At 44.8% G+C, this 54808-nt stretch carries 77 protein-coding genes, 1 tRNA gene and 16 pseudogenes (1 of these 94 cut by a window edge); 41 read left to right on the top strand and 53 right to left on the bottom strand.

The window, feature by feature from the left end; translation table 11 throughout:
- The 11 genes and pseudogenes from meaB to JCM16159_RS19545 form a co-directional block, all read right to left on the bottom strand.
- Positions 1-916 carry the 5' portion of a methylmalonyl Co-A mutase-associated GTPase MeaB gene (meaB, locus tag JCM16159_RS11685; protein ID WP_243666802.1) on the bottom strand. The gene continues 56 nt to the left of window position 1, outside the view, so only the first 916 of its 972 coding nucleotides appear in the window; its start codon is at positions 914-916; the stop codon falls past the left edge of the window.
- Complete coding sequence (locus JCM16159_RS11680; RefSeq protein ID WP_054857931.1) at positions 916-1308, bottom strand: cobalamin B12-binding domain-containing protein; 393 nt, start codon at positions 1306-1308, stop codon at positions 916-918. Before JCM16159_RS11680 ends, meaB begins: the two co-directional genes overlap by 1 nt.
- A gap of 42 nt (positions 1309-1350) precedes the next feature.
- Positions 1351-3021: pseudogene (locus JCM16159_RS11675) on the bottom strand (methylmalonyl-CoA mutase).
- A 39-nt stretch (positions 3022-3060) separates the two neighbouring features.
- Positions 3061-3672 (bottom strand): cobalamin adenosyltransferase, encoded by a 612-nt coding sequence (locus JCM16159_RS11670; RefSeq protein ID WP_054857951.1) that lies wholly within the window; start codon positions 3670-3672, stop codon positions 3061-3063.
- 49 nt (positions 3673-3721) lie between these two features.
- Positions 3722-5557 (bottom strand): annotated as a pseudogene (locus JCM16159_RS11665) (aldehyde ferredoxin oxidoreductase family protein).
- Between the two features lie 78 nt (positions 5558-5635).
- Positions 5636-6397: an ABC transporter ATP-binding protein gene (locus JCM16159_RS11660; protein ID WP_054857930.1), complete on the bottom strand. Its 762-nt coding sequence runs from the start codon at positions 6395-6397 to the stop codon at positions 5636-5638.
- Positions 6390-7391 carry an iron ABC transporter permease gene (locus JCM16159_RS11655; RefSeq protein ID WP_054857929.1) on the bottom strand — a complete coding sequence of 334 codons (1002 nt, stop codon included), beginning with the start codon at positions 7389-7391 and terminating at the stop codon, positions 6390-6392. Before JCM16159_RS11655 ends, JCM16159_RS11660 begins: the two co-directional genes overlap by 8 nt.
- The gene (locus JCM16159_RS19560; RefSeq protein ID WP_367834501.1) at positions 7388-7813 is read right to left on the bottom strand and encodes an ABC transporter substrate-binding protein; all 426 of its coding nucleotides are present in this window, start codon (positions 7811-7813) and stop codon (positions 7388-7390) included. Before JCM16159_RS19560 ends, JCM16159_RS11655 begins: the two co-directional genes overlap by 4 nt.
- A 29-nt stretch (positions 7814-7842) precedes the next feature.
- Entirely contained in the window at positions 7843-8469 is a 627-nt protein-coding gene (locus JCM16159_RS19555; RefSeq protein WP_054857927.1) for an ABC transporter substrate-binding protein, read from the bottom strand.
- A 70-nt stretch (positions 8470-8539) separates the two neighbouring features.
- Positions 8540-9145: a gamma-glutamyltransferase gene (locus tag JCM16159_RS19550; protein ID WP_367834495.1), complete on the bottom strand. Its 606-nt coding sequence runs from the start codon at positions 9143-9145 to the stop codon at positions 8540-8542.
- Positions 9073-9995: pseudogene (locus tag JCM16159_RS19545) on the bottom strand (gamma-glutamyltransferase). Before JCM16159_RS19545 ends, JCM16159_RS19550 begins: the two are co-directional and overlap by 73 nt.
- A 368-nt stretch (positions 9996-10363) precedes the next feature.
- On the opposite strand from JCM16159_RS19545, the gene JCM16159_RS17660 reads away from it, so the two are divergent.
- From JCM16159_RS17660 to JCM16159_RS11630, 3 genes and pseudogenes are all read left to right on the top strand, one after another.
- A complete protein-coding gene (locus JCM16159_RS17660; RefSeq protein ID WP_243666801.1) occupies positions 10364-10705 on the top strand; it encodes a hypothetical protein in 342 nt (113 codons plus the stop codon).
- A 29-nt stretch (positions 10706-10734) separates the two neighbouring features.
- The gene (locus tag JCM16159_RS17655; RefSeq protein WP_243666800.1) at positions 10735-11121 is read left to right on the top strand and encodes a hypothetical protein; all 387 of its coding nucleotides are present in this window, start codon (positions 10735-10737) and stop codon (positions 11119-11121) included.
- Positions 11122-11160: 39 nt separating this feature from the next.
- A pseudogene (locus JCM16159_RS11630) lies at positions 11161-12512 on the top strand (FAD-dependent oxidoreductase).
- Between the two features lie 124 nt (positions 12513-12636).
- Here the strand turns inward: JCM16159_RS11630 and JCM16159_RS11625 are convergent.
- From JCM16159_RS11625 to JCM16159_RS19535, 5 genes are all read right to left on the bottom strand, one after another.
- Positions 12637-12984 (bottom strand): hypothetical protein, encoded by a 348-nt coding sequence (locus JCM16159_RS11625; protein WP_243666799.1) that lies wholly within the window; start codon positions 12982-12984, stop codon positions 12637-12639.
- Positions 12985-13163: 179 nt separating this feature from the next.
- Complete coding sequence (locus JCM16159_RS17650; RefSeq protein ID WP_243666798.1) at positions 13164-13877, bottom strand: GTPase; 714 nt, start codon at positions 13875-13877, stop codon at positions 13164-13166.
- Positions 13874-14230: a hypothetical protein gene (locus JCM16159_RS17645; RefSeq protein WP_243666797.1), complete on the bottom strand. Its 357-nt coding sequence runs from the start codon at positions 14228-14230 to the stop codon at positions 13874-13876. The genes JCM16159_RS17650 and JCM16159_RS17645 overlap by 4 nt, the downstream gene beginning before the upstream one ends.
- Positions 14231-14288: 58 nt before the next feature.
- Positions 14289-14552, bottom strand: a complete 264-nt coding sequence (locus JCM16159_RS19540) for a multiprotein-bridging factor 1 family protein (protein ID WP_367834494.1) — start codon at positions 14550-14552, stop codon at positions 14289-14291.
- On the bottom strand, positions 14549-14833 hold the full coding sequence (locus tag JCM16159_RS19535) for a hypothetical protein (protein WP_367834493.1): 285 nt from the start codon (positions 14831-14833) through the stop codon (positions 14549-14551). Before JCM16159_RS19535 ends, JCM16159_RS19540 begins: the two co-directional genes overlap by 4 nt.
- A gap of 75 nt (positions 14834-14908) precedes the next feature.
- On the opposite strand from JCM16159_RS19535, the gene rpl18a reads away from it, so the two are divergent.
- The 13 genes and pseudogenes from rpl18a to JCM16159_RS19520 all read left to right on the top strand — a co-directional run bounded on the left by rpl18a (position 14909) and on the right by JCM16159_RS19520 (position 19911).
- Complete coding sequence (gene rpl18a, locus JCM16159_RS11610; RefSeq protein ID WP_054857950.1) at positions 14909-15157, top strand: 50S ribosomal protein L18Ae; 249 nt, start codon at positions 14909-14911, stop codon at positions 15155-15157.
- Positions 15154-15423 carry a hypothetical protein gene (locus JCM16159_RS17640; RefSeq protein WP_243666796.1) on the top strand — a complete coding sequence of 90 codons (270 nt, stop codon included), beginning with the start codon at positions 15154-15156 and terminating at the stop codon, positions 15421-15423. The genes rpl18a and JCM16159_RS17640 overlap by 4 nt, the downstream gene beginning before the upstream one ends.
- On the top strand, positions 15420-15620 hold the full coding sequence (locus tag JCM16159_RS17635) for a hypothetical protein (RefSeq protein WP_243666795.1): 201 nt from the start codon (positions 15420-15422) through the stop codon (positions 15618-15620). The genes JCM16159_RS17640 and JCM16159_RS17635 overlap by 4 nt, the downstream gene beginning before the upstream one ends.
- 12 nt (positions 15621-15632) lie before the next feature.
- A pseudogene (ftsY, locus tag JCM16159_RS11600) lies at positions 15633-16534 on the top strand (signal recognition particle-docking protein FtsY).
- 62 nt (positions 16535-16596) lie between these two features.
- Positions 16597-16902 (top strand): hypothetical protein, encoded by a 306-nt coding sequence (locus JCM16159_RS11595; RefSeq protein ID WP_054857926.1) that lies wholly within the window; start codon positions 16597-16599, stop codon positions 16900-16902.
- Between the two features lie 119 nt (positions 16903-17021).
- The gene (locus JCM16159_RS17630; RefSeq protein WP_243666813.1) at positions 17022-17297 is read left to right on the top strand and encodes a hypothetical protein; all 276 of its coding nucleotides are present in this window, start codon (positions 17022-17024) and stop codon (positions 17295-17297) included.
- Positions 17284-17427 (top strand): hypothetical protein, encoded by a 144-nt coding sequence (locus tag JCM16159_RS17625; protein WP_243666794.1) that lies wholly within the window; start codon positions 17284-17286, stop codon positions 17425-17427. The genes JCM16159_RS17630 and JCM16159_RS17625 overlap by 14 nt, the downstream gene beginning before the upstream one ends.
- A gap of 45 nt (positions 17428-17472) precedes the next feature.
- Positions 17473-17991, top strand: a complete 519-nt coding sequence (locus JCM16159_RS11585; protein WP_054857925.1) for a 50S ribosomal protein L11 — start codon at positions 17473-17475, stop codon at positions 17989-17991.
- A 79-nt stretch (positions 17992-18070) separates the two neighbouring features.
- Positions 18071-18400, top strand: a complete 330-nt coding sequence (locus JCM16159_RS17620) for a hypothetical protein (RefSeq protein WP_243666793.1) — start codon at positions 18071-18073, stop codon at positions 18398-18400.
- Complete coding sequence (locus tag JCM16159_RS17615) at positions 18316-18729, top strand: hypothetical protein (RefSeq protein WP_243666812.1); 414 nt, start codon at positions 18316-18318, stop codon at positions 18727-18729. Before JCM16159_RS17620 ends, JCM16159_RS17615 begins: the two co-directional genes overlap by 85 nt.
- Positions 18730-18946: 217 nt before the next feature.
- Complete coding sequence (locus JCM16159_RS19530; protein ID WP_367834492.1) at positions 18947-19468, top strand: amidohydrolase family protein; 522 nt, start codon at positions 18947-18949, stop codon at positions 19466-19468.
- Between the two features lie 43 nt (positions 19469-19511).
- A pseudogene (locus tag JCM16159_RS19525) lies at positions 19512-19643 on the top strand (amidohydrolase); the annotation flags it as partial.
- On the top strand, positions 19627-19911 hold the full coding sequence (locus JCM16159_RS19520; protein WP_054857922.1) for an amidohydrolase family protein: 285 nt from the start codon (positions 19627-19629) through the stop codon (positions 19909-19911). The pseudogene JCM16159_RS19525 and the gene JCM16159_RS19520, both read left to right, overlap by 17 nt.
- An 84-nt stretch (positions 19912-19995) precedes the next feature.
- Here the strand turns inward: JCM16159_RS19520 and JCM16159_RS17605 are convergent, their stop codons facing one another.
- Positions 19996-20169: a hypothetical protein gene (locus JCM16159_RS17605; RefSeq protein ID WP_243666792.1), complete on the bottom strand. Its 174-nt coding sequence runs from the start codon at positions 20167-20169 to the stop codon at positions 19996-19998.
- A 379-nt stretch (positions 20170-20548) separates the two neighbouring features.
- Between JCM16159_RS17605 and JCM16159_RS11565 the strand changes: the two genes are divergently transcribed.
- From JCM16159_RS11565 to JCM16159_RS17590, 8 genes and pseudogenes are all read left to right on the top strand, one after another.
- Positions 20549-21481 carry a 50S ribosomal protein L10 gene (locus JCM16159_RS11565; RefSeq protein WP_243666791.1) on the top strand — a complete coding sequence of 311 codons (933 nt, stop codon included), beginning with the start codon at positions 20549-20551 and terminating at the stop codon, positions 21479-21481.
- 17 nt (positions 21482-21498) lie between these two features.
- Positions 21499-21606, top strand: a pseudogene (gene rpl12p, locus JCM16159_RS19515) (50S ribosomal protein P1); the annotation flags it as partial.
- A gap of 91 nt (positions 21607-21697) precedes the next feature.
- Positions 21698-22114 (top strand): MBL fold metallo-hydrolase, encoded by a 417-nt coding sequence (locus tag JCM16159_RS17600; RefSeq protein WP_243666790.1) that lies wholly within the window; start codon positions 21698-21700, stop codon positions 22112-22114.
- Positions 22111-22545, top strand: a complete 435-nt coding sequence (locus tag JCM16159_RS17595; protein ID WP_243666789.1) for an MBL fold metallo-hydrolase — start codon at positions 22111-22113, stop codon at positions 22543-22545. Before JCM16159_RS17600 ends, JCM16159_RS17595 begins: the two co-directional genes overlap by 4 nt.
- Positions 22546-22666: 121 nt before the next feature.
- Positions 22667-24255: pseudogene (locus tag JCM16159_RS11555) on the top strand (alanine--tRNA ligase-related protein).
- A complete protein-coding gene (locus JCM16159_RS19510; protein WP_367834491.1) occupies positions 24246-24647 on the top strand; it encodes an alanine--tRNA ligase-related protein in 402 nt (133 codons plus the stop codon). Before JCM16159_RS11555 ends, JCM16159_RS19510 begins: the two are co-directional and overlap by 10 nt.
- Complete coding sequence (locus tag JCM16159_RS19505) at positions 24644-25075, top strand: hypothetical protein (RefSeq protein WP_367834490.1); 432 nt, start codon at positions 24644-24646, stop codon at positions 25073-25075. The genes JCM16159_RS19510 and JCM16159_RS19505 overlap by 4 nt, the downstream gene beginning before the upstream one ends.
- Entirely contained in the window at positions 25053-25418 is a 366-nt protein-coding gene (locus JCM16159_RS17590) for a hypothetical protein (protein ID WP_243666788.1), read from the top strand. The genes JCM16159_RS19505 and JCM16159_RS17590 overlap by 23 nt, the downstream gene beginning before the upstream one ends.
- Here the strand turns inward: JCM16159_RS17590 and JCM16159_RS11550 are convergent.
- A complete protein-coding gene (locus JCM16159_RS11550; RefSeq protein ID WP_054857921.1) occupies positions 25402-25821 on the bottom strand; it encodes a hypothetical protein in 420 nt (139 codons plus the stop codon). The genes JCM16159_RS17590 and JCM16159_RS11550 overlap by 17 nt on opposite strands.
- A gap of 100 nt (positions 25822-25921) precedes the next feature.
- On the opposite strand from JCM16159_RS11550, the gene JCM16159_RS11545 reads away from it, so the two are divergent.
- The 10 genes and pseudogenes from JCM16159_RS11545 (at position 25922) to JCM16159_RS11515 (ending at position 30372) form a co-directional block, all read left to right on the top strand.
- Entirely contained in the window at positions 25922-26863 is a 942-nt protein-coding gene (locus JCM16159_RS11545) for a thioredoxin domain-containing protein (RefSeq protein ID WP_054857920.1), read from the top strand.
- A 50-nt stretch (positions 26864-26913) separates the two neighbouring features.
- A complete protein-coding gene (locus tag JCM16159_RS11540) occupies positions 26914-27291 on the top strand; it encodes an NAC domain-containing protein (protein ID WP_054857919.1) in 378 nt (125 codons plus the stop codon).
- Positions 27246-27356: a UBA domain-containing protein gene (locus JCM16159_RS17585; RefSeq protein ID WP_243666787.1), complete on the top strand. Its 111-nt coding sequence runs from the start codon at positions 27246-27248 to the stop codon at positions 27354-27356. The genes JCM16159_RS11540 and JCM16159_RS17585 overlap by 46 nt, the downstream gene beginning before the upstream one ends.
- 56 nt (positions 27357-27412) lie before the next feature.
- Positions 27413-28012 (top strand): hypothetical protein, encoded by a 600-nt coding sequence (locus JCM16159_RS11535; protein ID WP_054857918.1) that lies wholly within the window; start codon positions 27413-27415, stop codon positions 28010-28012.
- Complete coding sequence (locus JCM16159_RS11530; protein WP_054857917.1) at positions 28009-28554, top strand: hypothetical protein; 546 nt, start codon at positions 28009-28011, stop codon at positions 28552-28554. Before JCM16159_RS11535 ends, JCM16159_RS11530 begins: the two co-directional genes overlap by 4 nt.
- Positions 28538-28681 carry a hypothetical protein gene (locus tag JCM16159_RS17580; protein WP_243666786.1) on the top strand — a complete coding sequence of 48 codons (144 nt, stop codon included), beginning with the start codon at positions 28538-28540 and terminating at the stop codon, positions 28679-28681. The genes JCM16159_RS11530 and JCM16159_RS17580 overlap by 17 nt, the downstream gene beginning before the upstream one ends.
- A 48-nt stretch (positions 28682-28729) precedes the next feature.
- On the top strand, positions 28730-28933 hold the full coding sequence (locus JCM16159_RS11525) for a winged helix-turn-helix domain-containing protein (protein WP_054857916.1): 204 nt from the start codon (positions 28730-28732) through the stop codon (positions 28931-28933).
- A gap of 49 nt (positions 28934-28982) precedes the next feature.
- Positions 28983-29529: pseudogene (locus JCM16159_RS11520) on the top strand (50S ribosomal protein L16).
- A 65-nt stretch (positions 29530-29594) separates the two neighbouring features.
- Positions 29595-29926, top strand: a pseudogene (locus JCM16159_RS19500) (DUF2192 domain-containing protein).
- Positions 29869-30372 carry a DUF2192 domain-containing protein gene (locus JCM16159_RS11515; RefSeq protein ID WP_367834489.1) on the top strand — a complete coding sequence of 168 codons (504 nt, stop codon included), beginning with the start codon at positions 29869-29871 and terminating at the stop codon, positions 30370-30372. Before JCM16159_RS19500 ends, JCM16159_RS11515 begins: the two are co-directional and overlap by 58 nt.
- 30 nt (positions 30373-30402) lie before the next feature.
- Here the strand turns inward: JCM16159_RS11515 and JCM16159_RS11510 are convergent, their stop codons facing one another.
- Positions 30403-31455, bottom strand: coding sequence for a methyltransferase (locus tag JCM16159_RS11510; RefSeq protein WP_054857915.1), 1053 nt, complete (start codon positions 31453-31455; stop codon positions 30403-30405).
- 47 nt (positions 31456-31502) lie between these two features.
- Positions 31503-32564: a polyprenol monophosphomannose synthase gene (locus JCM16159_RS11505; RefSeq protein WP_243666785.1), complete on the bottom strand. Its 1062-nt coding sequence runs from the start codon at positions 32562-32564 to the stop codon at positions 31503-31505.
- A 133-nt stretch (positions 32565-32697) separates the two neighbouring features.
- On the opposite strand from JCM16159_RS11505, the gene JCM16159_RS11500 reads away from it, so the two are divergent.
- Both JCM16159_RS11500 and JCM16159_RS11495 read left to right on the top strand, forming a co-directional pair.
- Positions 32698-33654 carry an alcohol dehydrogenase catalytic domain-containing protein gene (locus JCM16159_RS11500; protein WP_054857913.1) on the top strand — a complete coding sequence of 319 codons (957 nt, stop codon included), beginning with the start codon at positions 32698-32700 and terminating at the stop codon, positions 33652-33654.
- Positions 33655-33740: 86 nt separating this feature from the next.
- A pseudogene (locus tag JCM16159_RS11495) lies at positions 33741-34512 on the top strand (CoA ester lyase).
- Positions 34513-34551: 39 nt separating this feature from the next.
- On the opposite strand, the gene JCM16159_RS11490 reads toward JCM16159_RS11495, so the two are convergent.
- The 27 genes and pseudogenes from JCM16159_RS11490 to JCM16159_RS11420 all read right to left on the bottom strand — a co-directional run bounded on the left by JCM16159_RS11490 (position 34552) and on the right by JCM16159_RS11420 (position 47959).
- On the bottom strand, positions 34552-34785 hold the full coding sequence (locus JCM16159_RS11490; protein ID WP_054857912.1) for a winged helix-turn-helix domain-containing protein: 234 nt from the start codon (positions 34783-34785) through the stop codon (positions 34552-34554).
- Between the two features lie 15 nt (positions 34786-34800).
- Complete coding sequence (locus tag JCM16159_RS17570) at positions 34801-34992, bottom strand: hypothetical protein (protein ID WP_243666782.1); 192 nt, start codon at positions 34990-34992, stop codon at positions 34801-34803.
- A 122-nt stretch (positions 34993-35114) separates the two neighbouring features.
- Positions 35115-35972, bottom strand: a complete 858-nt coding sequence (locus JCM16159_RS11485) for an AAA family ATPase (protein ID WP_243666781.1) — start codon at positions 35970-35972, stop codon at positions 35115-35117.
- An 82-nt stretch (positions 35973-36054) separates the two neighbouring features.
- A complete protein-coding gene (locus tag JCM16159_RS11480; RefSeq protein WP_054857911.1) occupies positions 36055-36546 on the bottom strand; it encodes a hypothetical protein in 492 nt (163 codons plus the stop codon).
- A gap of 14 nt (positions 36547-36560) precedes the next feature.
- Entirely contained in the window at positions 36561-36737 is a 177-nt protein-coding gene (locus tag JCM16159_RS17565) for a hypothetical protein (protein WP_243666780.1), read from the bottom strand.
- Positions 36737-37597: a glycoside hydrolase family 57 protein gene (locus JCM16159_RS11475; protein WP_243666779.1), complete on the bottom strand. Its 861-nt coding sequence runs from the start codon at positions 37595-37597 to the stop codon at positions 36737-36739. Before JCM16159_RS11475 ends, JCM16159_RS17565 begins: the two co-directional genes overlap by 1 nt.
- A complete protein-coding gene (locus tag JCM16159_RS17560; protein ID WP_243666778.1) occupies positions 37563-37775 on the bottom strand; it encodes a hypothetical protein in 213 nt (70 codons plus the stop codon). Before JCM16159_RS17560 ends, JCM16159_RS11475 begins: the two co-directional genes overlap by 35 nt.
- A gap of 6 nt (positions 37776-37781) precedes the next feature.
- Entirely contained in the window at positions 37782-38327 is a 546-nt protein-coding gene (locus tag JCM16159_RS11470; protein WP_054857910.1) for a hypothetical protein, read from the bottom strand.
- 33 nt (positions 38328-38360) lie between these two features.
- Positions 38361-38822 (bottom strand): riboflavin synthase, encoded by a 462-nt coding sequence (ribC, locus tag JCM16159_RS11465; protein ID WP_054857949.1) that lies wholly within the window; start codon positions 38820-38822, stop codon positions 38361-38363.
- Between the two features lie 53 nt (positions 38823-38875).
- Positions 38876-39022, bottom strand: coding sequence for a hypothetical protein (locus tag JCM16159_RS17555; RefSeq protein WP_243666777.1), 147 nt, complete (start codon positions 39020-39022; stop codon positions 38876-38878).
- Positions 39019-39351 (bottom strand): hypothetical protein, encoded by a 333-nt coding sequence (locus JCM16159_RS17550; RefSeq protein ID WP_243666776.1) that lies wholly within the window; start codon positions 39349-39351, stop codon positions 39019-39021. The genes JCM16159_RS17555 and JCM16159_RS17550 overlap by 4 nt, the downstream gene beginning before the upstream one ends.
- Positions 39348-39590, bottom strand: coding sequence for a hypothetical protein (locus JCM16159_RS17545; RefSeq protein ID WP_243666775.1), 243 nt, complete (start codon positions 39588-39590; stop codon positions 39348-39350). The genes JCM16159_RS17550 and JCM16159_RS17545 overlap by 4 nt, the downstream gene beginning before the upstream one ends.
- Entirely contained in the window at positions 39590-39799 is a 210-nt protein-coding gene (locus tag JCM16159_RS17540) for a hypothetical protein (RefSeq protein WP_243666774.1), read from the bottom strand. The genes JCM16159_RS17545 and JCM16159_RS17540 overlap by 1 nt, the downstream gene beginning before the upstream one ends.
- On the bottom strand, positions 39799-40446 hold the full coding sequence (locus tag JCM16159_RS11455; protein WP_243666773.1) for a hypothetical protein: 648 nt from the start codon (positions 40444-40446) through the stop codon (positions 39799-39801). Before JCM16159_RS11455 ends, JCM16159_RS17540 begins: the two co-directional genes overlap by 1 nt.
- Entirely contained in the window at positions 40413-40628 is a 216-nt protein-coding gene (locus tag JCM16159_RS17535; protein ID WP_243666772.1) for a hypothetical protein, read from the bottom strand. Before JCM16159_RS17535 ends, JCM16159_RS11455 begins: the two co-directional genes overlap by 34 nt.
- Positions 40629-40703: 75 nt before the next feature.
- Positions 40704-40934: a hypothetical protein gene (locus tag JCM16159_RS17530; RefSeq protein ID WP_243666771.1), complete on the bottom strand. Its 231-nt coding sequence runs from the start codon at positions 40932-40934 to the stop codon at positions 40704-40706.
- The gene (locus JCM16159_RS17525; RefSeq protein WP_243666770.1) at positions 40931-41551 is read right to left on the bottom strand and encodes an ATP-binding protein; all 621 of its coding nucleotides are present in this window, start codon (positions 41549-41551) and stop codon (positions 40931-40933) included. Before JCM16159_RS17525 ends, JCM16159_RS17530 begins: the two co-directional genes overlap by 4 nt.
- A gap of 98 nt (positions 41552-41649) precedes the next feature.
- A complete protein-coding gene (locus JCM16159_RS17520; RefSeq protein WP_243666811.1) occupies positions 41650-41733 on the bottom strand; it encodes a hypothetical protein in 84 nt (27 codons plus the stop codon).
- Positions 41730-43346, bottom strand: coding sequence for a 26S protease regulatory subunit (locus tag JCM16159_RS17515; protein ID WP_243666769.1), 1617 nt, complete (start codon positions 43344-43346; stop codon positions 41730-41732). The genes JCM16159_RS17520 and JCM16159_RS17515 overlap by 4 nt, the downstream gene beginning before the upstream one ends.
- Before the next feature lie 79 nt (positions 43347-43425).
- On the bottom strand, positions 43426-43740 hold the full coding sequence (locus tag JCM16159_RS11445; RefSeq protein WP_054857909.1) for a 50S ribosomal protein L31e: 315 nt from the start codon (positions 43738-43740) through the stop codon (positions 43426-43428).
- Between the two features lie 40 nt (positions 43741-43780).
- Positions 43781-43924, bottom strand: a complete 144-nt coding sequence (locus tag JCM16159_RS17510) for a hypothetical protein (RefSeq protein ID WP_243666768.1) — start codon at positions 43922-43924, stop codon at positions 43781-43783.
- 145 nt (positions 43925-44069) lie between these two features.
- Positions 44070-44915, bottom strand: a complete 846-nt coding sequence (locus tag JCM16159_RS11440) for an NAD(P)-dependent oxidoreductase (RefSeq protein WP_054857908.1) — start codon at positions 44913-44915, stop codon at positions 44070-44072.
- A gap of 53 nt (positions 44916-44968) precedes the next feature.
- On the bottom strand, positions 44969-45508 hold the full coding sequence (locus JCM16159_RS11435) for a THUMP domain-containing protein (protein ID WP_054857948.1): 540 nt from the start codon (positions 45506-45508) through the stop codon (positions 44969-44971).
- A gap of 382 nt (positions 45509-45890) precedes the next feature.
- Positions 45891-47094: pseudogene (locus JCM16159_RS11430) on the bottom strand (nicotinate phosphoribosyltransferase).
- Positions 47095-47151: 57 nt separating this feature from the next.
- Positions 47152-47550, bottom strand: a complete 399-nt coding sequence (locus tag JCM16159_RS11425; RefSeq protein ID WP_243666767.1) for a hypothetical protein — start codon at positions 47548-47550, stop codon at positions 47152-47154.
- A complete protein-coding gene (locus JCM16159_RS17505) occupies positions 47535-47672 on the bottom strand; it encodes a hypothetical protein (RefSeq protein WP_243666766.1) in 138 nt (45 codons plus the stop codon). Before JCM16159_RS17505 ends, JCM16159_RS11425 begins: the two co-directional genes overlap by 16 nt.
- Before the next feature lie 5 nt (positions 47673-47677).
- Positions 47678-47959 carry a MoaD/ThiS family protein gene (locus JCM16159_RS11420; protein ID WP_054857906.1) on the bottom strand — a complete coding sequence of 94 codons (282 nt, stop codon included), beginning with the start codon at positions 47957-47959 and terminating at the stop codon, positions 47678-47680.
- 50 nt (positions 47960-48009) lie between these two features.
- Here JCM16159_RS11420 and JCM16159_RS17500 point away from each other — a divergent pair, with 50 nt between their 5' ends.
- Together JCM16159_RS17500 and JCM16159_RS17495 are read left to right on the top strand one after the other, a co-directional pair.
- Positions 48010-48321 carry a hypothetical protein gene (locus tag JCM16159_RS17500; protein ID WP_243666765.1) on the top strand — a complete coding sequence of 104 codons (312 nt, stop codon included), beginning with the start codon at positions 48010-48012 and terminating at the stop codon, positions 48319-48321.
- A complete protein-coding gene (locus JCM16159_RS17495) occupies positions 48239-48559 on the top strand; it encodes a methylated-DNA--[protein]-cysteine S-methyltransferase (protein WP_243666764.1) in 321 nt (106 codons plus the stop codon). Before JCM16159_RS17500 ends, JCM16159_RS17495 begins: the two co-directional genes overlap by 83 nt.
- Here the strand turns inward: JCM16159_RS17495 and JCM16159_RS11410 are convergent.
- From JCM16159_RS11410 to JCM16159_RS11400, 3 genes and pseudogenes are all read right to left on the bottom strand, one after another.
- Positions 48552-49296, bottom strand: a pseudogene (locus JCM16159_RS11410) (S-adenosyl-l-methionine hydroxide adenosyltransferase family protein). The gene JCM16159_RS17495 and the pseudogene JCM16159_RS11410 overlap by 8 nt on opposite strands.
- Before the next feature lie 94 nt (positions 49297-49390).
- Complete coding sequence (locus JCM16159_RS11405) at positions 49391-49981, bottom strand: hypothetical protein (RefSeq protein ID WP_054857905.1); 591 nt, start codon at positions 49979-49981, stop codon at positions 49391-49393.
- 34 nt (positions 49982-50015) lie between these two features.
- A complete protein-coding gene (locus JCM16159_RS11400) occupies positions 50016-50405 on the bottom strand; it encodes a hypothetical protein (RefSeq protein ID WP_054857904.1) in 390 nt (129 codons plus the stop codon).
- A 283-nt stretch (positions 50406-50688) separates the two neighbouring features.
- Between JCM16159_RS11400 and JCM16159_RS11395 the strand changes: the two are divergent.
- Positions 50689-50873, top strand: a pseudogene (locus tag JCM16159_RS11395) (TrmB family transcriptional regulator).
- Between the two features lie 181 nt (positions 50874-51054).
- Here JCM16159_RS11395 and JCM16159_RS19495 read toward each other — a convergent pair.
- On the bottom strand, positions 51055-51240 hold the full coding sequence (locus tag JCM16159_RS19495) for a CBS domain-containing protein (protein WP_367834500.1): 186 nt from the start codon (positions 51238-51240) through the stop codon (positions 51055-51057).
- A complete protein-coding gene (locus JCM16159_RS19490) occupies positions 51240-51440 on the bottom strand; it encodes a CBS domain-containing protein (RefSeq protein ID WP_367834488.1) in 201 nt (66 codons plus the stop codon). Before JCM16159_RS19490 ends, JCM16159_RS19495 begins: the two co-directional genes overlap by 1 nt.
- A gap of 132 nt (positions 51441-51572) precedes the next feature.
- Here JCM16159_RS19490 and JCM16159_RS11385 point away from each other — a divergent pair.
- Positions 51573-53447 (top strand): annotated as a pseudogene (locus JCM16159_RS11385) (aldehyde ferredoxin oxidoreductase N-terminal domain-containing protein).
- A 64-nt stretch (positions 53448-53511) separates the two neighbouring features.
- Positions 53512-53604 (top strand) — tRNA-Arg (locus JCM16159_RS11380).
- Between the two features lie 141 nt (positions 53605-53745).
- Here JCM16159_RS11380 and JCM16159_RS11375 read toward each other — a convergent pair.
- A pseudogene (locus JCM16159_RS11375) lies at positions 53746-54808 on the bottom strand (hypothetical protein); the annotation flags it as partial.

The following is a 54808-nucleotide window of genomic DNA, read 5'->3' as shown; positions in this document are numbered from 1 at the left end:
TGATCAAGCCTCGGCTTCTCCATACCAAGCAGTTTCCTCGCAGCCTCCTGCGTGATAAACTGCCATTAATTACATCGCCCTCTAAGTCCTTATTTTCATCAAGTCTCTTCTCAAGTAGGTCATAGGCATAAAGCCTCATCTCAAGTAACCTTCTGCTTATTAGGGATTCACCCAACTTACTATTATTACTCAATTCCCTAAACCTATCATCAATTAACCTAAGTAGCTCATCGACTCCATAACCATATAAGCCAGACACCTTAATCACGGCAGGTTTCCAAGAGTCACCCTTGACCTCCCTCATCATGTCGACCATAGCCAGTAAATCCCTATATGTCGACTCAGATGCTTGGTTATCAGACTTTGAGACAACGTATATATCCCCAATCTCCATAAGACCACTCTTGAGGGCTTGGATCTCATCACCGGAGAGTGGTGGTACCAGTACAAGTATTGTGTCGGCTACATACTTAACGTCCGTGTCCGACTGCCCAGCACCGACAGTCTCAATGAATATGTAATCCGCACCGGCGTACTCAAGTATGTTCACCGCAGCTATTGTCGCATAATTAAGCCCACCACGAATACCCCTAGTGGCCATACTCCTAATGTATATGTTGGGTCTTGAGGTGAGTTCCTGCATTCTAATTCTATTGCCCATGAAAGAACCTCCAGTGAATGGACTAGATGGATCAATGGTAAGTATTGCAATCCTTCTGTCCTGTGGTATTTTCCTTGCCATCGTATATATTAAAGTACTTTTACCCGAGCCTGGAGGACCAGTTATGCCTATTACGTGGCTCTTACGTTGTATATTTAATGGAATCTCAATACCCTCCTCAGCTAGAGTTATTAATTTAGCAATGGCTGCTTTATCCCAACTACGCGCCCTTTCAAGTAATTCATTAATACTCATTATACAACACCCACGAGTTTCTTTACTATATCGATAATTTCCTTAAGCGGCGTGCCAGGTCCATAAACACCAGCAACACCCATCTTTAATAATGCATCCCTATCCTCAGGAGGTATTATCCCACCAACAAGTACAGGTATATTCACACCTCTCTCCTTCATAATCCTCATTAACTCACCCACAAGCTCCATGTGAGAGCCCGACAATATGCTGATGCCTATCAACTTCGCATCCTCCTGAATCGCGGTCTCAACAACCTGGCTAGGCGTCTGCCTAATACCCGTGTAAACAACCTCAAAGCCTGCCTCAGCCAATGCCCTGGCAATGACCTTGGCACCTCTGTCATGCCCATCAAGACCAAGTTTGGCAATGATTACCTTAGGCTTAGGCATACTTCATCACTAACCATGTTTCATACCCTAAAAATCTTTTCCTTAGTAAATTGATGGTGGCTTATACTCACCCCATATATCACGTAGCACACTTGATATCTCACCAACGGTTGCCTTGGCCTTAACCGCATTTAGTATATACGGGAACACATTCTCATCATCCTATCAGCCGCCCTCCTCAACTCATTGAGCGCCCTCTCCCAGGCCTCCCTATCACGGTTCTCCCTAATCTCCCTAACACGTCTAATACTCCTCTCCCTAGACACTGGGTCGACCTTATGAAGCTCTATGTGGAGCTCCTCCTCTTCCCTAAACATATTCACGCCAATCACGGCTATCTTACCCTCCTCAATCATCCTCTGATATTGATACGCAGACTCGGCAATAGCCCTCTGTGGATAGCCGATCTCCACAGCCTTCGTCATGCCGCCAAGCCTGTCAATATAATCAATTATTTTCATGGTCTCCTCCTCTATCGTGTCCGTAAGCCACTCAATGTAGTACGAACCACCCAGCGGATCTATTGAATCAACAACTCCACTCTCATACGCTATCACCTGCTGAACCCTTAATGCCAGCTTCACGGACTTCTCGGTAGGTAACGCTAACGCCTCGTCATATGCATTCACATGGAGCGATTGAGCACCACCAAGCACCGCTGCTAGTGCCTGTATCGTTGTCCTAATAATGTTGACCTCGGGCTGCTGGGCCGTTAACGTAGCCCCCGACGTCTGTACATGGAATTTCAACCTCATTGACTCAGCCTTTCTGGCGCCAAACCTCTCCCTCATAATCCTCGCATATAACCTACGGGCTGCCCTGAACTTCGCAACCTCCTCAAAGAGGTTTGTCGTTGCTGCGAAGAAGAAGGATAACCCAGGTGCAAAGTCATCGACATTCATCTTCCACCTATTTATTACCCAATTGGTGTACTCAATGGCATCAGCCAGCGTGAAGGCGAGTTCCTGAACCGCCGTGGCCCCCGCCTCCCTAAAGTGATAACCACTGATGCTTATTGGGTGCCACTTTGGCATGTTTTTTTGATGTGTAGGCTATTATGTCCGTCGTATACCTCATCGAGTGAAGTGGTGGGTATATGTATAGGTTCCTGGCTATGAACTCCTTGAGTATGTCATTCTGAATAGTACCATCAAGAACCGCCTTATCAATACCCCTACTCTCGGCGACCGTTATGTACATGGACAGTATCTCCGCCGCCGTGGCATTTATGGTAAATGATGTGGTTATTTTACCAATGTCAATACCATCAAAGAGGATTGACATGGAAATAACTTCAGGAACCGAAACACCAACTTTACCGACTTCGGGATACGCGAGTTCATGGTCAGGGTCAAGGCCTAACTGCGTTGGTAAGTCAAATGCGACACTCAAGCCGGTCTGTCCCTGTGATATGAGGAATTTATACCTTCTATTCGTATCCTCTGGCGACCCGAAACCTGAGTACTCCCTAAACGTCCATAGCCTTGACCTATACATGCTTGGATATATACCTCTGGTGAATGGGTACTCACCCGGGAATCCCAATCTGTCCAGGTAATCACCCTTAATATCTAGTGGTGTGTATAGGGGTTTTATCTCAATTCCAAATGATGATGTGAATTTCCTCCATTCAGGTAATTTCTTAAGGGTTGGCAGTAGGAATTCTCTAACCCACTCATCATACTTTTCCTTAATCCTATCCGTACTCTCCATTAATAATTTACAAATAATTATTAGCTAATAAATCTGTCTTTATCCCGTGACATCACTTAACAAATAATTCACGGCATCATCAACAGTCCTAAATACACGACCACTACCCACGCAGTACATGGCCTGGGCGACCAACTTATCGGCATGATTCATAATACTAATTACATTAATTGCTAATTGATAGTCATTAAGCATGGATGATGCTATCCTACCGCACTCCCTTAACTTAACCCTTATGGTATCTAGCGCCTGCACCTCGGGCGTCGTCGCTATTATCCAGCCAAGCGGCCCCTTAAATCCACGACATAACTCGGCAATTCTAGACATTAGTAGGCTCTCCACATTCCTAATCCTGGTTAACCTGTCATCTGTGCCCTGGACCAGGTAAGCATTTAACTGCATGGATAATGCCATGACTATCGATGCTAATTTACCAACCGCATTACCACTGAAGTTGAGCCTAACATTGTTTGCTATGTTCGATAATTCATCTAAACAACCCATAAGCCTTATTGGTGCTGAATCCTTACGAACCCTAACCCTCCTGCCGAACAATGGTATTACGCTATAGCCACTATCGCCAGGGCACTTGATGCTGTCATCAACCTCTTTACAATCCGCAAATAAAGGTAGGCGGCACTCATTACTCATTATCACAAGTCACGTATAATCATTATATAAACTTAATTCGTTATTAAATTCAATTAAGATTAACCCTAGACTCGAGCTGTGGAATAACGAAATCAAGCCCTAAATGCCTCAAGGTATCCTTCCTCGGTATGCCCCTCTCATCCCAACCCCTCAATTCGTAATACCAACTAAGCATTTTCTGGTAGCCATCATAATCAAGCTTAGCACCCTTAAGCGGCCCCTTACTTAACGGTCTCTTAAACCACTTGGCAGGCGGTGTATCGTAAGCCTATCCCAATGACCATACTCCCTAATCCAAAACGCCCTAATCAGCGTATAAATCCTATTATTTATTGTACTTAGTACCTCCATGTTCATGTCCATGCCCGTGGCAGCCTTGAATAGGCGGAAGTACCAATCAATCTCAAGCCCAACCTCAACCCATGGGAACCTACACGTAACTATAGTCTCGAACAAACCACCCTAATGTTCTGCATCTCCACAAGCTTCTCAACCTTCTCCCTGGTATAGTCAAACCTACCCCTCTGAACCTCCCAGGATATTAACCAAGCATCCTTATGATGAGCGCCAATGGGGCTTGTGGAGAATGCGAGCGCCATTCCAGGCGCTGCGTGACAGTCATAGGCACTTATCTCGAGGCCCTTAACATGCATTGCGAATTCCGTGGCCTCGGGCCCCAACTCCATCGACGCAGCCTTAACACCCTTACCAAGTAACCTACCTAGTTCCGTCCTTTGCAGCGCTATGTCCATGGCGACCTCAGCAGCCCTCTTATAATCACCCCACTCAATCTTATCCTTAAGAAGACCCTTTTCCGATGCCTCCATTGCGAAGCCCAATGTGGAGCCTAGGCTTATTGTGTCCATGCCCATCATGTCCGCGATCCTATTGAGGTAGGCCACCTTCGTTAAGTCACCAATACCGAGGTTACTACCAAGCATTGCAATATTCTCATAATCAAGCTCCGCAAGTTCGCCCTCAGTGTCCTTAACCACGTGACCACATGCCATGACGCACTGCGGACAAGACCTCGTCACGACCTTACTCCTCTCAACCGCAAAGCCACCTATTTTCTCGTACTCATCGAATTGACCCTCAGTATAATTATACGTAGGCAACACACTGGCCTCCTGGGCCCACTCCACAGTTGATGTGGTGCCTTGCCTCATCCAGAATGGGTAATTAGGCTTGGACTTCGTAGCCACTATGGCATCAACACCCATCTTCCTAAGTGCTGGATCTGCGACCTTAACATCGCCATGACCCCTCATAACCACTGCCTTCAGGTTCTTGCTACCCATAACCGCCCCTATGCCGGGCCTACCACCACTACGACCCTTCTGTGCAACGATGGTTGCAAACCTCACGAGCCTCTCACCGGCAGGCCCTATTAATACCATGCCAACGTCGCTACCATGGATTCTCTTCAACCTATCCTCTGTGGTGAAGGAGTCAAGACCCCATAAATCCTCCGCACTATTAAAATCAACTCTAAATTCATCGCCCTTATTCTCGATGTACAAGTACGTGGCTCCTCTGCCTTACCCTCGATTATTATCATGTCAAGGCCTGCCCTCCTCATATGAATGGCCAGCCATGAACCAATATTACCATCACCATAACCGCCAGTTAATGGGCTCTTGGCAGCCACGAGCAACTTGCCGCTGTTGGGTATTGGCAATGCCGTTAATGGGCCGACAGCTAATATTAACTTATTCAATGGACTTAGTGGGTCAGCGCCAGGTGGTAGTTCGTCCCATAAAGTCTTTATCGCGAAACCCCTACCACCAATGTAATTCTGGGCGAGTGATGAATTGAGTGATTGAACAACGAATTTCCTCTTGGATAGATCAATCCTTAATACATGTCCACCCCATCCAAACATAACGGCGAATACCTATCGATGCATTAAATAAATTTTTCTCAGTATCCAAAAATAAAGTAAATATAACTAATGAGAAGGTTATTTTATGAACTCATCACGAACATAAATAAGCCTATGCCCATCCACGTCAAAAACCTCCACATCAACACCATACAACTCACTTAAAACCTTACCATTAATTATATCCTCTGGAACACCCATCGCCATAACCTCACCATCCTTCAACGCCACAACCCAATCACTGGCCAACGCCAGGTCAATGTCATGACCGGCGGCTATCACCGTAACCCCCCTATCATTAACGATCCTTCTCAACGTATGGATAACCCTATACTTATTACCGAGGTCTAGGTTTGACGTTGGTTCATCCATCAATAGTAATGGGGCCTTCGAAGCCAACGCCCTCGCTATCAAAACAAGTCTCTTCTGGCCGGTACTCAATTCATCAAACCTTCTATTCGCAATATCGTCTATACCCAGGTACTTAAGTGCGGCAATTGCTTCACCCTTACTTACCCAGCCACCGCCATTTCGTGAACTCATAACCACATCGAGGACTGTTAACGCCATTTGCGAGTAAATCTCGGCCGGCGAGTATGATACGTATCTCGGCAAGTCCCTAATCGATACCTCACTAATGTTCTTACCATCAATGTAGATATAACCGCCAAAGAGACTTGCATACTTTATTATGGCCCTAAGTAACGTGGTTTTTCCAGACCCATTGGGCCCGAGTATCGTTGTTAGGCTTGACGTTGGTATATTAAGCGCGATATCCCTAATGATTGGCTCCTCATAGCCGATCCTGGCATTCACAAATCTAACCACGTAATTACCCATTGCGACCACCCCTGAGCAACACTAACAATACTGGAACACCAAAGAGACTTGTTATTGCCGTTATAGGCATAACAACTCCGGGAACCAACACCTTGCTGGCAACATTTGCATAGAGCATTATTGTGGAACCTGAAATGACCGATAGTGGTATGACCCTTGAATTGTCGGAGCTCGATATTAGTAATCGAGTTATGTGAGGGGTCATGAGACCCACGAAGCCTATGATGCCCGTGAAAGATACAGTCACCGCGGTTAATAACCCAACTAAGGCAATTAGTAGGTTTCGGAATGCCCTAGGACTCACACCACCGGCCTGAGCCACCTCATCACTCATCATTAGTAAATTAATCTCGTGACTACTCATGACTATGTACACCAGGATCGGTAAACTCACGCTAAGCATAACGATGTCCTCACCCCAATTAACACCGCTCACAGTGCCGAACAATAAGTAAACAATTGCTGGTAATGTTGGGATTATGGTTAGTAAGTACGTGTCTAGTATCATCACGATTGATGAGAATAGTATTGAAACGGCAATACCCGCCAGGATGAGGGATAGCCAATACCCTCTGCCGAAAATCACCACAATTGATGTGGCGAGTAGGGCACCTAGGAATGATAGTATTGGCATGAGTATAATTGGTGAGAGGGGGGAGGCCCTGAATAGTGCGTATGTTAATAAGCCCAGCAACGCCCCAAATAACGCCCCAGATGCCGTACCAGTCACGTAGGGTTCTGCAAGTGGGTTTCTAAACACGGCCTGCATGACGGCGCCAGCAACAGCCAAGTTACTACCAACTACTAAACATGCAAGTACCTCTGGTAGCCTAATATCCATCATTATAATTCTGTAGGCATTTGTTGGATCAAATAACGCCTTTATTGGAATCGTAACTTCACCAATAATGAGGTTCAGGACAATGCCTATTAGTAATAATGGAATAAAGATCCAAAGGAATTTAATGATGAAGTCCTTTACCGTTGTAATCACCCATTGCCCAATGCAATGTTTAGGTTGGGCTTAACATATTGATTAACCCACTGGGCACTTATATAGTGCGGTATGGCCGTTGAATTAAGGCCGAATGCGCCTGGGTGAAGTATCATGGCGAGCAATAGAGCCCCATAAACAGAGAGTGGTCCAGGCTCCTCGATGAGGCTCTCCGCGAAATCACCAAGTACGTATATGTGGCCCTCCCTGACCGCATCCGTACTGTTTATTCCAGGTATTGAGAGTATTGCCTGGAGAGTTGCCGTGTAGTTACCCATGAAGTCATCAGCAATTATATAGTCAGGGTTAACCGTGAGTAATTGGCTTGGGCTTACCGTGGGGTACATGCCGTTGAATGGATCGTAACCACCGGCTAGATTAATGTAGTAACCAACAAATGAGGAATTACCCGCGACATAGATTGGGTTGTACCACGATATGTAGGCTACGGTTACCCTGGCTCATTTGAGACCTTACCCTCTACGTAATTGATGACGGCATTCATGTGACTTATTACCTCCTCGCCCTTACCTGGAACACCGAGTGCCTTAGCCATTAGCATTATGTCACTTTCTATGTCGGTCACGTTTGTATTGCTCGTACCGCCTATGAATATCACGGTAATGTTAGCCGCGCTTAACGTACCAACGCTCTGCACAAGCTGTGGCTGGAAACCAGCGTCTGCGCAGAGTAGTGATGGGTGTGCGGTTATTATTGGTTCTATCGGTGGTGACCCATATATTGAATTAATAGTGGTGACATTACTCGGTACTGTGACGTTTAGGTATTTAAGCAATTGCTCGGAATAAGTGTCAATTAGAACAACCCTATCACCAAAGCCCAATGCGTATATTATTTGTGTGCAGTCAGGGCTTACAGTGCCTATGGTGCTTGGTTGTGAGTATATCGTGATGTTACGGCCCAAGTAATCAACCACCGTTATTGGATAATTAACGCCAGCACCATGCATGCTCTGCCTTGATGTTTGGGCTTGAGTTACATAGTATAAGGCTATGATTACCACGGCGATTATTACGACTATTCCCACAACCAATGCCTTCGAAATACCCCTCGACATACGATAATAGGATAAGCATCCTATTTATAAGTACTTCCCGCCACATACATTTGCAGTCATAAACATGAGGTTATTGACCGAGGGCCAGCCCATCCCCGCGTATATCGGCGTAGAGCAGTTTCCTACCATTATTGAGAAACGCGGCTATGCTTGCCACGCCTGTTCGCCCAGGGTACCTAATTACTTGGTGCGGCTCTGTTAAGCCCGTTACTTCGTAACCCTCCTCAATGATTAATGACTTTCTGTCCCACAGGAACCTGGGCGCATCGATTGCTTCCACGGGGCTTAATCCGTAGTCAACAATGTTCGTTATGAATAAAGTGTGTTGCTGCGGTCTGAAGTGGGCCCCAGAGGTTCCAAGTGCATACTTTGGTTCTCCATCCTTAGTGATTATTACAGTACTTAATGTATGAAGCGGCCTCTTCCTTGGCATTAATGCGTTCGGACCATCCATTGAGAAATCTGACGCCCTATCATTGAGTGTAATCCCATACTTAGGCTCGGTAACTAATGAACCAAAGTGCTGGTATAGGCTTTGGATGGCACTTACAATATTGCCCTCCCTATCCACGACCACGAAGTATGTCGTATCGCCGGAGCCACTTAATTGCTTACTAACCCTGGACCTATACGTGGACTCCAGGAATTCCGGGTCAAGGAGTTTGTTGATTGGCACGTCAACGAACCTTGGGTCGCCAATGTACGAGTCCCTAAACTCATAGGCAATCCTATAAATGCCAGGTAAGTCTCAATCCTACTACGCGACCACGTATTGGCACTAACATTCAACTTCTCCAGAAGCCTTAATATCATCAACGTGGTTATGCCCTGGGTATTGGGCGGTGACTCGTAGATGGTTAAGCCCTTATAATCAATACTCAGTGGATCACGCCACTCAGGTTCATACTCCATTAAATCACTCATTTCCATAACACCACCAACGGACTGCACGTAATTCACGAGAGCCTCACCGATCTCCCTCTGTAAAGTATGTCGGGTCCGTGTTCCATTATTAATTCGAAGGTCTTAACCAACGGCTCAATCCTAACCACATACCAGGGCCTGGCATCTATTGGGTATACTGACTTGAAGTAATTATTATTAACAATGTCACTCTTAAGTGATTCTATGGCCTTAACGAAGCTTGGACTTGCTGGGAAACCCTTCCTCGCAGTCTCAACGACCGGTCTTACTAAGGACCTCCACTCATCGGTTCCAAATCGCCTCCACATTGCATGAAGCCCTGCTAATAATCCAGGAACCACAGGTGATAGCGGACCTCTTATTGGTACTGCATTCAACCCCCTTTGCATTAATAACTCCCTACTTAGTCTCCGCGGTGCCCACCCACTCGCATTTAAGAAGTAAACCCTCCCCTCCCTGGCGATGTAAATCATTGCGAAGAAGTCACCACCAAGGCCGCCCAGGTGTGGTTGCGTAAGGGCCAGCGCAAGTGATGTTGTTATTGCAGCATCAACGGCATTACCACCTAGGTTAAGAACATCAAGACCCAACCTACTGGCCACGGGGTGTTCCGAGGCGACGCCACCCAATTCTGTGATCCAGGGAGCTTAACACCACTGAGTATTGGCAAGGGCACGTGGTAGACGCATCACTTGGAAATTTTATAGTATTGCGCAGAAGGATAGCCAATGCACTAAGAAGAATCATTTAAATTACGGATAATAAAATTAATACTGCATCAGTGATAATTAACATGTTGACTAACTTATCATGGAACTATGTTGGAAAGCTTCATAATGATTTCCTAAACAACTTAAAATCCATAAATACACTGGTATTCTTACTTAATAGACAACGCATTAAATTAAGAATCGCATTATCCACCCTCGACCTAATCCTAAATTTATTGGGCTCCGTTAATCCTGACTTCATGCCCCATGGTGAGGAGTACGCCTTAATTACTAGAGATACCGTGGAATCACTCATGAGGGATTATGACGTTAATAAGTACGTGACCATAGAGAGTATGAGGGGGCATGGACATACATACATAGTAACCATTAAGGCAAGCCCGACATTGCTCATTAAGTTAATGATCACATGTGGCAGTGATTGTGAGTACTACGTTGATGATGAGATAAGCATAGCAAGGAGTAATGCGGATACGTACTTTCAATTAATACTAAAGGCGTCAACGATAATGAGTAAGGTATTCGAGACCGACATGCCAAGATATTACTTACCCATAATCCGACCATTTACGGGAAGATAATACCCATTAATAGGAACGAGGTAATCGCATTGTCGATCTGGGACCTACTTAGGTTAAATGATGTTATCTCTAGGGGAGACCTCACGTTAAACGATATAAGTAATGTAGTTGATACCTTCGTTCATGAATTCCTCCATTACATACTTGATAGGAAGTACCTCGTTTCATCAACGTTTATAAAGATGATGAAAAGAATACCAAGCGTTATCGATGATGGTGTTATTCATGAATTAATAGCGTGGACATTAACACCCCACGTGAGTAAATACGTGGCTGAGTGCATCAAGTATGGAAGTGCGAGTGAGTTGGGTGGCACTGAATTAGCGATTCAATACCCCATCAGAAGGAGGCATGCATTGGCCGCTAGGAAGATAATTAATGAGTTATTAATGAGACTCAATGGCGATTGTGGCTAATGGAAAAACTAATTAAGTCGTAGTAGTTCTGGAGGCTATATGGGCAAACGTGTTGTAATAGTCGGTGGCGGCGCCGCCGGCGCATCGGCAGCAGCTAGGGCTAGGAGACTAGACCCGGAGGCAGAGATAGTGATGCTTGATAAGGGCCTATTCATAAGCCATGCACCTTGTGGAATACCTTATTACATAGGTGGTGTTGTTAAGGAGGCTCAGGACCTAGCGATATATACCCCAGAGGAGTTCGCTAAGGAGAGAAGAATAACCGTTAAAATAAACGCTGAAGTATTTGATGTGGACACTAAGAACCAGGTCGTGTATGCCAGGGAGGGCAATGAAACAGTTAAGTATCAATGGGACGTACTCATAATAGCCACTGGCGCAAAACCAATAACACTTCCTGTGGAGGGCCACGACCTAAATGGCATATTGACACTTAGCTTCCACATGAGGCGCCAAAATTAAGGGAGGAAGTCGAGAAGGCGAGCACAGTTGCCGTGGTTGGTGGTGGCTACATAGGCCTTGAGGTCGCCGAGGCGCTTAGGAACCTCGGTAAGAGGGTGCTCCTATTTGAGATGATGCCTCACGTACTACCAACGACTTTTGATGAGGACATGGCTAAGCTAATACATGATGAACTCATTAAGAATGGTGTTGAGCTACACCTGAATGAGAAGGTTGTTGGCTTCAGGGGTGTTAATGGCCATGTGAATAAGGTCATTACGGAGAAGGGCGAGTACAATATTGATAAGGTGGTTATGGGTGTTGGCGTTAAGCCGGACGTGGATCTCGCAGTTAAGGCCGGCGCGAGACTCGGCGAGACCGGGGCTGTCTGGGTTAATGAGTACATGGAGACTTCTGTGCCGAATGTTTATGCGGCTGGTGATGTGGCTGAGACCTGGAGCTTAATCACTGGGAAGAGGATGTACGTTGCATTGGCACCGCCGGCTAATAAGATGGGGCAGGTGGCTGGTGCGAATGCGGTTAAGGGTAGGTTCCTAAAATTCCCAGGTGTGTTAGGTACTGCCGTGACTAAGGTGTTTAGTCTCTACGTGGCTAGGACTGGGCTCACGGAGAGGCAGGCAAGGGAGGAGGGGTTCAAGCCTGTATCTACCACGATTAAGGCTAGAACCACGGCTCATTACTACCCAGGTGGTGTTCAAGTTAATATTAAGATGATCATTGACGAATCAAGCGGTAGGGTTCTTGGAGTTCAGGTAATAGGTCCTGACAAAATAATTGCTGGTTATATCGACGTGGCAGCCGCATTGATAGGGAAGGGCGCCACCATTGATGACTTCTTCTTCGCTGATCTATCATATTCACCACCAACAGCGCCAATTTGGCATCCGCTAATCACGGCAGCTAGGGTATTATCCAAAGGCAAGTATTAATTCGATAGTGTGATTAAAATGAGCGTATCATTAAATTAATTTATCGTATTATTCCTTTTCCTCCCTACGTAAATTCTTAATGACATTTGAAAGGAATGTTATTTCCGAGGTACATCCGCCTGTACTAATTCTGTGTCATCCCTAGGCACCTAAAATCATATTCATAAGCCTCATCGAGCGTGTAGCCTCTGAAACATGTTGGGCATATATAAAGCGTGGTTGTGCCTAGCGCGTTTATCCTATGCATTAACTTTGATGAAACATTGTTGATATGCTGCACGAGGAATTTCCTGATGAAGTCCCTATTGATGAACCACTTATACTCATACCTATACTGATCTGTGGATTCGCGAATGAGGCCTACGAGGCCAGCCTTATGCATTACATGCAGTATCCTCCTAATCTCCGTGGCACTTATGCCTAGGATTAGGGCTAGGGTTTCATCAGGTACTGCCTCGCCCTTCTCAATCAACGTTCTCAGGATCTTAACGGCTAATTCGCCATATCTTCATTATCATACTCAAAGGCTATCTTCCTCCTTGCGTATTCAAGAAATAAAGACGTCTCTAGATCCTCGACCATTAATGGGTGATTAATCTATTGGGTTAAAATCCTTACTATTGCCATGTTTCCTGTCAATGATTAAAGGCTCTAACCTAGCCTTATTGCGTTTTTAAGGTCGTTAATGCCAATACCTGTCTTCGCCGATATTATCACATAATCCGGGAATTCACTTTTCACAAGACCTATTTTATCATTAATATCGACATTATCCATTAAATCAATCTTATTGAGAACAGGCAGTATCCTAGACCTGGGTATCCCTAAGTCATTAAATATCTTTATGGAGCTCATGATTTTCCTCGAGAATTCCTGGTAACCATCGCTTATATCCACCATGAATAGAACAAGATCCGCATTGAGCACCTCAGCAATGGTTGCGTAGAAGGATTCGATAAGTAATGGTGGTAAATCATCAATGAAGCCTATGGTATCGGTCAATATCGCTTTTAACCCATTGAAATCAACAAGCCTTGAGTATGTGTCCAGTGTCGCGAAGGGCTTACCATCAACGTACTTACTCTCCCCGGCCAACCTATTAAAGAGCGTGGTTTTACCGGCCGACGTATAGCCTGTGAGCGCGACCTGCGGTAGCCCGTAATCCCTCCTCTTAGTTACGAGCATCTCCCTCCTCCTCCTAATTGCACTTAACTCCCTCCTGATGTGGGCTATCCTCCTCATCATGTACCTATAGTAGGCCTCTATTGCATACTCACCACCGCCGTAGAAACCTATCTGCTCACCCATCTTGGCGAGCCTAATGAACTCCCTAACCCTTGGAATCTCGAGCCTGAGCCTCGTCAATTCAATCTGGAGCTTAGCTCCTTACTACCAGCCCTCCTCTCAAAAATTTCAAGGATCAGCAGTATCCTATCCATGACCTTAACCTTTAATCTACGTTCAAGGTTAACGTACTGAATTGGGTTTAATTGATGATACGTAATCACCACGTCAGGCCCAAGGGACCTAACGAGCGACTCAACCTCACCTAACTTACCAATGCCTAGGTAATAACGTGTGTCGGGCCTCCTCCTCTGTATGATCGTGTCAAGAACCTCATAACCGCCAGCCTCACTGAGCAATTGAAATTCCCTGATTCTATTTTCTCCAACGTTATCGGCAACAAGCAATAATGCCTTAGCCCTATTATTACCCACTATGCATTTTTGTATCCCACTCGTTATTTAAAACTATTGCCACAATATATCAGGCAGATCACTTACCCTTGCTCTTCTCGCGGAGAGTCACCACATCACCTAACGTTAATGACTTACTAACAGGTCTCTGGGTCTCCGTGCCAACATCCTCGGACTCCCTAAGTAAGCTAATACCAAGCGCCTTCTCGAGCTTCCTGGCAAGTTCAATATCCGGTATTAACTGGCCATCCTCAATCCTCCTCAATATACTCTCCTTAATACCAATCACCTTGGCCAGAACATCCCTACTCATGCCAAGGCTCTCCCTAGCCTCCCTAATCAACTCGGCATAGTTTTCAACGACCTCATACCTATCGGCATTAACCCTAGGCTTACTGACCTATACGTAACTCCCCTCCTGGATTCACGTTTAGCAACAACCATCGACTGCTGCGTCGTCTGGACTTGCGATGGACCCCTAATTACCTTAACACCCTTAACGCTGGTGTACTTACGGGCACATTTTTGGCATAGCGTTAATACTGCACCATCAATCTCCACAATGACGGGTTCACCCTCAATTGGTGCACCGCAGACGTCGCATGTCAGGACCATACCAATCACCTGACTAGTATTGGTAATTCTCCTTTAAAAACATATTGGGAAAAGATTAAATATTTCATGCCTAAATTCATCAACGTGTCGGTTAGGATTTATAGAATAGTTGGGCGTATGAGGGTTGGAATGCAGTGGCAAAGGTTTTCCCTGGAGTTGCTGGCTACAAAGCCGAGCGAGGCCGTGGAGATTGCATATAGCGAGTTAGGGAGTAGGCATAAGTTGAAGAGGAGTATGATAAAGATTGAGGAGGTCAAGGAGATAAATAAGGATGAGGTCAAACACACAGAGATACTGCAATTATTATCCATGGAGTCACTGGTTAGGTGGTGATGCTATTAATGTCCCAGCAACCACAGCGAATAGTGATAACGAGGGAGGACATTGAAAGGCTTGTGGAGGAGAGGAACTCCCTGGCCGCACTACTTGATGTTGTTAGGCAAAACCTAGCGCTGGTTGCCCAGTCATTAAATGAGTTAAGGAGCGCCAAGGACATGCTGACACTATTAAGTAAGGGCGCAGTTCAGGACACATACGCTGGGGTTGGTGGAGGAGTCTTCATTAAAGCCTCACCGACCAAGGTGAGAAGGTCCTTGTGAGTGTTGGCGCTAATTTCGTTATTGAAATGGATGTGTCATATGCCATAAATTATATCGACGAGAGGATTAAGGAGTTTGAGGAATTGAAGTCAAAACTGGATACCCAGTCAGCGGATATCGCAAAGAGGATAACGGATATTGATAACTTCCTCCTCTACATAAGCACGGCCATTAGGCAGCAACAACCTGGACAGTAAGGTGACGTTTAAATGTTTGATAAATTGAAGAATGCGTTTAAAACATTCACAAACACATTAGTTAATTCAATAACAACGACGGAGTTAAGCGAGGATAAGCTTAATGAAATTCGTGATGAATTATTCATGCAATTGGTGGAGTCCGACGTTGCCGTTGACGTTGCCGACGCAATATGCAACGCAATAATTAATTACCTGAGAGACCTAAGGGTGCCTAGGTTTGGTGATAAGGAATCAATAATTAAAAATGGAGTACTCGATGTGATGAACAAACTATTTAGTGACGTACCTGATGTGGACTTCATGAGCGAGGTCACTAAGATGCTTCAGGAAAAGAAACCCGTCGTCCTCCTATTCCTGGGCCCCAATGGTTATGGTAAAACAACAACTATTGCTAAAATAACACATCAACTAATGAAGAGAGGCTACACGGCCGTTTGGGCCGCGGCTGATACCTATAGAGCCGGCGCTATTGAGCAGTTGGAGGGTCATGCAACGAGGCTTGGTGTTAGGGTTATAAAGCATGGCTATGGTTCTGACCCAGCCGCTGTTGCCTACGATGCGATAAGTCACGCCAGGAATAGGGGTATTGACTACGTAATGATAGACACAGCCGGTAGAATGCACACAGACACTAACCTAATGAATGAGCTAAGTAAGGTACAGAGGTTAGCAGACCTGACATATCCATATTCATCGCAGATGCGTTACTGGGCAATGAGGCGCTGGACATTGCCAAGTACTATAGTAAGTACGTGAGAATTGACGGCTTGGTAGTCACTAAGGTTGATGCGTACCCGAAAGGTGGTGCCATATTGACCTTCCTTCACGAGCTCAAGAGACCCATTTATTTCCTGGGTGTTGGACAGGGATATGATGACTTAAGACCATTTAATAAGTTGGATTTTTTTTAAGCAATTGGTATTGTGATGAATGATTAGAAAATTTTATAATCACTGATTGGCCATAAACCGTAATGAACAATGAAGGCTTGAGTAAGAGGATAATGAATTGGTTAAGCACACTAGCATGGATATTCAAGGTGGCTAAGAAGCCGACTAAGGATAATTATATGATAATCCTTAAGTTGGGTTCATTAATAGTCGCAATACTCGGTGTTTATTCATTCCTATTCAGTGTGGCTCAGCAGTACTTGACGAGCAGTGCCAACTTTAGTTTGCCATACCCGCTCAACCTAATTGTTGTGCTTACAATAATTATTATACTAGCCGTGATGCTCATACTTGTTATACTGAGCACAAGGGGTCTCGGCCGCAGGTAAGGCCTAAAGGCAATCAATTATTGGGCAAGTTTTATTAACTCATTAGGTTAGGGAGGAGATAATGAGTAGTGCTGAGCAGGCAATGAGTTGTAGAGTGTATGCCCTTAGGGCTGTGGGTAATCAGGAGTATAACGTGGCCTTCATGCTCAAGGCAAGCTGAGCATAAGGGGCTGGATAAGGTTAAGATAACCGCAATAGTTGTTCTGCCCTCCTTAAAGGGTTTCGTGTTTGTAGAGGGTTCGATGCCCTATGAAATTCAAGACTTGGCTACGGGCATTAAGCACTATAGGGGCATGGTTAGGGGTGTTATGAATGTTGATGAAGTAGTGAGTAGCCTGGCTAAGCCTGTGGAGATTAATGTTGGTGATGTTGTTGAAATAATTGTCGAACTTTAGGGGATATAGAGGCAAGGTGGTGGATATTGATAGGCAGAGGGGTCAGGTTTACCTGGAGTTACTTGATTCATCTAGTACGATGCCCATCATCGTGAATATCAAGGGTGTTAGGAAAATTGAAAGTAAGTAATAATAGCAAAAACGTTAAATACCTACATTAGGCAGGTCCTACGATATGGCAAAGAGGGTAATCAAGATAGCGGTCGCGCCAGGTAAGGCAGGTGGACCAGTGGTACAGCAGTTGAGCCAGTACGGCATTGACATTAGTAAGGTCACTGAGGAGATTAATAAGAAGACGAAGATACTGGCTAATTACGGCATTAACAATGTATTCGTAGAGATAGAGGTAGACGAAGACACAAAGAACTTTGAGGTAAAGCCTGAGCTACCGCCTATCGCTGACCTTATAATGAAGGCCATTGGTAAGGACACAGGTAGCCACCAGGCGGTTAAGGAGTTGATTGGTGACATAAGCATTGAGAAGCTTGCTGAGATAGCCTACATAAAGTGGGAGGAGTTAAGGAGTAAGAACTTCAGGAATGCCCTTAAGCAGGTAATAAGTGCCTGCAGGAGTGTTGGCGTTACAATCAACGGTAAGGACCCGAAGCAAGTACTGAAGGAGTTGGACACTGGCTCCTATAATAATGTGATAACTAAGTACGAAGAGCTATTAAAGCAGGAGGGCAGGTTATAAACTAAGGGAATTAATCAAAACACAGCATCAGTTAGGGAAAAATGCTTTAATAAGGGGCTTTTTCCCTCAATGCGCGATTATGAGCCTAAACCTTGACGCAATAACTAAGGCTGTCATGGAGGCCAAGGCAAAGGCGAAGAGGAGGAGGTTTAAGCAGACATACGAGCTAATAATTAGGTTCAAGGACTTCGACGTTAAGAACCAAGCCAATAGATTCAACATAACCATTACACTGCCGCATCCATTGCAGGGTAAGGAACCGAGGGTCTGCGTGATGGCTACGGGCGCATGGTACTCGCGGCCAAGGAGGCCAAGGCAGACGCAATACTCACCAGGGAGGACATTGAGAAACTATCCGGTAATAAGAAGGAGATTAGGAAACTGGCCAATTCCTATGACTACTTCGTAGCAACACCAGACCTGATGGTGCTCATTGGTAGGGTAATGGGTCAAATACTGGGTCCCAGGAACAAGATGCCTGAGGTTGTCCAGCCAAACGCGGACATCAAGGCCGTTATTGATAGGCTAAAGAGAAGCGTTAGGGTTAGGGTTAAGGATCAACCGCAGGTCATGTGTAAGGTAGGTACCGAGGACATGGACCCAAAGCAGGTTGCCGAGAACATAGCCGCGGTGCTTGACGAAATACTCAAGAGAGTTAGACCTGAACAATTAAGAAACGTAATAATAAAACTAACCATGAGCTCACCTGTAAGCGTGAACCCGTTTATATCACGATAATTAAAATTCATGAATAAGTTCAAACTCGGTTTCCTGTGCTCACAGTGATGCCACGTAGTTATCATACTATTGAATTATATCGTTATGTCTTTATTAGATAAATTGATCCTTCCCATCTAACTCCCTTTTGTGAGTACCTGGTTGAATACCATTATTTTTAAATGCAAGAAAAGGGTTGCAAAGATTGTGAGGAACAACTTCAAGAAAATTATCGCTCTTGAGGAACACCTTTCCGTTCCAGATAAAATTACTAAAAAAATACAAAATGGTACCTCCTTCCGCATTTAGCTATGCTCAAGATCCCGATATTAAGAGGAGACTATTAGATATTGAGACCCTTAGGATTTCTGAAATGAATGAAGCAGGAGTAGACCTGCAAGTACTCTCTCTAGTGGCTCCAGGAAAAGAACAACTCGATATTGAAGAAGCCGTGGCCTTTTCGAGAGAAGTTAATGATTACGTCGCAGATATAATAATGAAACACCCTGAAAGGTTTGCAGCCTTTGCCACGCTCCCAATTGCCGATCCGGAAAAGGCGGTTGACGAACTTGAAAGGATAGTAAAGCAATACAATTTTAAAGGCGCTATGATAAGTGGTAACTATAAGGGTAAGTATCTTGACGATCCATTTTTTTTGAACCCTTGTTACAAGGAGCCGAGGATCTTGGGGTTCCCATATATTTACATCCAAATGTGCCTCCTACCCCCGTCTTTGAAGCTTACTATAAAAATGGACTGAGGAAGGAGGTTGCGATAGTTTTTTTTCCACAGCAGGCTTTGGTTGGCACATCGACACAGCCGTTCATGTACTGCGGATGATTCTTGCCGGAGTTTTTGATAGGCATCCTAAACTCCAGGTCATAATAGGCCACCTAGGAGAGGGAGTTTCATTTTTTTATGGAGAGACTCGATAGGGTGCTTCCTCCGAGACTAACAGGACTTGAAAAACCCATTAGCGCTTATCTTAAGGAGAATGTAAGCTACACGATAAGCGGGTTTAACTTTATTCCCGCGTTCCTTGACCTTTATATGCACGTTGGGGCAGAAAGGATAATGTTTTCTACGGATTACCCATACTCATCTATGAAGGAGGCTGTCCAATTCCTTCACCAACTACCAATAAGCGATAAGGATAAAGAAAAGATAGCGCATGAAAACGCCGAGAGACTTCTGCGTTTCTGAGCATTAGTCGTACTTACACCAACCCTAAGGTAAACAGTACCATTAAATATGAAGTATTACCTTCAATACCGTTGGTGGGAAGCACTACCACTTATGAACTAATAAAATTGATTGAGTGACCATGAGCATCAAAAGCATGGGTTCTGTTGTTAAGTGACTCATTGGTCTAATCCTCCAATTGTCGGTACCTGTCGGTGTTATGGCTATGGTTATCGAACTCAACGTGTTAATTACGTGGTTAATAGTAGGTATCTGCATAAACCCTCGGTATGAAGACGACAGGTTATTAGTGATGCTACCATTTAACTGGTCTTGATAATACCACAATGATGTTAAGTTAATAGGCTTAGCCTAACCCGTAAGAACCAGTGGCTCTAATCCACATATTCATGGATATTATAGGGATTAAGTAAAGTCAACCAATCTAAATAACCCATAGAGCCGAAACATTAATGTAACCAATTGCGTTAATCTATTATTGGTGGTCCAGGTTGGGTAAATCAAAAATAACCAACCTCCTCCCTGCCCTGAAGGACAAGGAACCGTCAACTAATGCCTACTTACGTATGTTGCATTATTAAGCTACTTATTGAAAGAAAAATTAATTAAGTGCATCATTTGGGCGGTTCTTGCCAGTATGGCTTCACAACCAGTGTTTAGGCGTACATATGTTAGGACGAAGCCCTATCCGGAAAAGAAGGTTAGGATTGTTAATGAATTGAAGGATTTATTTAGCAAGTATGAAACTGCATTCATCGTCGATATTCATGAAACATCCAACAGGGTTCTCCAGGAGTATAGGTTCTGGCTTAGAAGGAGGGGTGCCAGGGTTATTAAGGCGAAGAACACCCTTGTGCTAATAGCACTTAGGCAGTTGATGAGTAGTGTCACTGAGGACATTGAGAAGCTATTCACTGGTGAAAACCTGTTAATATTCTCGAATGAGAATCCATTCGAGCTAGCCAGGTGGATTTGGAGTACTGGTGTTAGGAGGGAGGCAATGCCCGGTGATGTAGCACCATTCGACCTAGTGGCACCTGCCGGTAATACGAACATGGGCCCGGGTCCAATAATGAGTAAGTTTGGTAAGTTGAAGATACCGATCAAGGTTCAGGACGGCAAGATATGGATTGTTAAGGACACGGTGGTCGTTAAGAAGGGTGATAAGATCAATGAAGATGCTGCCGAGATTCTGAAGAAATTGAATATAAAGCCCATATTCGAGACCCTTAAGATAAAGGCGGTAATACTGAAGGGTAAGTATGTAATAGCCGCTGATAACCTTAGGTTGAATATTGGTGCGTATAGGTCAATGGTCGAGGATGCCGTTAGGTATGCATTTAACCTGGCCGTCAACACGGCATACCCAACACCAGAGGTACTTAGGGTATCCATTGCCAAGGCCCACATGGAGGCACTGAACCTAGCCGTTAACACTAGGTACGTAACTCCGGAGTCTGCGCAGTATATACTAGCTAAGGCCGTGTCAGAGGCAAACGCGCTTGCCTCAGTAATAGCGCCAAAGGCCCCCGAGCTTGGCTTCAGGTCTCTCAGCAGCCACAACAAGTAAAGAGCGAGACTAAGACAGAGGAAAGGAAGTCAGAGGAAAAGAAGGAAGAGACGACTGAGGAAAAGAAGGAGGGCCCAAGTGATGAAGAGGCTGCGGCCGGATTCTCCAGCCTGTTTGGTTCATAAAATACAATATTCGTTATCTATATTTCACTACTTCCCCATATATAATATAATTATCACACAATTTATTAAGTAGTACGTCTTAAGTTTATTTATGGTGCGGACAATTGAGGTAATGAATAATGTATATCAAATAGACTTAGAGCCAGGTGGATTTAGTAACCTGGTCTCAGTGTATGCAATAAACACAGGCAGAGGCGTAATAGTTTTTGAGGGAGGGCCTGCGGTATCCAGTAACGACCTGAGAAATGCATTAATGAGGTTAGGCAATGTTACCCATGTATTCATTACGCACGTGCACATTGATCATTACGGCGGCACTGGTGCATTAGCGGGGCTTAACCCAAATATCGAGGTTTACGTTCATCCGAGGGGTTTAAAGGTTCTACCTAATCCAGACATTATTTGGGTGCCTGCTAGGGAGGCCATGGGTTGGCTCGGTGAATTATACGGTAGGCCGCTTGAGATACCAGGTAGAAATGCTAGGGAGACTAGGACGGTGATAGGGTGACCATCAGCGACGTTACCGTGGAGGTGATACACACGCCGGGTCACGCAAGCCATCACCAATCCTTCATTGTTGAGCCCTGGGACATACTCATTGTCGGGGATGCGGCGGGTATCTATGTTAGGGATCTCGAGTACATAATACCGACTACGATGGAACCCCTTAGGTTTGACTTGTATGTTGATAGTGTCAAGAAGTTGGTAGCTAGGAATCCAAGGTACATAGCCTATACGCATCACTTGCTCGTTCCCAACGCCACCGACTTATTGAATAGGCACCTCAGGCAATTGGATGTTTGGGGTAAGGCTGCTGAGGAGGCTGTTAGGGAGGGATTGAGTGTTAGTGACCTTGAGAGAATTCTCGCGGAGAGGGATCAAGACCTTAGGAGGATTTATGATAGGCTTAGGAACATGAGCTCATTATCACCTGTTTAGAATGGCCGTTGATGGCTTGTATAAGTACTTCCGAGACCTTGAGACAAAGCGTAAATAGTGAATTTTAATTGCGACAGGAACAAAATATAAAAATAATCCCATTTTTATTTATCGTTAAGTTATGGAAGAATTGAGGATAAGGTTATTCAATAGGATGAGGTTTTATAGAAAGCAATGCCCATACTGCAAGCACCATTACTGGACGCTGAATAAGGACCAGGAATCCTGTGGTGACCAACCCTGTACACCATACCTATTCATAGGAAACCCACCTGGTAAGTTCAGGCCTGAGTCCATTAGGGATGTTAGGGAGAGGTTCCTAAACTTCTTCGAGAGGCATGGCCATGTTAGGATTAAGAGGTATCCAGTGGTTGCGCGTTGGAGGTCCGATGTTTACTTAGTTGGCGCATCAATTTATGATTTCCAACCATGGGTCACGGAGGGCATTGTACCACCACCAGCAAATCCACTGACCCTTTCCCAACCCAGCATTAGGTTTACGGACATCGATAAGGTCGGCCGTAGCGGTAGGCACTTAACGGGCTTTGAGATGATGGCACACCACGCCTTTAACTACCCTGATAAGTACATTTACTGGATTGATGAGACTGTCGAGTACGCGCATGAGTCTTCACGAAGGAACTCGGCCTCAAGGATGACGAAATCACGTATAAGGAGAATATTTGGGAGGGCGGCGGTAATGCGGGTGAGTGCCTCGAGGTTCTCGTGGGTGGCCTAGAAATAGCTACGCTCGTTTTTATGCATTATAGGACTGTCAATGGTAAGTACGTGGAGATGCCCATGAAGATCGTGGACACGGGCTATGGACTTGAGAGAATCTACTGGTTACTCACGGGTAAGCCCACTGTTTATGATGCCGTCTTTGGGCCATTCATTGAGAAGCTAAGGAGTAGGTTAGGTCTTCCAAAGCCAAGCGATGAAATGCTAATGCACATGGCAACCTACTTCGGCCAGCTTGACCCTGAGGTTACGAGTATTGAGAAGGCCTATGAATACATATCGAGTAAGGTCGGCATGGACGTTAATGAGGTTAGGAACATACTTAAGGTCCAGGAGACACTGTATATGCTTAGTGACCATGGTAGGACACTATCCTGGATGATGACCGATGGCGTAATACCGAGTAACTCCGGTGTTGGTTACCTGGGTAGGCTATTGCTGAGGAGGATGCTTAGGAGCATGTATGTTGCAGGTATTGAAATGCCGCTTACAGAGATTATGAACATGGAACTCGAGTCCCTAAGGGATGACTACCCAGAGGTTTATGAGGAGAGACAAACAATACTTGAATTAATCGACCTTGAGGAGAGGAAGTTTAAGGAACTACTTAGGCAGGCGCCGGGCATTATTGATAGGGTCGTTAGGGATAGGGAGAGGAGGACCGGCAAGAGGGAACTCACGGTCGATGACTTAATGATGCTTTATGACTCACAGGGACTACCGCCGGAGATTGTGCGTGATGTCGCATCATCAAAGCTTGGACTAAGCGTCTCAGTACCTGACGACTTCTACTCAAGGCTCGCCGCCAGGTATCAGAGACAGGTCGGTGAGGAGAAGCCTAAGGTTGATGTGAACCCAGTGGAGGTTCAGGACCTACCACAGACCAGGGAATTATTCTATGAGAATATGAGGCTATTTCAATTCAACGCCAAGTCCTTAGGGTCATTAGGGGTAAGTACGTGGTTCTAGACCAAACCGCGTTCTACCCAGAGGGTGGTGGGCAGGTGGCTGACCACGGCATTATTAAGCATAGCAGGGGTGAGGCGAGGGTTGTCGATGTTCAGAGGGTTGGTCCAGTGATCGTGCATGTTATTGAGGGTGAGCCGCCAATGGAGAGCGAGACTGTGGAGGGCATCGTGGATTCTGCCCGTAGGCTCGACCTAATGAGAATGCACACCGCGACCCACATACTACTCCAGAGCATTAGGCGTGTCCTTGGTAGGCATGTTTGGCAGGCAGGTGCGGAGAAGAACGTACCCTTCAGTAGGCTTGACGTGACGCATTATAAGTTACCCAGTAGAGACGAGATTAGGAAGATTGAGGAGTTGGCAAACCAAATGGTTGTTGCAACTACCCAGTGATCATTAGGTGGCTGGGCAGAACCGAAGCTGAGTCGAAGTTCGGAGTCTACATATACCAGGGAGGCGCGGTGCCCGGGGCTAAGTTGAGGATTGTCCAGGTGGGCCCGGACGATAGTCCATACGACGTTGAGGCTTGCGGTGGCATGCACGTAGGCAATACTGGTGAGATTGGTATGATTAAGATCGTTAAGGTTGAGAAGATTCAGGAGGGTGTCGTTAGGTTCATATTCACCACGGGCAGGCATGCACTAAATTACGTGGAGTCTCTCGAGGACTCCATCAACGAGGTATCCGAATTAATTGGTAGGGGTAGGGAGGACGTGGTTAAGGGCGTTAAGGAGCTACTCAACGATGTGGGCAAGATGGAGGGTAGGATTAAGGCATTGACTAGGAAGGCGATTAAGGGTGATGTTGCGGAGGCCATGTAGGGAGGTCTCAATAAATGGTATTGGATTCACATACATGGAGTATGAGAATGAGGATAGGAATTACATACAGGAGTTTGCCAAGGAGTATTTAAGTACTAGACCCAATACTGTGTTGTTGATAGTGAATAGGGTTGGTAATGGAACCGAGTACATGGTTTACCTAAGCCCTGAAACCGCCAAGCGCGTGGGCATTAGGGAATTAATGGCGAGACTTAACGTAAGCGTTAATGGTAAGGGTGGTGGGTCAACGACCTATGGGCAGGGATTCACCCAGGGCAAACCGCCGATAGATACCTTCATAAGTACTGTTAAGACATTCCTAAGTTCTATAGGCTCCTCCTAACTGTCCTCCCAATCTCATCCCTAAAGCACCAAACACCCTCACCAATATCCAGTAAAACAATGCCTAACCTACTGACCAATTTATCACTTAGTAATACCTCATCAGCACGGTCACTAACTGCTACGTGTGCCGTGATACCGCCCACTTCCCTATCATTCTCAAGGACCCAAACCTGAACCGCATTGGGTATTAGTATTAGCCTAGTCACCGTTCCGTCAGCTAGCACGTAATTCCTAATCTCAGAACCACTGGGTAGCTTGGGCAGTAGGTTTAGGTCCTCAGCAACGCCCCTGGGTATTAGCACTTCCGGCTCCTGGGTCTCATAACCCGTGGTCACTAAAGCCTTTGTTACCGTGGTCCTACCCATCATTGATGATAACTTGATCCGTAATCGAATAGCCATTGTAATTAATATTTATAATTTAAATTATTAATGTCTTTCTTAATGAACCTACGGAAGGTTAGTAAGGTTTTTAACTTATCCTAAACAATGATAGAGGATTATGTCAAGTACCGCGAGCATAAACAGGATATTATTAATAACCGTAATAGTACTCGCAGCGGCACTTGCCGCGGTTTTAGTTTACTTCCTTGCGCCTAAACCACCACTAATAAATGTAGGACCAAACTCGACTCAAAACCAGACCTCTCCCCAAACAAACTCAACATCTCAATCTTCATCAACAACCCAAACTGTATCGTTTGCTGAGGCATTTGAGAGAGGTGTTGAGAATTGGCTTGGTCTTATATGCATTTATAATAAGTATGGCGGAAATACTACATTAAATACCGTAAATAGCATATACATAATTGCATATAACTATCTGTATTATTATGAACAGACGAATAATATTACATACTTATTAATGTATCCAATAGCCCAATATCAGTACCTGGCAAATAAATATCCGGGTTGCGCCGTGAATGAGAGCGATCAGTACCTGGCAAATGTAGTAATGGGTGCGTTAAGTAATATTAATACAATGGCTTATACGCTTAATGTACCAGGTAATTTACTTGGAACCCCATTATTCATCGTCCTTAATAAGGCAAATAATATAACCTATGTACTTGCCGGCGCGTCACCCCTTGTTTTCTACGCCATTAATTATAGTAAGTTAGGTAATGTAACTACGTTTACGTATCAAGGCCAGGAGCTTGGTTATGGATTTAGGGCCAATTCAACCCAGGTTTCCTTTATTAGAGAACTGGCCTCAAGTGGTCTTGGTATTGGCAACCCGAGTGCGAATATAACCGTTATTGAGTTCTTAGATCCGGAGTGCCCGTACTGCGCAATATTCCAGTTGGAGTATGGCGGGTATCTGGACAAACTCATAAGCAGTGGTTCCATATACTACGTAATCCAGTACTTCCCAACTCACGTACTTGGCTACGGATGCTCATCGCAAACAATAGCACAAATGTTAGGACCATATTGTGGTTAACGATCTTTAAGATGAAAATTGCTTAAATATAGCTGTTGTGTTAAGGCTTCGTGGGCATAAACCCAAGAGAAGTAAAGAGAATGCTTAAACGATTTGGTATCCAAGACTTAAATCTAGAGGAGGTGAATAACGTAACCAAGGTGGTTATTTATCTTGGCGATGGCTCAACCATCGAGATTAATAAGCCCATGGTTGCCAGAATGAAAATACAGGGACTATCAATATATCAAGTGCAGGCCAGTGACTCGGACATTAAAGTCGTTAAGCCGCAACCAACGATGCAGCAGCCAAGAACATCACTAATAATACAACAACCCCAACAAGCCACCGTGCAAAGGCCCCACAGCAATATGAACCGAGTGAGGACGATATCAGACTCGTCATGGAGGAGACTGGTTGCACTAGGGAGGAGGCGATTAAGGCGTTGAAGGAGACTAATGGCGACATTGCCGAGGCGATAATAAGGGTGCAATCACAGAGAGGTTCTAAGTAAATGGTTACTCTCCCTGGGGGAGTTTAGTTTATTAATTAATAACCGTAATATCCATAATGGGTAAGCGTAAGGTGTTGGGTCGATTATTAATCATAGCATTATTAATAACCGTACTCACCGAGATGGCCATAATAATACTAAATTGGCAAAACGTAGAAATCAATACGTATGCTATTCCAGCGGGCATATTTACCGTAAATTCAACCACGGGATTCATGTTGTCGATACTCGTCATTCATAATGCGTATGCCAAGGTAATAGTGACCATAACTAATCCGTCAAATGCACCATTAATGATATATCTTGGTAATGGCACAAGAGTGGCTCTAGAACCCAATAGTACCATTAGGTTTACGTTTCTATTTACGCCAAGTAACTATATGGCATATCCTGAGTGCGCCAGAGTTATTCCATTATCCAATGCCTCAGTGATGCCGTATTCATTAAATAGCCTAAGTAATCCCCTCGTAATTTATGAAACGACATTTAGCCTCAAATCAATGTATTTAATGCCATTAAACACGACATCACTTATCTCACGGTTCTTTAGTAACATATCACCCTGCGGAACGGGCACTTACCTATTGGTAACAACCAATAGTAGTAATAATATAGTGGTCGTGGTCCAGGTAAGCAAGGTGGTGTTTGTAATATGAGCATTGAAGATGCTAAGGCTAAGCTTATGATGCTTAGGGACGCGCTTATTCGCATTGAAGGTGTTAATAATGTTCTTAATGAATTACCGAGGATCTTAACTAACGCATTGATAATAATTGCCGTGATGCTGGGGGCGTACATAATGTCCATTATAACATACATAGTAATGGCCCAGGAAATAACGCTATTGCCATCAGGGCTTGGTATACTCACCATAATTGCGGTGTTAATAATAGTGCCGTATTACGTCTATACGCGTATTGATAAATTGATAAAGAATGTAAGTGCTTATGGTGATTGGGATGAAAAATGCAGTTGGGTGTTTCCGGCATTCTCGAGATTCTATCGACACTGGATTTTGATGATATTGAGTATAAAATTAATAGGGCTAGGATTGGTTATGCCTAGTAATTATAGTCAAGTTATTAGCATTATCAATACTCCTTTTTCTACTCATTTTCATGGCGGTGTCGGTATTGATAATGTTCCTAGGCTATACTTCCTGGACGTGGTATACAATAGCCATGGCCGTAATAATTGACCTCGTAATTGCACTAGCCATTGAATGGGATGACCTATCCAACGACGCTAAAAGGCTATGGTCCCTGGGCGGCTTAATCATTGAGCTTAGGTGGATTTACCATGAACTCCAGGGAATTCAGACCTGACCTATACGTATTGGCGCGGATCATCGAGCCTTGGTTAATAATGGGCCTATGAAGAGGACTAGGTTGGCCACGGCCTGTGGCTTATCGTATGATAAGTTGGAGAGGTACCTTAATTGGATGATTGAGAGGAACCTAGTCCTTATTGATGGTGATGGATTTGTGAAACTCACGAGGGATGGTGAGAGAACGTACGAGGAACTTGTTTCATGGATTAAGAGGTATGTTGGTTCGTTGAGGATTAGTAGGATTTAGTGGGCGTAGTGTTTAAATACCCATGCTTCCCCAGTAACTCGACGTTGCTATGCCACTCAGGCCTGCGCGTTGTTATAGGAGATTAAAGAGACCCTACACGAGGACTGAGTACATAGCCGGTGCTCCATATGTTCAAATACCTAGGTTTGAGCTTGGTAATACGAAGCCCAGGGAGAGGGCGAGGTTTGATTACGTGGTTGAGCTTGTGGCTGAGGAGACCGGTCAGATAAGCTAATGCCCTTGAGGCTGCTAGGCAGATGGCGTATAAGTACCTGTCTAAGTACGTTAATGACCCCAACTTCTACCTAAAGATAAACGTCTATCCCTTCCACGTGATTAGGGAAAATAAGATGCTAGCCATGGCCGGTGCAGACCGTCTACAGCAGGGCATGAGGTTATCATTTGGCGTACCCTCAGGTAGGGCTGCGAGGATACTTAAGCCAGGCACGGTGATAATGCACCTTGAGGTTGAGAATAAGAACCTGGCACATGCTAAGGAAGCTCTTAGGAGGGCTGCATCCAAGTTACCTCTTCCAACGAGGATTGTTATCTTCCCCAAGCGATCTCAGCAGGTTAAGGCCGCTACTCAGTCATAGGTCCTGAAGCACAAGGGTTATAAGGCACTGTTTTTGGGAGAACTTTGGATAGGTGGATTGCTAATATGAGTAGTGGCTTAGATGCTAGGCAGCTATATAAAGACCGTATTGAGGCCGTCACGGAGATATGGAGTAAGATAATGAGGAATGAGGTAAGTACAAGAAATCAACTCGAGGAGTTAGTATATATTATTTATAAACAGAAGGGCGTCGAGCCTTCAGGGGCTTTAGTAAGGTTAGGATTTACGATAAGGAAATAGCCACGGTATACATAGTTGGTAAATACGGCCTAGGCTACTTGATGGCGAGCTCGCCAATGCACTCAAGAACATCTTCAATGTGGAAATTGCGTGTGACGAGGCGTATAACTTCCTTAAGAATAAAAACTTTCAACTAGGTGATAATGATACTGAACAGTTTAGGAAAATGGTTGATAATGAGGTGTTGGGGCCTAAGACCGAGGAGAGAGGATTTAGGTTATTGAGGTATGTATTCACTGGTACAATAATGAGGTTTCCAGACTTCCCTGAGGAGAACTTCGTGGGCACATATAAAGCATTAAGCACAGCCTTTCCAGACCTGGCAGATAGATTCATGAGGTATGTGAAGTTTTATGTAGCCTTTAGAGTGGCTGAGGACATCGCGCTTGGTAATATTAAGAAGATTGAGGAGAAGAAGATCATGAAATACACACACTGCCTTAGGCTTAACCTGACTAAATGCGTACCTCATGATAAGTTGATTAGGGAGATAGCACTCAGGGTGTACAAGGTGCCTAGGAAAGTCCTTGATAGGCTATTTCCAAATGAGGATCAGAGATCATTCATACCAAAGGCTCAATAGAATACTCCTTAAAATCAAATAATCAATTCCTTATTCCCTAACAACCTTAAAAATAGAACTCCAAATACCACCCTGTTCAACGACCCTCTCACTCATTATCCTAAACCCATACTTAGCAAGTATTTTCCGGACCAGGGACTTCCTAACAGTTATAAATACGGCACTCGAACCATCCCTAAGAACTCCCCTAAGTGCTCTTAACAATGAGTCATAGAAGCCTGTTACTCCCTTGAGGGGCTCGATTCGAATCCCAAATGGAGGATTGAAAATTGCATGTGCGCACACATTATCTCTGATAGCTGGTCTTGTCGAGTCCATAACCACGAAATCAACTAGATAATCTACACCAGCCTCCCGCGCATTCATCAATGCTCCACTGACGTAGCCATAATCAATATCAATACATAGAAAACTCACGTCTCTCCTCAATAAGGCACCCTCAATAACTATCGTACCACTACCACAGGTTATGTCGCAAACCCTCGATGATGGGGCTGGACTCAATACCCTAAACATTGCATTAGCCAGTATGGGGTTTAACGCTGCTGGATGATTAAACCTCCTGTACGGCCTATTCCTAAGTGGCTTACGGGTTATTGATATACCAAGCACGCACTTGTCCTGGTCGATAATAAGTCTCAATGTTAGGTCGGCATTATCAAGGTTGAAGAGGGGTTTAATGCCCATGGACGCCAGGAACTCGGAAATCCTCTCACCAAGTAATGCCGCTGCATCTGGGCTCCTGAATTCATGATCTCCAGACCTATCGGCCATTATACCAATTGTGGTATTTGGAGTGTAATAATTAAGTAACTCGTCAAGTCTTAGTCTCCAAATACAATCCCTTAAACTCCCTACGTCTTTACCAACATTTCCTATGTCGAGGACCATTACCACGTGCTCCACAGTGCCTAGCGTCTTTAGCTCGTTAATGGTCACACCACTTACGTTTACCAGTACCTTACCAGTCACATTGGATGAACCAAAAACCTCCGCTGCAGCAACCCTATCCCTAAATAATTCCTTGACTTCATTAATTACGATATCCTCAATCCCAGGTACCGTCGTTAGGAGTATTATCATTACATGAAAATGTAGTGAGGTAATTGAATTAAAAGGCCTTTCGTGATTCATATCACGTGTATTATTGTCGGACTTATGGTTATTATTCTAAGTGTCATTAATAATTGTATTATTCCTGAGACCATAAGTGCTATAAGCACGGGCGTTGACGCCATATAGAGCATTAACTTCACGGCCACAGCAACGTACTTAACCAGGTGATACTTCGCGTAATACTGTAGTTGTAGTTTCATGCCCATTAACAATTGATAAATAGTGATAACGGTGAACAGGGATAACTCTATGGATATTAAATTGCAGACTATTGGGTTCATGTTCGATAACACGTTAAAGAGTAGATAACCAACTATGGAACCAATTACTAGAGATACTAAGTACTTAAGCACTGAGTAATTACTAAGCTTAAGTACGAGCATCGCATAATTAATTAATTCATGAGCACCTAACTTACTTTCACCATAAACCCTATTCCTGAAGGTATACGGTACCTCAACAACCCTGAATGAATCACCATACTTCACGTGAAATAACGTCAATAACTCTAGAATCAACTTGTAACCCGCTGAATCACTAAGCAAGTTAATTACACCCCTTAGTCTCTCCGCATTTACGGCGAAGAACCCACTAATTGGATCCTTAATGCTGCGGGCCCAGGGCATTAATAACCTGGCCATGTACGTAGCCCCCTTACTAATGGCAAGTCTCTTAAATGACCAACCAACGATGCCGCCACCTCCAATATACCTACTGGCTATTGCCAAGTCCACACCATCCCTAAGCACGGCATTAACAAGGTTTGGAACCACATCAGGTGGGTGCTGCAGGTCGGCATCCATAACAACAATAGACCTAGCACCCTTCTCTAGGCATGCTCTCATGCCAACCTTAATGGCACTACCCAGGCCGAGTCTAACACCCCTCTCGATTAGTTCAGCCCTTTTCGTTGCTTTGGCGAATTCCGCTACAACGTCTTGAGTACCATCAGTGCTACCGTCATCCACAACCACCACGAACCAGTCATAATCAACTAGGTAATTCCTTAGCATTGGCAGTAGTATTCTCAGGTTATTGGCCTCGTTTATTGTCGGCAATACAATACACGTTTCCACGTAATGCAAAAGGGGGCTAAGGAAATAAGTATTACTTTGATGGAGAGAGGCTGACCGAGAATGCTTAACGTTAGGTCCTAAATAAAATATGTATTAGTTAGTTTAATAATCGACTCGTTCAAACACAATAATAATGCGGGTATTAGCAGCCGTACTAAGAGAATTCAATAAGCCCTTCAGTATTGAGGAGTATGATATTGGTGAACCTGGACCTAATGACGTCGTGGTGAGGGTGAAGGCTGAGGGTATTTGTGGTCGTGACTTGGTTATTTGGAGGGGTGGTTTCAAGAACTTGAAGCCTCCGTTGATCCTCGGTCATGAAATATTTGGTGAACTTAATGGGAAGTCTGTTGGTGTGTTTGGGGCAATTACTGACGGCACATGCCCATACTGTAGGGCCGGTAAGGATAACCTGTGCTTGAACCTTCAATTCTTTGGCGAAAACAGGCCTGGTGGCTACGCGGAGGCTGTAATAGCACCGAGAAACAACGTATTCGAGTTGCCAGACAGTGACTACGTTAAGTACGCCGCAGCAGTATGCCCATTGGCAACGGCGATTCACGCAAGTAAGCTGGGTAATGCTAGTCCAGGCACTAGGGTTCTCGTCACGGGAGCTGGAGGTGGCGTCGGCATACACGCTATTCAATATCTTAAGTATCTTGGTGCGTATGTGATTTCGATAACGTCACCAAGTAAGGCGGATTTTGTGGCTAAGTACTCAGACGAAGTTATCACTGATAGGGAATTTTCGAGGAAAGTTAGGGATGTTGATGCCGTTTTGGAGGTTGTGGGTGCAGCTACCATAAACGAGAGTCTCAGGGCGTTAAGGCGTGAGGGTACGTTGGTGCTGATAGGTAATACTGAGGGTGAGGAGATTAGGTTAATGAGACCTGCGCTTACGGTAATGAGAGAGCATAGGATAGTTGGTTCGGCTGCGTATACGAGGAGGGAGGTGATTGAGGCTGTTGATCTTCTTCATAGAGGTGTTGTTAAGCCTATTTACAGGATTTATAGCTTTAAGGATGTTAATAAGGCATATGATGACTTAATGAACCAGAGGGTTTTGGGTAGGGCTGTTTTGGTGTTTTAATGGGTAAAATTAATTAGTAATTAATCCTAGCTCTTCCCGTGGTTTTGAGGAGGTCCCAATTATTTGTTCCTGGTAATAATGAACGCATGATTAGGAAGGCAGCCCTTGAGTTGAAGCCTGATTCTGTGATTATTGACCTTGAGGATGCGGTGCCTATTGATGGTAAGGAAGCGGCACGTAAGTTAATAAGGGAATTACTTCCACAACTTGATTGGGTGGTAAGGAGGTTTGTGTTAGGGTTAATGACCCAAAGACCCCCTTCTTCTATGCGGACATCGATACCGTGTATAAGATCGATGTTGTTAAGTGCGTCGTGATTCCAAAGGCTGAGTTTGACCTAGGCTTCGTATATAAGGCCACGGGTAGGGAAATAGAGCCGCTCATAGAGACGGCTAGGGGTTTGCTTAGGGTTGAGGATGTCGTCAGGAGTGAGGGCGTTACCGCCGTGTCCTATGGGGCAGCCGACTTCGCACTCTCGGTCGGTGGCGTAGTGAAGACTTACGAACAAAACCAGGTCCTTAAGACAATGGTAGTCTCCGCAGCCAGGGTTTATGGGGTTGACCCAATCGATAAGGTGTTCTTTGATATTAAGGATATTGAGGGCTTTAGGAGGGAGTGTGTTGAGGCTAAGTCCATGGGTTTCATCGGAAAGCAGGTCATTCACCCGAGCCAGATACCCGTGGCCAACGAGGTCTTCTCACCAAGTGAGGAGGAGGTCAATTGGGCTAGGAGGGTTGTTGAGACTTATGAAAGGGCGGTTAAGGAGGGCCGTGGGGCAATAAGCTTGAGGGCCAGTTGGTTGATTATGTGCATTATAAATTGGCTAAGAGGATCCTTGATTACGTGAATCAGAGTTAGCAAATGCCTGCTCAAGTTCTGTGAAGAAGCGTTCAATGGCTAAAACCCGTGGGTCGCCTCACTGAGCCTTATTATCCTTATCCTACCAAACCTCTTCTCCTCAGCTATGCCAAGTCTCTTAAGGGCCTCTATGTGGTACTCAATTACCTTATAATTAACGCCCAACTCCCTGGAGAGCTTCGTTATGTTCACCTCCTTATACTTAATCAACGCCTTAAGCACCCTAACCCTAATCCTCGATGAAAATAGGCTCTCTACGAAATCAACACTCACGTACCCAACTCACCCTTAATTATTTTTTTCCAACTCTTCCTCTAATGTGGCTAGGGGCTCTGACGGTATTGAGATTAGCGTTGTCCTACCCCTCATACCCTTACTAGACGTCCTAGTCTCAACAAAGCCCTTTGTATTCAAGTCCCTAAGGTACTCCCATAACTGCGTGTGCTTCCTGGGTTCCTCATCATACTGCTCACAGAGCATTTGATACTCATCCTCAGCAGTCCCAAAGTATGTAGGGCGAGTTCGGATTCTTCATTAAACTCCTAACAATGGCCAGAAGGAATATCTTTTCATGAAGCGGTAACATCTTTAACTCATCACTTCTAATACCCCTGAGCGTGTTCTTTATGGCTCCCTGACGTGCTCCGGCAAGACCCTATCAGTACCTTCATCTCAGCGAGCTTCGAGGCTCTCCATAGTATGTCAATGGCATACCTAGCATCGCCTCTGTGATCATCCATCGAACTCTCGTTAATGCCGGAAACATCCGCGATCATCTCGAGGATCTCCTCATCATAGGCGCCATCAACTAAAGCCTCCTGAGCCCTCGCTAGGAGTATCTCGAATATTTGATCCCTTGTGTATGGCTCGAACTTGATGACAGTATTACCAAGCGCACTCTGCGAGCTTCTATCAAGTTGGTCTTTAAAGGTTAGATCCTGACTAATTAGTATTAGGCCGAACCTATACTTATCGCCTCTACTTACGTATTCCTCACCAAGTCTTATCAATGTACCTAATGCATGTGGGCCACTATTATTGACCAGGTGGAATACGTCGTCAAGGGCTACTATTGCATATACGTCCTTTTCCCTAACCATGTCTAGTAGCATTTTAAGTAATTCCTCCGTTGAATAACCCCTCTTTGGTATTGCAATGTTTAATTGAACAGCAATGTCCTTTAGCACCGAACTCAGTGTTCTGTTGAGAAAACAAGACACATGAACATACCTAACCCTCTCACTTAACTTTACCACGTAATTCCCAAACTTCCTACTCGTTACAGTCTTACCGCTACCTGGCCTACCAATCAGCATAACCTTGGGGTACATAGAGCCCGGGCTTTCGAGGAAACCACTAAAATACGTCTCTAATTGCTTCAACTGCTCCTCCCTATGCGGTAGCTTACCTGGTATGTATTCCGGCGTTAATGCAGCTTCGTTCTTGAAGATCCTAGGCATTTACTATTTCTTTACTGGGGAGGTAAAAAAATAGTTTTTGGTTACTATATAAGCCCTGACCTAGGGTTAACCAAAACTTTCACTAAACCCTCACAAACGACCTAGGCCCGACATAAATACCAAACCAATTACCCAAACCCTCAATAATAACTGCACAATCAGAAGCACCCCTATACATAGTGCGAAATCCAAGAACCCTTAATAGACCGATCACCGCATTCTCGCAATTATCGTTGCCTATCGAGGAGCCACGTAATCTACACTTAACAATATAAGCCCTACAATCACCACTTACGTGATCACGAACACTACTTACCAAGTCATTAATAGTACTATAGTTACCCTCATAAATAATCGGCACTATTGAAGTTAATACATTCTCAGGTATTGGCGCATTAATGAGGAACTGCGCCACATGCCTAGGATCCTTACTAACCTCTATGATTAGGACACCTCGGAACTCCGTAGCCCTAACATTCACATCCCTATCAAAGAAAAATAGATAATCCCTAATGTCCTGCCTTATGCCGTACTCAAAGGATGCCCTAACGGTAACTAGCACCTTATTTACCATAGTATTATACCGACTCACTTAATTCCATAAAACCTATCCTTTCTTGCATTAGCTAGCGCACATGTAATTCCCACAACCACATCCTCGATGGCCTTAAAAGCAGTAAATGCGGAATTAAAGGGATTAAAGTAATTGTGAACCTCACCACTTGGTCCGTACTTCATCGACATGTAGTAATAATGATCGCTCATTAACAAGTATCTCCAGGTTTTTTTTCAAGACCGTATGACCTCATTAGATTGCCTATGGAGACCACATGCTCAAGCGCTATCCTCTGTAGTTCATTTCCCTGCCATGCACTATCATCCTTCTCAACATCAGCCCAGGATATCGTTGATGGGATGTCTAAATAATCAATGGGTTCCTCATTGACCAATGACGATGGATGTATGAAAGTAACATCAGCTCTACGTGCCTCCTTTGGAAGCCAGGCCAAGAACTCGAAAATACCACTTTCACGCCAATGGTGCTCACCAAATGTCTCAAAGTCTAGGCCAATTAGCACGAAATCCCCTGGGGTTGCCCTAACCCATGCCATGTACTTATCAGCAGTTAATGGCCATTGATCCCAGGATCTATTACTGAACCTAAAACCAATATCATCAGATAATCTATAATGTCTCAATAATAACTTTATCCTTAAATTAGGCGCGCCGTATAAGTACGTTGGGCTTCTCCAACCAAGCACCCAATCAACCCCCTCCGTAAGCACGATAGCCGCGCCAGCCTTTTCCATCAATGCGCCCCAATCATTTCTATAGAGGAATTCTGTGTTCTCGTAGGTAATAGGCACTTGACCGAATAGTGATTTATTGATTTCAACGTGATCTCTCAGCTCCTCAAGAAATAAATCTCTACTAATTATTGATGCCAAGGAATGATGATAAGGCTCAGCAACCAACTCAATAATACCCCTCCTTATTAATTCCTTCAGCAAGTCAATAACATCTGGTCGCCACATTAATAATTGTTCAATTAATGAACCAGAAATCGAAATTGCGGCCCTAAAGCCATCATTACCCAAATCCCTCATTAACTCGAGTTGGTACATAGGACCTATCGGCAACCCTATTCAGTATTTCCCTATTCACTTCGTCATTAAATATTATCGAACTTATACCTACTTCATTAATTTCATCACTCCTCAAATCACATAGTTTATTAAGTACGCCGTATTTTAACCTCCTTGGTTGATGCATCTCTAGGAATAGTATTAATTTCCTAACCATAACACGTCACTCCTCAAACCATTGATAAGCACTGACCAGTCTCCTAACATCTTGCTCAACCCTAGACTTAGCATTACTTAGAAATCTCAATAATTCATCGATAAAGCTATCACTTAACTTTCTTCTCTCCTTTACAGTATTCAAGAACCTTGAAACAATGTCCAAATTAATGAATAGATCTATGATGGACTTACCATAAATAGAATCCCTAACTTCTCCACATGTTATTATAAACTCCTCCGATGATTTCAGCCTATCACCATTCATAAGCCTTAATGTGATCCTTATGGAATTATCAACGCGGCCTAAGCTCAAGCTAACCCTATTTATACTTAGTTTCATACCAACCCCCACAGTCAATACTTGGTACCAAGCCAACTCCCTATCCATGCTTATATCCTCATCAATATTATCAATATTGGGGCATTTATTGCCATACCTAATGATGTACTCGGAAACTAGCGGGTTTTGCCTATCCTTGGTGCTAATTAGTAGGTTATCGCTCGTTAATTCATTAAAGATCTTCCTTATCAAGTCAATCGATGAGCTCACAACAAGGACACCTACATAGTATTAAATAAAGTTTTACTTAATAATTGGCCCAGCATCCGGTCGACCCTGTCTAAGCCCCATGCCGGCCCACCTCGTTAACTCGCCCTTAAGCATAAGTATGAGGCCTCTTGCATGCTTCCTGGACCTGTCAACCGCGATGTCAAATAGTTCCTTCTCATTGTGTGCTTCATCCTCATGAACCGTCACGTCTATTATTGGCCTATCATACTCGATTTGAAGCATTATGAGGCCCATGGAGGCCACGGCATAGGTTATCTTATCCGTTAGGCTCGGCCCAATCCACCCAAATACCATAACGGCATCAACACCCTTATTTATCAATTGCTTAGCTGCCCAGGGAGTATTCTTGAAGCCGGGCACTGTTATTCTCTCTATCATTACGGAAGGCTCATTATTCCTTAACTCCTCAATGGCATACCTAGCCATGTCAACCCTGGCAAATGTGGTATCGACAATACCGATTTTCAACGTCATTAACCCAGGCACTTAAAAACCTACTTATAACAATTAATGCACGTAGTCTCCGGTCACTTACCTCTTGCCTCGTTATTCTCAATCTCTAGAAACCTGTCAATTCTTATCTTATCAATCGACTCATCTATCGTACCAATAGTGCATGTTGATGAACCATGCCTATAAAGAACCCTCTCTCCACTACCTGTAACCCTAATCACCAGCGTACCCTCCCTACCACATATAGGCACCTACCCACCGCAACACTAACCCAAGTCCTGCCATGAGAACGAGCCCACTCAGTGACTCGCTTAAGGTAATCCCGGACGCTCTCCCTATCCAGTGAACCCGGCGGTATTAAAGCCTCTGTATTACGTTCTTCCTGCGCGTTCGTAACCTCCATAACCAACTTACTATATAGGTCCTCAACTATCTTCATGGTTTCACCAGGTATTACGACCTTATCACCCAACTTACTGAATGGACATACATCCCTTAATGGGCATGAACCGCAGCTTATTGTCTTAACCTCAACCTCCTTATTCCTCAAGGACTTAATAACAGCATCAAGTAATTCCTTACCCCACTCGGCTTTATTGGTATTGATAGACCCTCCTCAATATCGCCATTGATGTTCCTAGATAAGTAATGAAGCTGAATCTCAGTATTGAGTAGGGCAGCCACAAGTAATGCCTCGACTATGTGGGACTTAACATTGTCCTTAAGGAGCATAAGCTTCGGTAATATTAATGAATCACCACACCTTAAAAGCCTCGGTAGCTCAAGCATTAAATCCTCAACCTAATCACGTGCTTCTCTGTGGCACATACTGTCAGGATCCTTGGCAGATACTCACTGTAAGCCTCATCCATTATACTAACATCTCTTCTGAGGGATAGTAATGAGCATTTAGAAATCGAGGTTACAAAATGCGTGTCCCTAAGCTGCAACCTATTCAATAGGTAATTCGCTAGGTCAGTTATTTCTTCAAGACTCATCAACCAATCACCTTAACTCCGGCCTTCGATACCTCATGCTTCACATAATCTAGGTAATTATCAAGTAATTCCTTGCCCGGAAGTAGGACCTCGTGCGGGTTCTTAGTCCTCATTATACAAATATTCCTAAACCTACACACCTTGCATGATGTTGTCTTAGCAACAAGTGCGCCAATATCACCTCCCTCCACTGCCTTAACCCAAAGCTTAAAGGCGTAGATGACTGGGTAACCAACCTCAGGTATTACTTCAATGGGTACTATATTTCGTAGCACACTATCATTAAGCACCAGGTAAAGAACATACGTATTCTTATTGCCCGCCGCCGAGTAGAAACCCGCCTGTATTAGGTCATGGAATAACCTGGCCTTCGTAACCCTACCCATTATGGTCTTGAACTCTAGGTAGTAATTACCACAGTCGAGGTCTGGCTTACCCCTCATTGTCCATGCGTTATACGTGTACATGACCTCAACACCCTCAACGCACCTATTACCAAGCCTATTCCTTATCTCGGCAATTGCCAGGCTATGTATCATCTTACCCAATAAGTGCATTGTCACGTCACCCCAATCAATACTTGGCGTCTTACCGGTCAGGTAATAACTCGGTATTAATGCGCATTGCGTGAATAAGCCGACCGGCACATTGCCAGGCTTATCTTAACCATGGACTCCTTTATTTCATTGAATATCACCTTGCTCAAGCCAACATCCTTATTAATCGCCTCAGTAACCTCCTTCACGATACTCGTTAGGGAATATCCCTCCTTTACCAATTTCGTAACTTCCTCAATTACGTTCTTCAATGCCTCAGGTTTTTGACTCATAACGAAATGTGAGAAATACCCTTTAAATTACTAAGCCTATAATAATTTGTTGATTAATATCCAAGAAATACTGTACTAAACCATCAGGTTAACCCTCTTAATAAAATCCTCATACTGACTAAGTACCTCCTTACTTAATGATGGATGAACCTTACCAAGCGCATACTCAAAATCCTCCCTCGTAATCTTAATCCTATCATCACCACTTAAAACCCTATCCAAGGCCCTCATCTTAGCCTCCCTAACCAACGCCGCCAAGTCGGCACCACTGTAACCTTCAGTGACCTCGGCAACCCAATCAATCACATCCTCCTCAACCTCCGCATTCCTAATGTGTATCCTAATAATCTCACGCCTAGCATCCCTATTAGGCGGTGGTATGTATATGATCTTATCGAACCTACCAGGCCTAAGAAGCGCGGGGTCAATGAACCAAGCCTATTCGTAGCCGCAATAACGATGACCCCATTTAATCCTCTCAACCCATCCATCTCCGTCAATAATTGAGAAACCACATTAGACCAAACACCACCTATTGGTGAATCCCTAGGCGGCGCTACTGAGTCTATTTCATCAATGAATATTACGGCTGGGGCGTTGTCACGCGCCATGTTAAACACGTCCCTAACAACCGCGGCAGCCCTCTCAGGCCCAACCCTAGCCAACTCGGCGCCATTGAGCTCTACGAAGTTTGCCTTGAGCGTATTAGCCGTCGCCTTAGCAACGAGGGTCTTACCGACGCCGGGAGGACCAAAGAGGAGGATCCCGTGTATCGGCTCTATGCCAAGCTTCTCAAGTATATCTCTCCTCTGCATAGTGGTTATTACATACTTATTAATAACCTCCTTAACCACATCAAGATCACCAATATCATTCCAAGTAACTTCCGGGATACCGACCTGGACCTTTCCATAAGTCCTCAATCTACTGTACTGAAGCCTGAAGGCCTCGTACTTCTCAAGCAGGTCATACGTAAGACTCGGCTTATACCTATTGATTATCTCCTCGAGCTTTCCCTGGGTTATGGCTTACCATCCTTCAATGACTCAAGCACCGCCGTCCTAACCACATTCATTATATCCGCGCCCGTGAACCTATCAGTCATCTTAGCAAGCTTCGCATAGTCAATTGACCCTGGATGGGTTTACCCCTCAGCATTGCCTCAAGCATTTTAGCTCTGGTCTCCTCATTCGGTGGTGGCACATATATGATCTTATCGAACCTACCAGGCCTAAGAAGCGCGGGGTCTAGGAGGTCCGGTTGGTTTGTTGTTCCGATTACCAGGATATTCTCACTACTCTTGGTTATCCCATCCATCTCACTAAGTAAAATATTTAATAGTCTTGGTGTAACATCGTCACTTACGTACTTGGTCCTGGCCTTGCCAATGGCGTCAAACTCATCGATTATTATCACCGTCGGTGCATAATTCTTAGCCACCCTGAAAAGTTCCGCAAGCCTATTCTCGCTCTCACCGTAGTACTTACTGAGCAATTCTCCGAGGTTCATTATTATCGTCGTCCAACCTAACCTGCCTGCTATCGCCCTGGCAAGCATCGTCTTACCGACGCCAGGAGGACCAAAGAGGAGCACTCCATGTATTGGCATCAAGCCGTACTTCTGGGACAACTTAACGTCCTTAAGTGGCGTTATGACCGATGTCTCTATTTCATTCTTAATGTCGTCGAGCCCAACCACGTTATCCCACTCACTGGCAAGTGACCTCAGTTCGTCCTTGTTAAGGATTAATTGGTAACCACGCTCGAGGGCAATCATCGATTGCTTCTCCTCCTGCTCAAACTTGATCTCAACGAGCCTAAAATGCATTATTAATGGTAGTATGGCGAGGCTAATGATTAGTGCGGGTAATAGCCCATGCATTAGAGTATTAACGTCAACGCCTTGGTAAAGACCGAAGTATGGATTCATGTAAAATAATAGGTAAGTCATTAAGGCATAGGCCGTCATCGTACCGATGGCAGGCGCCAGGTACCTAATCACCTTATTATCATGCGACCTCAATCTACTTGATATTACATACGCCGTATACGCCGTTAATGCCATTATTGCCGGTAATACGTAAGTACTGGTCCAGGTAAAGACCCTATTAATTGATTGAGACAGCCCATAAAGTCCCACATTTATATTACCTAGAGCACTCGTTATTGAATTAGCAGTGAGCGACTGCAGCGGCGAAAGGTTCAGGCCTACATAACCAAACCAGGGAACAATATTATTAGCATTTAACAACAGTAGTGTTGGTATATATAGTATTAGGAATGTTATTAAGGACTTAAGCGGCGTCACCCTTCTTGAGACACCTATCGTAAGGCTTGGCGAGGTCAGTATAATCGGTACTGAGAGAACATAAAGTGGGTTAGGCATTACCGAGAACTCCCAAGCAAGCATACCAACGCCAACGCCCAACCAATCAAAGACCCTAATCAAAACAAAGAGGATCAGTATCAGAAACAGAACACCCAATGCCGCATATTCATAAGCATAAAGAAGTGCCGGTATCAAGAGAACAGTCATTATCGCAAAACCAAGCTTAACATGACCCGAGTAGGCCAATGCCGTGGTCACGGCTATAATCAGTAGCGCAACCGGGGCTGGGTAAAATGGGAAGTCTATCAGGAACGCCATTAGGGAGATTGCCAAGTAGAGGATAGCCGTAAACAGCTTAGACATTAATTGCAACGTCCTATTGCTAACCACGTTAATGAATATAAAGATGTTCTTTAAAAAGAATCGGTTAACTCTAAGGATTGGCCGAATATCGAGAAAGAAATCCCCTTTACTTATTTGACCCAGCAGCCTTGGTCTCAGCACCCTCCGGTACATTTAATGAAACCTTAACAGTGCCATCACTATACTTAGTGACCCTCACCTCAACCCTTCTTGGCGGCTTCTCAATACTTCCAGACCAAATATACTCATTAACACCATTATCAATCTTAACATTCTCAGGGTCAACCCTCATGTGCCTGGCCACAAACCTCCTAATCAGCCTAACAGCGTATGGAGACCTCTTGGTCCTTGAAACCTCCCTAGTCCTCCTCAGGTTAATTACGTAAACCCTCTCAACCTCAACCCTGGCGCCCTCGCTCATCATACACGGCTAAACTGCACACTTAATAAGTATTTTTCCCTTAAACCACGTTAGTACAATCAGCAACTACCCTCAGCGTTGTCGTTTTTGCCGAAGCTACTGCGCCTAGGATTAAAGCCCCACCATACCTAAAGTAGGCCATGAACCCCTCGCCATAATTCTTTACCTCAGCCCTATGACCCACGTTTTATAACCTCTCCTGAAAACGCCTTAGCGCATTCAAGTTCTCCTGTGACTATTTCCTCAACCTCACCTAGCTCCTGTTGCCTATATTACATGCGTTTCAACGTAATCAATAGCCTCAATTAACGATCTACCTTCAACCTAATCTACGTGTCTCCTCGGCCGTGTACATCCTTATTCTGTGGCCCTATTTCCAATAAGCCAGCCCTAACGTAATCTTCATTACCAAAACCCAAAACTGCCAGTAACTCATATAGGGACTTAACGGCTGAGGAAACAATTAATGGAGTCTTTGCATCACCCGCCGATTTAACGGCATAATGCACGTCCTTAGCGGCCAGGGCCAGCGTGAACGATGGCGGCGACTTAGGCCTTAGCATCCTATCCATGTACTTCTCACCGACCTCCTTAAACACGGTCTTGGTTAATAACGCCCTTAGTGTATCATCATCGACACCATAAGTCCTCCCAAGTACTACATACTCCCCAAGCAATGCCATGGTACCTATTAGAAAGGAATTGTAGGCAAGCTTGAGCGCCATTGCTGCCTCAGCAGTTGGTAATCTAATTATGGAACCTAACTTATCAAAAACCTCCTTAACCCTTTGGTACGTACTTTCAGGACCACCAATCAAGTATACCGCTGTTCCATTCTCAACATCAGCGGGGCCACCCACAACAGGCGCAGCCAATAATCCTTTCCCCATACTTGTGAACCTAATATTGAATGCAGTAACGGCGCCAATACTGTAAGTACCCGATAACACAATTACGTCGCCACCAACGCCTTTAACGGCATTTAATGCCTCATCGTCGGAGACAAATATAAAGGTCACTCCCCTAGCCTGTGAAATATCATCAATGACCTTTGCGGGTAAATCCCTCAATTTATCCCTGGTTCTATTCCATGCGTAAACATCAAAGCCCTGCTTAGCTAATCTCTTAACTAATGCACTACCCATCCTGCCAGTCCCAATGACTGTTACCTCCATCAAATTGAGGTGCCATGAGAAAATTAAAGGATTATGGTTAGTTGATTAATGAATTACTCATTACCCTGCTTAGTATTTACGTTGATCTTCATGAGCGAGAAAATATCATCCTCCCTAATAACGCTTATCCCAGTCCTTGATGGGAAAATCTCCACCTGAATAACCTTATCTGGGTTCTCAAGCCTAACCTTATTACTTATTTTTGAGGCGATTGAATCAATGACGTCCATTCTATCAAGGTCAACACCCCTCTTCCTAACCTCAACCTTATAGGTCTCGCCGGGGCCTAGGTACCTACTCGCCAAATCAACAGCAGCCTTACTGATTTCATCAATGTTGGTCTTCACAGTCCTCATTATAGGAACGACCTTAAGTACGAATCGCGGCACATAACGACCACTACCAACGAGCTCCTTAAGTCTCTTAACGAAATCCACAGGATCACCATTCACATACCCAGTTATTAACCCATCGAAACCCGTGAACGATGTCTGGGCGATCCTAATACCAACGAGGTCACCTATGTACCTAAGCTCATCAGCGCACCTACCCTCCAACCTCCTTCCTGTGGACACCACTAAGTTGAAATCCACATGAACCCCCAATATACTTAACCTCAACCTTTTATAAACCACACCTATCTCACGGGTCCAACAAAAACTGGAATTTATTAATGAGAGTAGGATATGCTTGAAAAACAATTGTGTGAATAAGTAGATTGAGTAGGTAATGCTTTTTAAGAATGCTTTTAAGTCACCATTGATCGAGTATGAACAACCTAGTTATGGAAGAGGAGGAGTGGGAAGGTGAGGAGGAAGAGGAGTGGGAAGAATTTGAGGAGGAATGGGAGGAGGAATTATAATATTAATGATTATTTTCCTTTAAAAATAGAAATAACCATTTCTCCAATTATAAATTGCTTGGATATGCGCATTCTTTTTAGGTAAATTCTAAATCTACGCATTACTGATTAAATCATATTTCGGCATATTTCAATTGCTCAATCACGTAATCTCTAATCTCCCGATCATTGGTATTGACTCAACGGCTTTACCATTATCAACAAACTTCCTGAGCAGGGGAACCGGCTTAGAACCGTCTGGGCATGGCGCGGGCTCGGCATCCCACGGAACCACCTGATCGTTTAAAGTGCCCCTGCACCTATAGACCTGCTTAAAGCCAGGTAATTTACCGCGCTTCGTTATCGGTACCCAACGCCCACTCTTCTCATCATAAGCCTCCACAATGTCCATACTAATATCAACACTTGGTGGGAAGCTATTGATGTACCAACACCAAACATGTCGGCAACATCCCTGAGCCTAATAACATCCTCTTCATCAACACCACCACTAATGAGAATCTTTACATTCCTGTAACCAGCCAGGTCCAGGGTCCACCTAACCTCACGGGCGATGGCCTCCATATTACCACGCCTACTACTCGGTGTGTCTAGCCTAACACCGTATAACCTATTGCCAAGTAGTTTTGCAGCAATCATCGACTCCTCACGCTCATCAAAGAACGTGTCCACAAGCACTATCCTCGGCACATCACTGGGCATTACCTTATCAAACCAGGCCCAGGCAAGCGTGTGGTCACCAGTTGCGTGCCTAAACACTATCATTAATGCATGGGGCATTGTACCGCTTGGCTTAATACCCATTAACCTAGCCCCTATCACGCCTGCAACACCGTCACAACCCCCTATGTAGGATGCCCTATCAACCATTGGCTGTATTGCGGGGTGCACAACCCTGGCACCAAAGAATACGCATGACTTATCACCAGCCAGCTTCTTAATCCTAGCCGCCTTACTAGCCACCGAGCTGTAATGCCTAAGTATCCCCAGGAATGCCGTTTCATAGACGGCGAAATCCACGTAATTACCCTCAACAACCATTATTGGCTCATTAGCCTTGAAGAGGGTGCCCTCGGACATTGCGTATATGGTTATCGGCAATTCCTTAGTTACCGTGAGATTAACGACCTCCTTTAAACCGGCGAACACGGCCCACCTATAGTTCCTTGGTAGGTTAACCACATGAAACTCGGCCCTAACCCTAACCCTATCAAGACCTGCCGCCCTGAGCACATCGACAGTCCTTAGGAAGTATATATCGGTGGCTTCACCATTAATTATCTCCTCATCCCTAGCTATGTAAAACAACCTATCCATTAACTTCCTGAGGGCTGGCTGGAATTATAAATTGTTAACTGCAAGAATTGCCATTAATCACGTGAACTCACTAATGTACCTACCAATCAGCGCACTCATGAAATCATCAAAGGACTTAAATACACTATCATAGGCCCTATGGCAGCCAACGCCCACGATTAAATCCTCCATGAAATCCCTAAGCAAATCAATTACCTTAACTACTAAACTATGCACGCAGTCATAAATACCCATCACTATTATTGATAATTGATTATTACCAACAGGGTTCAATATGCTCAAGCCCCTACTTAATTGAGTGGTGCCTGCCATGTACGTTAATGCACCAAGCCCCGGGTCCCTAAACCTAGACACACCCCTCAGGTGGTCTCTAAGGCTTAGGTAAGCTGGGTACACCATGTGCCATGCATTCAGCACTCTCCTTGCGGGTATTATAGTTATTAAGGAACCAGGCATTCACTGACTAGGGATTTTACCCTGCCAAGTAGCTCATCATTCATGGGTTTTACCAAAAATACTGTGACAAGCCAAATCCTCAGTTCACCAATATCACTGGTGATCCTAATCACATAGCTCATTATGACTAACCACCATGTATATAAGCCAGTATTAAAACTTCATCACCATCCTTAACAAGCGTGTCTAGGCCTCTGAGTAACCTAATATCGACATCATTAATTGCAACATAAACATCGGGGGCCAGTTCACCCCTTGAGACATCAAAGACCCTTTTAAACAATTTATCATTTATTGACTTAAGCCTATTGATCACATCCCTCACCGTAGTAACACCGTTAAGTTCCACGTACTCCTTACCAAGAGCCAATGCTCTTAAAACACCCACCAACCTAACCTTAACAACCACAGAAGCGCCTTGGGACAGGGTTTTTAAGGTCTCCTACATAATTGAACTAAATGCGTTGCATAACATTATCGCTGAGGGAAATTGGTGCCCTAGAGGTGTGTGTTTATGGCGATAAGATTCGGGAGGTCAAGGTCAGGGTTGGGGCGGATGGCGCTGAGAGAAGCATTACTAATTCCATTGTTGAGACCATAATGAAGTATATAACGGGATTAATAGGGCCTCAGGAGATAATTAAACACGTGGAATTAAGCCCAGGCCTACTTGCTGGCTCAGATCGCCATGCTCTCAATATCGAGAGGCAGGGTTGCAACTTATGCCCAACTTGCCAAGTTATTAAACACCAGCCCCAGGGCCGTTGGTAAATTAGCCAGTGCAAATAAGCTCCCAATAATTGTTCCATGCCATAGGGTCATTAAGAGCGATGGAACACCGGGCGGCTACTCGGTGGGGGATATCACCATCAAACTCAAGCTACTGGAGATGGAAGGCGTGAGGCTGATTAATGGAAAGGTACCTAGACACTACCTAATTGATGATTCAACCCTGATAAGGAATTTCAGGGAACTTCTCAATTACGCATCACATAACATGCTCATTTAATAACAGAAATAACGACCTCATCACCCTCCTCAACACCAAACCTCTGGGCAAAGTTCCCCCTATTAACCGAGAGTTCCAGGAAGCCTTCACTATTAACGAGAACCAGCGCCTCACCCTCATTGGCATAGCATAGCTCCTTAGGAACCTGACCTTAAGTTCAATGTTTTTCCTTGGTATGTTAACACGTAATTCATCACCGTACTTAAGACCGAGAACCCCAAGATCACCCTCCTTAATACCTGTATATGCATTACCAAAGTGATCAATATATACAATAACCGAACTAGCAAAACCTCTGGAAATCCTACTTGTAATGCCCTGAAGCTTGATAGGGTCAGTAACCCTAGGCCCAAGTAATGATACGTCTAAACCAAGGCTTATGTAGGCAGCAATTGGCGCGAAGACGTCACGCCCATGAAACGTGCTCGACATAATCGGTCTCATGAATTCCCTATTTTCAATTGCTCTGACGTCGATTATACCATCATCCTCGGCAGCCATCATCAACACGCCATTGTCAGGACCTACGAAGTAATAATTCCTAGTTTTAATGACTATGGCTCTCCTCGACGTACCAACCCCGGATCAACAACAACCACATGTATTGTACCCCTTGGGAAGTACTTATATGACGCCCATAATGTGAACGCAGCCTTATACACATTGAACTGCGGTATTGAATGTGTGATGTCAATTATCAAGGCTTCGGGATTAAGGCTAAGTATTACGCCCTTCATTGCCGGTACAAAGTATGATTCGTACCCGAAATCCGTGAGTAATGTTATCACCGGCCTCATTAAAGTACCTAACACCATATACTGATTTAAACATTTATAGGAAGTAATCCATGGTTAATTGGCCATGCCCCGGCAATGGCCTGGCCATGATACCCAACTCACTCCTTAGGTACTTCGCAAATTTAGCGGCATTTCCATAAACAGTATACACAAACCTAGCCCCACTACTTAGTACAAAGTCCACAAGACCGGGAAAATCCGAGTGGCTACTCAGCGGTATTGCATCAATGCCAAGTTTGCCTAAGTGGGAGGCCCTCGATCGCTTAGCGTACATACCGCTCAATGCAACGACCCTCGCGCTTCCATACTTACTCCTCAGAGTCCTAATGAGGCGCGTGGTGTCTCTGGGGATTCCCATAATGATGACGGAGCCAGGGGGCGGTAAACCACTGGCCACTGAGCCATACCTTAAACCCAGTACATTGTTAATCACCTTAATACTAGGCTCCACATAGAGTCGGTAGTCCTTAAGCAATGCGGTGAGTTCCTGTCCACGGCCAAGTGGCTGACCCATAAGCACGGTAACGCCATCCCTAGTACCGTCATCAACGATAGCCCTTAACTCCTCATACACTTCACGCCTGCTTGGAAACACATAGTCCGGGTCACCATATGTAGCCTCCATAATAAGTACGTCAACGTCAAGGCCCTTAGCACCACTAAGTAGTATTGAGGCTCCACATTAAAATCTCCCGTAATTCCAACCCTGAGATCGCCAAAGTCAAGCACGTAGGATAAACTACCAACCACATGACCAGCATTGAAGGATTCAACCAAGACATTATCAATAACGAGCCTAGAACCTGGACCAACAGTGATGTGCCTGAGGTAATCACCATCACGAGCCTAATTATCTTTGCTGTTTCATCACTCATAATGAGAGGCGACACATTATAAAGAACCCTTGGGTTGACGTGGTCTCTATGCCCATGTGTTATCAATACTGCGTTGAATGGAGTAACCGGCTTCTTTAATGGATCAATAACGAACCTACTATTCTCATACTCTACCACAATCCCATCATCATAATACGCCCTAAACCTACCCATTACAATCCAACAACACTACAGGCCGGTATAATAGGTTATTGCCCATGATGGCTAAAATTTGAAACTCTTTCTACACACGAATAATGAAAATAAACGACCTTAAATTTCATGAAATGAATAATATAATATATGGGAAAATAAAGGGTTTCTCAGGGAGTAAAATAAGTGATGAACATGTTCATAGGCTCAATTATATCATCAAATGACCGGGCAAACTACGGGTGATATTTCACAAATATAAAGGCAATACCTTTATAACCTAAGAAAATAGTATTTACATTGTATGGTTGAGGGCATAAAGAAGAAAATACTCGACTATCTCACAAGCAATAAGGGCAAGGAATTCACTGCGAGGAAATCGCTAGGGCCATTGGTGAGGAGAGATTGAACGTGGTTAAGGCCCAACTCACGAGATTAATAAAGGATGGCAAGGTGATTAAGACGGACGGAAGATATAAAGCCACATAATTTGGGACTGGTATAGTAATAATTATTTAAAATGCAAAGTATCTTTTTCGGAATTAATTCATAGCCTTTATGTTTTTGGCATAAAAATAATTGTGTGCTGTAGGATTTTATCAATTTCCTACAATTATCATTTTTATTAGGTTACACGTATATCGTTACTACGTCAGCGAACCAACAAATTCTATGGATAAGATAGTTCCTGAGCCATCAAAGCCCTCACCAAGTCCCTAATGCTAACCATACCAACTGCCCTACCCTCCTCAACAACAGGTAAATGCCTTATGTTGTTCTCAATCATCTTCATCGCGGCCGAGATCACGGATTCCGAGGTATTCGCGGTTATTAACTTCCTACTCATAACCTTCATCAATGGCGTGTCAAGCTAATGCCCTCAGCCACAACCCTGACCAAGTCCCTCTCTGTGAATATGCCGGCTGGCTTACCATCTTCGTCGATCACGAGGACACTGCCGACATTGTGCATGTACATTTTCGCGACGGCACAGGTTATTGGGTCAATGGATTTACAGGAAATAACCCCATTCCTGATTAATTCCTTGATTCTCATGCTGGGTCTACTGGGTATAACTGGGTGTAATAAGTTAATAAGTATTTCTCCGAAGACCCATATTAAGGAGGTATTACCTATTCACAGTTTACTCAAGAAAGCCTATTATTGAGCTCAAAAAAATCAATACGCGTGAAGGTACTTAGACTAGACCTTAATGAGAATTCGTGGCATATCGAGGATGCAACAGCACAGGGACCAGTGACCCTAGGCGTTAGGATACATAATGAAGCAAGGACTTGGAGCCTAGACCCACTTGACGAGTGTGCCGTTTGTAATAGGTATGGGCCCATTCGTTGGCGGTAAAATGCCAGGCTTCCACAGGTTAATTGCGGTCTTCAAGAGCCCAATGACGAGGACGCTTCACGTGGCTGCCCTGGGCGGCGCGGCGTATAAGTTCATGGGGGCTGGCATTGATGCGTTGGTGATAACGGGTAAGGCCAAGAGACCAACAGTGATCTTCCTGTCGAGTGATGGCATTGAGTTAAAGAGTATTGACCCAGTCTTTGAGTATGGTAATTACCACGCGCCTACGCCTTCACGAAGTACCTACTCGACACCTATAGGGACTTCTTCGTTAAGTACAACGCGAGGGCCGTGGTTGTTGGTCCAGCCGCGTTGAGTACGTATAATGGTGCCTTGGTATCCATTGATGTTAATCCAATAAAAGGCGAGTTCAGGCCTGGGGCTGAGGATTTCGCAGCCAGGGGTGGGCCAGGCACTGCCCTCGCCATGGGCCACAACGTGATTGGCATTGTGGCTGGCGGTATGTATAAGGCTAGGTATGCGAAGGTCAATGATATGGAGTTCATTAATAAGTTGATGATTGAGTCCTTCAAGAAACCCTTTAGGCAGGTCATGGATGAGAAGACCATTAAGTACAGGTTCGACCAAGCATGGGCACTGGAGGCACCTTCGGCGTTAACTACCCGCATTACCGCGAGTTACTGCCTCTCTTTGGTTATAAGTCCATATACCTGCCCAGGGAGGTGAGGATTCAACACGTTGAGGCAATACTGAGACTTTTCTGGAAGCCCTTTAATGATGAGGTCTTTATCAAGAGCAAGAGTTGGTATAACTGCGGTGACTTTGGGTGCTCGGTGGTTTGTAAGAAGGTTTGGCGTGGTAAGAAGGTGGATTACGAGCCATTCCACGCCATGGGCCCTTCATTGGTAATTACGTATTCGAGGAGGCAGTACCACTCGTGGACTTAATAGACCAGTACGGCCTGGATGCTATCGAGATGGGGCATGTGGTTGCGTGGATTTTTGATGCAATTGAGAATGGGCTATTGAGGCCGGATGAGGCTGGGCTTAGTGATAAGCCCGTGTTCGACCCCATGAGGTTTAACCCGGAGGTTGATTCGAGGAGGAACGCTAGACTGGCCAGCGAGGTTATTAAGGGCTTTGTTGAGAGGTCCAGCGAGGTGCTTAGGTTAATTGCTGAGAATGGCGTTAGGGTTGCCGCGAGGAAACTTGATGAGGTATTTCATGACAGGGTCTTAAGGGTTGGTAAGTCCTTTAGGGACTTAGTGGTTTATGCTGCCTACGGGAATGACGGTTACATGACACCAAACCTATACTGGGCCCCCGGCATGGTCGCCCCAATGTACGTACTCGGTAGGTACTGGACGAACTACACACCAACATTCATGGAACCGGAGACTTCGCCAAATCATCCTTAGGCAGGGCAATTGCGGAAGCCTTGATTGATGATGCAGGCCTCTGCAGGTTCCACAGGGGTTGGGCCGAACCAGTACTTGAGAAGTTATACATAGAAGCCACGGGAATGGGACCAAATAAGAATCTCTATAAGGAAATAGCTGAGTACTCAATAAAGGCCGGCGCAGAACCCATGCCGTGGGAGAGCAGGAGGGCTAGGGACGTAGTCTCAACAATGGCCAGGGAAATCGGGTCAAAGGATTGGGGCTTCGAGGACTATGAGGACTACATAAACTGGTGGAGAAAATTCAAAGTAACAGTAGATAAGGGACTCGAAATAAATTAACGTCATATCCCAACAATCCATCCATGAGGCAAAGACTTTAAATCATAAGGAGAGACACTACTACGGCCCCGTAGCTCAGCATGGACCAGAGCGGCGGCCTGCGGCTGTAACAGGCAGAGAGCCGTAGGACCCGGGTTCAAATCCCGCGGGGCCGCCACAAGAAATTGTATTATTGATGAAAAATCGGCAATTAGAGACTTTGCCTTTGGGCCTTGTGGTTTTTGGGTTTGTTTGGTGAATTTATTGCTTCTAATTTATTTAAGGGTGGTTCTTTGCTAGCCGGAACAGTATTGATGGGTTATGTAGAAGCCGTTGCTTGAGGTCCATGTACTTGGATTGTAGCTGGTGGTGGGCCTGATACGCCAAAGGAGCTGGAACTCATGGCGCCGTTTGGGTTAACCCAGACGTCCCAGGTGATGTCATAGACAATGTGCTCGTAATTACCATTATAAAGGCATGCTGAGACGCAGCGGGTATTGTGTAGGCGTGTGGTTGTGGTTATTGGCGGGCCCATGTATGTGTTGCCCTCGCTCTCCGTCGCTAAATCGTTGATGTCTGTGCTCGTCGTGGTTGGTTGATAAATCCACGTGGTATTAACAGCGCCACCTATCGGCGTCGCGTTACCGCTATCCCCAACAACATTTATAATGGCCTGCGGGCAGGAATACGCCTGAGTTATTGAATTGCCCATGATCATGCTCCCATTCGGCTCCAATATAGGGAAACTAACTGTAAAAGAGACGGTATAACTACCACTCACTGAGCACTGCTGGGCTTGAGGACTGAATCCGGCCGTGCTAGTCCAGTAGCCTGGCTCGTAACCATCACCGGTGCCGGCTATGTATTCCACATCACCAGGTATTTGCGTGTTCTGACCCTCCCACCACTCGTAAACGAGGTATGAGGCGTAGGCGTCCTGGAAGGACTTGAGGTAGTTGATTGAGGTTCCGGAGTTAGGTTCATAGTATATGTAGTTGTAGAGTTCGGCATAGCCAATTGAGTAACCATTATACTGAGTATCAACTATCCCAGCCCATGAGACGCAGAAATCAACGGTGGCTAAACCATAGGAGTCATTATAATACTGCTCGCCATAGACTATTACGTAGGCATTATTAATCTGAGCAGGTTGATTGGTCGGCACGTGATAGTTCTGAATTAATTGCTCACAGATATCATCACTGGGATCGGATAATGGCTGCCCTATTACTATCGGCTCCCATATGCCTTTAACAATCTCTAGCGCTGATGCTAATGTGTGCGGTCCTATCACGAGGATTTTGTTGTTACCGAATGCTATTACGTAGTTTAGGTCTCCTAGGTATTTTGGCATGGGTATTGCCATAATGCTTGTGTTGTAT

The sequence above is a fragment of the Vulcanisaeta sp. JCM 16159 genome (assembly GCF_001316265.1).
Lineage (GTDB): Archaea > Thermoproteota > Thermoprotei > Thermoproteales > Thermocladiaceae > Vulcanisaeta.
This window is presented reverse-complemented; position numbering and strand designations above follow the sequence as displayed.

Coding starts and splice junctions, on each gene's coding strand:
- JCM16159_RS11660 (WP_054857930.1), bottom strand. CDS start 6,397: ATGGGTAATTACGTGGTTAGATTTGTGAATGCCAGGATCGGCTATGAG.
- JCM16159_RS11440 (WP_054857908.1), bottom strand. CDS start 44,915: ATGGAGGTAACAGTCATTGGGACTGGCAGGATGGGTAGTGCATTAGTT.
- JCM16159_RS17570 (WP_243666782.1), bottom strand. CDS start 34,992: ATGCTCTGTGAGCAGTATGATGAGGAACCCAGGAAGCACACGCAGTTA.
- JCM16159_RS17620 (WP_243666793.1), top strand. CDS start 18,071: ATGAGCCTAAACCTTGACGCAATAACTAAGGCTGTCATGGAGGCCAAG.
- JCM16159_RS11525 (WP_054857916.1), top strand. CDS start 28,730: ATGAAGAGGACTAGGTTGGCCACGGCCTGTGGCTTATCGTATGATAAG.
- JCM16159_RS11550 (WP_054857921.1), bottom strand. CDS start 25,821: ATGGCTATTCGATTACGGATCAAGTTATCATCAATGATGGGTAGGACC.
- JCM16159_RS11535 (WP_054857918.1), top strand. CDS start 27,413: ATGGGTAAGCGTAAGGTGTTGGGTCGATTATTAATCATAGCATTATTA.
- JCM16159_RS11480 (WP_054857911.1), bottom strand. CDS start 36,546: ATGGTAAATAAGGTGCTAGTTACCGTTAGGGCATCCTTTGAGTACGGC.
- JCM16159_RS17580 (WP_243666786.1), top strand. CDS start 28,538: ATGGCCGTAATAATTGACCTCGTAATTGCACTAGCCATTGAATGGGAT.
- JCM16159_RS17660 (WP_243666801.1), top strand. CDS start 10,364: ATGCCCCATGGTGAGGAGTACGCCTTAATTACTAGAGATACCGTGGAA.
- JCM16159_RS17505 (WP_243666766.1), bottom strand. CDS start 47,672: ATGAGCTATGTGATTAGGATCACCAGTGATATTGGTGAACTGAGGATT.
- JCM16159_RS11400 (WP_054857904.1), bottom strand. CDS start 50,405: ATGGGTAGGTTTAGGGCGTATTATGATGATGGGATTGTGGTAGAGTAT.
- JCM16159_RS11425 (WP_243666767.1), bottom strand. CDS start 47,550: ATGCCTGGTTCCTTAATAACTATAATACCCGCAAGGAGAGTGCTGAAT.
- JCM16159_RS19520 (WP_054857922.1), top strand. CDS start 19,627: ATGGAGAGACTCGATAGGGTGCTTCCTCCGAGACTAACAGGACTTGAA.
- JCM16159_RS19495 (WP_367834500.1), bottom strand. CDS start 51,240: ATGAAGGTTATGAGTAGGAAGTTAATAACCGCGAATACCTCGGAATCC.
- JCM16159_RS17560 (WP_243666778.1), bottom strand. CDS start 37,775: ATGGTTAGGAAATTAATACTATTCCTAGAGATGCATCAACCAAGGAGG.
- JCM16159_RS11595 (WP_054857926.1), top strand. CDS start 16,597: ATGAACAATGAAGGCTTGAGTAAGAGGATAATGAATTGGTTAAGCACA.
- JCM16159_RS19490 (WP_367834488.1), bottom strand. CDS start 51,440: ATGAGAATCAAGGAATTAATCAGGAATGGGGTTATTTCCTGTAAATCC.
- JCM16159_RS17540 (WP_243666774.1), bottom strand. CDS start 39,799: ATGAGTCTTGAAGAAATAACTGACCTAGCGAATTACCTATTGAATAGG.
- JCM16159_RS17565 (WP_243666780.1), bottom strand. CDS start 36,737: ATGAGCGATCATTATTACTACATGTCGATGAAGTACGGACCAAGTGGT.
- JCM16159_RS11585 (WP_054857925.1), top strand. CDS start 17,473: ATGGCAAAGAGGGTAATCAAGATAGCGGTCGCGCCAGGTAAGGCAGGT.
- JCM16159_RS17605 (WP_243666792.1), bottom strand. CDS start 20,169: ATGCAGATACCTACTATTAACCACGTAATTAACACGTTGAGTTCGATA.
- JCM16159_RS11485 (WP_243666781.1), bottom strand. CDS start 35,972: ATGCCTAGGATCTTCAAGAACGAAGCTGCATTAACGCCGGAATACATA.
- JCM16159_RS11405 (WP_054857905.1), bottom strand. CDS start 49,981: ATGGAGGCTACATATGGTGACCCGGACTATGTGTTTCCAAGCAGGCGT.
- JCM16159_RS11565 (WP_243666791.1), top strand. CDS start 20,549: ATGGCTTCACAACCAGTGTTTAGGCGTACATATGTTAGGACGAAGCCC.
- JCM16159_RS11545 (WP_054857920.1), top strand. CDS start 25,922: ATGTCAAGTACCGCGAGCATAAACAGGATATTATTAATAACCGTAATA.
- JCM16159_RS11680 (WP_054857931.1), bottom strand. CDS start 1,308: ATGCCTAAGCCTAAGGTAATCATTGCCAAACTTGGTCTTGATGGGCAT.
- JCM16159_RS11500 (WP_054857913.1), top strand. CDS start 32,698: ATGCGGGTATTAGCAGCCGTACTAAGAGAATTCAATAAGCCCTTCAGT.
- JCM16159_RS17500 (WP_243666765.1), top strand. CDS start 48,010: ATGCGTTGCATAACATTATCGCTGAGGGAAATTGGTGCCCTAGAGGTG.
- ribC (WP_054857949.1), bottom strand. CDS start 38,822: ATGACGTTGAAAATCGGTATTGTCGATACCACATTTGCCAGGGTTGAC.
- JCM16159_RS11510 (WP_054857915.1), bottom strand. CDS start 31,455: ATGATAATACTCCTAACGACGGTACCTGGGATTGAGGATATCGTAATT.
- JCM16159_RS17545 (WP_243666775.1), bottom strand. CDS start 39,590: ATGCTTGAGCTACCGAGGCTTTTAAGGTGTGGTGATTCATTAATATTA.
- JCM16159_RS17585 (WP_243666787.1), top strand. CDS start 27,246: ATGGAGGAGACTGGTTGCACTAGGGAGGAGGCGATTAAGGCGTTGAAG.
- JCM16159_RS17535 (WP_243666772.1), bottom strand. CDS start 40,628: ATGAGTCAAAAACCTGAGGCATTGAAGAACGTAATTGAGGAAGTTACG.
- JCM16159_RS17600 (WP_243666790.1), top strand. CDS start 21,698: ATGGTGCGGACAATTGAGGTAATGAATAATGTATATCAAATAGACTTA.
- JCM16159_RS11445 (WP_054857909.1), bottom strand. CDS start 43,740: ATGAGCGAGGGCGCCAGGGTTGAGGTTGAGAGGGTTTACGTAATTAAC.
- JCM16159_RS11670 (WP_054857951.1), bottom strand. CDS start 3,672: ATGAGTAATGAGTGCCGCCTACCTTTATTTGCGGATTGTAAAGAGGTT.
- JCM16159_RS11530 (WP_054857917.1), top strand. CDS start 28,009: ATGAGCATTGAAGATGCTAAGGCTAAGCTTATGATGCTTAGGGACGCG.
- JCM16159_RS17495 (WP_243666764.1), top strand. CDS start 48,239: ATGCTCTCAATATCGAGAGGCAGGGTTGCAACTTATGCCCAACTTGCC.
- JCM16159_RS17520 (WP_243666811.1), bottom strand. CDS start 41,733: ATGACTGATAGGTTCACGGGCGCGGATATAATGAATGTGGTTAGGACG.
- JCM16159_RS11475 (WP_243666779.1), bottom strand. CDS start 37,597: ATGTACCAACTCGAGTTAATGAGGGATTTGGGTAATGATGGCTTTAGG.
- JCM16159_RS19555 (WP_054857927.1), bottom strand. CDS start 8,469: ATGTCGAGGGGTATTTCGAAGGCATTGGTTGTGGGAATAGTCGTAATA.